The following is a 57,671-nucleotide window of genomic DNA, read 5'->3' as shown; positions in this document are numbered from 1 at the left end:
TCCCAGTTGCTGAACGACACCTTTGTCCAGGATGGCGATGCGGTTTGCCAGCGTCATGGCCTCGATCTGGTCATGTGTCACATAGACGGTGGTTCGACCCATCCGGTGGTGCAGCTTCTTCAGCTCGGTCCGCATTTCGACACGCAGAAGAGCATCGAGGTTCGATAGTGGTTCGTCGAAAAGGAAAAGGCTTGGCTCTCGCACCAATGCGCGGCCAATTGCTACCCGCTGCCGCTGCCCGCCAGACAATTGCCCTGGCTTTCGATCAAGCAAATGGCTGATTTGGAGCAGGTTGGCGACGTCGGAGACTGCCTTGTCACGTTCCGGCTTCGGCAGTTTTCGCATTTCCAGCGGAAAAGCGATGTTCTGCCTGACGGTCATCGAGGGATAAAGCGCATAGGACTGGAACACCATCGCGATGTCGCGGTGCTGACAGGGCACTTCGTTGAGGACGCGCTCCCCAAGGCGGATTTCGCCAGCGTTGATTCTATGAAGGCCGGCGATTGCATGGAGCAACGTCGACTTGCCACATCCTGATGGTCCGAGAAGAACGAGAAATTCGCCGGATGCGACGTCAATGTTGATGTTTTTCAAGACGCACAGGTTGGGGCCATAATATTTGTAAACACTATCGATGGACAACGAAGACATAAACTAACCTCTCACAGGGCCGCCGGACCGGGCGGCGACCGAAATCGCGCTGGAAAACGCGGGCTGGGTGCACAGATCTGCGATCGAGGGGGCGCTACGCCCGAGCGATCGCGGTCGGCAAGAACGCAAGTGCGGCGGACCGAGGGGCCGCTTCAATTCTGCCCCCTTCGGATCGACGGTCCGGTGCCCAATGTGGGTTGCCAATCACTTGCAATTTCGAAGCCGAGGATCCTGCGTCGTGAGTTCATGAGATGCCGACCCATTGCCAACTGGGCTTTGTCGGCATCTCGAGCTTCAACGGCGTCGACGATCACCTCGTGTTCTTCGAAGATCGCCTCGGACCGGGTAGCCGCTTGTTGTTGAGAGAATTCTCCTACGAGCCGCATCCCGAAGACGATCTGCGTGCGCAGCATGCTGAGCGTGGTCTCATACATTGCGTTTCGACTTGCTCGGGACAGCGCCAGATGGAACCCGAAATCGGCATCGCCGAAGGTCTCCTCGTTCGACTGTTTCCTGACGACGGCGGAGGCAATGCGAATTTCCTCCAACTCCTCGTCGGTCCGCCTCAGCGCCGCGAAAGCAGCCACATCGCATTCCACGGAGAATCGAAATTCAAACGCCTGGATGAGGTCGGCTATGTTCTCGATTGGCCTGTAGCCACCCGAGTCCAGGCCATTTTTGCCGATCACAAAGTTCCCGGATCCTTTGCGCGATCCGATCAAGCCTTCCATTCTGAGCCTGATCAAAGCCTCCCGGACGACGGGCCGCGAGACGCCATAGTTCTTCGCAAGCTCGGTCTCCGGAGGTATCCGCGTGCCCTCTGGCCACTCACCGCCTTCGACGAATTGCCGAAGAGCGGAATAGACCTGGTCTGCCAGTTTGAGCTTCATCGCTCTGCCGGGGCTTGGCGTTTGCACATATTTGTAATCTGTCAGCTAATTTGTTTTACAGCAAGCGATTTTTATGACACATGTCCGACATTCTCCGGATAAGTCCAGCAACTCGCCCTCAGTTGCAAATCTTAGCGGTGCTCACGAGAGACGCGGCCGCCAGAAACACCGCGGGGCCCATAGGAGGAAAGACAACAATGACAGGTGCCTTCACCTACAACGGATACGAGATCCCGGCCTACCAACCGCCCGCTTATGGCTACACTTCGGTTCTCGTGCACGACGGCCAGGCCTGGGTCAGCGGTAATGTGCCCAAGACCGGCGATGAGGATCTCCACCCGGGCAAGGTCGGATCGGATGTCACGCTCGAACAGGCAAAGGAAGCGGCTGACCTTGCGATGCGCAACGCGCTTGCCTCTCTCGCGCATGCCGTCGGCGGTCTGGACAATGTCGTCCAGATCCTGAAGATGACAGTATTCGTCGCGTCGGCACCGGGATTCAATCTCCAGCCCCGCGTGGCCGACGCTGCAACCCTTTTGTTGCGTGAGGTGCTGGGCGAACGCGGCAATCACGCGCGCTCCGCGGTTGGCGTTGCCGAACTGCCGCGCAACTCCAGCGTCGAGATCGAGCTTGTCGCTGCCGTCAAGTAGCCGGGTGGGCCGGAAGCTTTTGCTGCACCTCTCGAGCGAGCGTGTGCTGCTGCGGCAACTTGCGCCCTTTCACCGCATCGGCGCCACGCTCGCCGATCATGATCGCTGGCGCATTGGTGTTGCCTGAGACCAGCGTCGGCATGATAGAGGCATCGATCACCCGTAGTCCGTCGATGCCACGGACCTTGAGGTCGGTGTCCACAACAGCCATTTCGTCGGAACCCATCTTGCAGGTCCCTGCAGGATGAAAGTCGGTCTTGCTCCATTCTCGAACATAGGCACGCAAATCCTCCTCGCTCGTTCGTTGCGCGCCAGGCAAGTGTTCGGCCTTGTAGATCTTGGCGAAAGCGGTCTGTGACAGGATTTCACGAGCAATCTTGAACCCGTTGACGGTGTGCGCCCAGTCGCGCTCATGCGTCATGTATTTCGGATCAATGATCGGCTCGGCCGCCGGATCCGCGGACGCCAGCATCACCTCTCCGCGGCTTTCGGGTCGAAGATAGGCGGTGTTGAGGGTCATTCCGTGGCCCTTGACCTGCACGCGGCCATGATCGATGACGTAGGCGGGAAGGAAGTGCATCTGGATGTCGGGCCAATCGGTGTTCCCATCAGTCGATACGAAGCCTCCACCCTCGCAGACATTCGACGTGAGGGGGCCAGTGCCGAAGGCCAGAAATTGCAGCGTGTGCCAAGCCGCCATCAGGCCCTTGTCGTGACCGTTATACGATACCGGTTCCCTGAGGCTGGCACAGCAATAGACGTCCAGATGATCCTGCAAATTCTTGCCGACGCCTGGCAAATCATGAATCGCCCTCACGCCCGCGCGCTTGAGTTCGGCGGCTGGTCCGACGCCTGAAAGCAGCAGGATTTTCGGAGAATTGATTGCGCCCGCGCACAGGATGACCTCGGACCTGGCCTCGATCCGGCTTGTCTGTCCCTTTATTGCGACCTCGATGCCTCTCGCGCGGCCGTTCTCCACGAACACCCGAAGCACGCGGGCCTCGGTTTGCACCGTCAGGTTCTTGCGATTGGCATTGGGGTAGATAAAGGCCTGCGCGGCGCTCGAGCGACGTGCCGCGCGCTGAGTGACCTGATAATAACCGACCCCATGTTGTTGCGCGCCGTTGAAATCGGTGTTGTAGGGGTAGCCAGCCTGTTGCGCCGCGCGGATATAGACCCGCGTCAGGTCGATCGGCGAACGCTGGTCGGACACGCCAAGCGGCCCGCCCTGACCATGGTAATCGTCGAGGTATCGCTCATTGTCCTCGGATTTGCGGAAATAGGGCAACAGATCATCATAGCCCCATCCCTCGTTGCCCAAGTCGCGCCACTGATCGTAGTCGCGACGGTTGCCTCGGATGTAGACCATCGAGTTGACCGATGAGCCGCCGCCCAGAACCTTGCCCTGCGGGAAAAGCATGCGCCTGTTGTTGAGAGCCGGCTGCGGAACCGTTTCCCACTCGTAGCGAAACCTCGGGCCTTGCAGTTTGGCGTAGCCCGCTGGCCAGCGAACCAGAGGACCGTCGTTCTTCCTGCCGAACTCGACAAGAAGCACGCGTGAGCCGGCATCCTCGCTCAGGCGCGAAGCCACGACGCAGCCGGCCGAGCCGCCACCAACAACGATAAAGTCATATTCCTTGTCCATCCTCACCCTCACCTCAGATGGCCTTGCCGATCCAACGCGGCTGATATCCGCCGCTGCGCAATTGGACAGTTTTGATGTCCATGAACTCTTCGCATCCGACGCGGCCAACCTCGCGCCCGATTCCGCTCGCGCCGAGGCCGCCAAACGGAAGTTCAGCGGGTCCGTCGAGATAGGTGTTGACCCAAACGGTTCCGGCCTCCAGCTCCCGTGCAGCCCTCAGCGCCGCGGCTGTGTCGCCCGTCCATATGCCGGCCGACAAACCGTAGTCGGTGCCATTGGCAATGGCGAAGGCCTCTTCTAGCGTCTCGAAAGTCTGGATGGTGCAAACTGGACCGAATATTTCCTCCTGGGCAATCCGCATGCTGGATGCGACCTCGGTGAAAACGGTCGGGTCGATGTAGCGCCCGCCGGCCTCTTCCCGATACGTACCGCCAAGGGCAAGCGTCGCGCCTTCGGCTTTGCCGATCTCGATGTAGCCCAGAATCTTGCGATACTGCGCTTCGCTGATGATTGGACCCATCAGCACGTCGTCGCGCAGCGTGTCGCCGACGGGGATGGACCGTGCGGCCTCGATAAACTTTCGCGTGAAATCCTTGGCGATGCCGTTCTGAAGCAGGATACGACCGCCTTGATTGCACGATTGGCCGGCGTTGAGAAAGGCTCCATGCAGGGCGGCGTCGAGCGCGGCTCCCAGATCGGCATCATTCATGACGATGTGGGCGTTCTTGCCGCCTAGCTCGAGTGAAACCTTCTTCAATACCCGAGCGCCGATTTCCATGGCGTGTTTGCCCACCGCCGTCGATCCGGTGAAGGAGATCATTCGAGCCAGCGGGTGCTTAAGCAAAGCCTCCCCGGTCACCCTGCCGCTGCCGGTCACGATGTTGCACACCCCATCGGGCAGGCCTGCCTGCTTGAGGATAGGACCCAAGAGCAGTGTCGTGGCCGAAGTCAGCTCCGATGGCTTCACGACAGCCGCACAGCCGGCTGCAAGGGCAAACGGCAGCTTCTGGCTGATGATCAAGAACGGAAAGTTCCAGGGCGTCACGATGCCAGCCACGCCGACTGGCGCGCGCAGTGTCAAGGCCAAATAGTCCTTACCCAGGCCGCCAAAACTGTCGCCCGTAAGAGAGCGGGCCTGCGTGGCGGCAAATTCCCACAGCATGGCCGACCGCTCGATCTCAACCCTCGCCTGCTTGTGCGGCTTGCCGCTTTCGGCCATTTCGAACCAGGCCAGTTCATCCACATTTTCGCGAATTAGACTGGCGGTTCGCAGCAACACGTTGGAGCGTTGCTCCCCACTCGATAGGCGCCATCTGGCCTCGAAGGCAGCGTGAGCGCTCACACAGGCCTGATCGACCAAGCCTTCCCCCGCCTCATGCAACAGCGAAACCGGCGTGCCATTGGCCGGGTTGACCGACACACTTTGCGCGCCTTGACTCACCGACCACGCGCCGTCGATCCAGCTTCCAAATTGTCTGACCGCTTTTGGCGGAATAAAACCAGAAGTCATTCCAAATCCCTGCATTCCAGTCTGCGTGCGCCTTGACCTGATCTGTCGAAGCGCGTCGAAAACGCTGCGCAAAGCGGGCAGCAAAATTACATATTTGTCAACTCCCTTTCGCTGGTCAGATAGTCCAAAAATTAGCTGACTGTAAATCGTGGCCGGACATTTAATGGGTTCCAGCTGCTGCCGCGACGGCCAAATCCCTATGGGCCGGCCCCCGACAGGCCCGATCGAAGGCTCTGTGCGTCAGTCTTCGCGCAAGATTGATTGACAACTAATCGAAAAAATTACAAATATGAAAACTTCTGCCGACAATGGAGTGCTGATGGTTTCCCGCGTCAACAGAGCGTCCGCCGACATCGGTGGCACTTTCACCGATATCGTGATCGAGATTGGCGGCGTCCGCACCTCGACCAAAATCCTGACGACCCATCAGGCGCCCGAACGCGCCGTTATCGACGGCGTGCAGGGCCTGCTGGAAACGCAGGGGCTTGGATTCGGTGACCTTGACGTCTTCCTCCACGGCACCACGTTGGCGACGAACGCAATTATCGAACGCCGTGGTGCCAAGACGGCACTGATCACCACGCAAGGCTTCCGCGACACGATCGAAATTGGCTCGGAAAGCCGACATGACCAGTACGACATCTTCATCAAGAAGCCACGGCCGTTGGTGGGCCGCGGCTTGCGGTTCACCATACCAGAGCGGGTCGCCTCCGATGGGAGCGTCCTGCTCGAGCTCGATGACGCACATGTCGTCGCACTTGCGCATTCATTGAAGGAGCAAGACGTTCAGTCGATCGCCATCTCGTTGATCCATGCCTATGCGAATCCATCGCATGAGGTGCGCGTGCGGGAAATCCTGTCGGCCATGCTGCCCGACGTTTATTTTTGTATCTCCTCGGAGACGTGCCCCGAGGTTCGTGAGTACGAGCGCACCTCGACCACGGTTGCTAACGCCTATATCCGTCCAATCATGGCCGGTTATCTTGGCCGGCTCAAAGCTAAGTTGGCGCAAAAGGGGCTCAACGCGCCGATCCTGCTTATGACCTCGGGCGGAGGTCTCACGACCGTCGACCAGGCCGCCGATTACCCGATTCGTTTGGTCGAATCCGGCCCGGCCGGTGGGGCAATCCTTGCAGCCAAGATCGCTAAGGAATGCGATCTTGACGCGATCGTCTCATTCGACATGGGGGGAACGACCGCCAAGATCTGTCTGATCGACCATGGCCAGCCGCTGAAATCGCGCAGCTTCGAGGTGGATCGGACCGAGCGGTTCCTCAAGGGTTCGGGCCTGCCGGTCCGGATACCAGTGATCGAAATGGTCGAGATCGGCGCAGGAGGCGGCTCGATCGCCCAGGTCGACAGCATGGGGCGCCTCACGGTCGGTCCTGAGAGTGCTTCTTCGGAGCCAGGGCCGGCTTGTTACGGAATCGGCGGCCGTCGGCCGACTGTCACCGACGGTGATTTCGTGCTGGGGCGGATCGACACCCGAAAATTCGCTGACGGCCGCATGGTCTTGCGGCGCGACCTGGCAGAGCAAGCGCTATCCAGCGAGGTAGGAGATAAGTTGCGCTTGACGCCCGTCCAGGCCGCCGCCGCGGTCACCGCGATCGTCGAGGAGAACATGTCAAACGCCAGCCGGGTCCATGCCGCCGAGCACGGCAAGGACCTGCGGCGCCGCGCAATGATCGCCTTTGGCGGCGCCGCTCCGATGCACGCAGCGCAACTGGCAAGAAAATTGTCCTTGGTCAATGTGATCGTGCCCAAGGGAGCCGGCGTCGGATCTGCCATCGGCTTTCTGGAGGCCCCTTTGGCCTACGAGGTCGTGCGGAGCCGCCATAGCCGGCTGGACCGCGTCAACAATGCTGCCACTGCCGACCTCATCGCACAGATGAAGCAGGAGGCCAGCGCCGTGGTTGCTCCGGCAGCTGGGGGCCAACCCATCAAGGCGCATGTCTCAGCGTTCCTGCGTTATGTTGGGCAGGGCCACGAACTCGAGGTCGATCTGCCATTCGCGGCAGATGGCGGGATCGACGGCGCGGCTTTAAAGGAGGCATTCGATCGTCGATACAAAGAGGTCTTCGGTCGCTTCCTGCCCAATCACGAGATTGAGGTTCTCACGTGGGCGGTAACCGCATCTGCCGAACAACCTGTCCTCGCGGCGGATGACGCCTCAAATGGCAGCTGTCGCAAGATCGAACCGTCGGGCGAGACCCCCTTCACCGAAATCGATGGCAGCACCGTCCACGCTCCTGTCTATGAGCGCTCCGAGCTTGGCCCGGGCATCATCCTGACTGGGCCGCTCGTCATCACCGAGCGGGAGACCAACACGGTCGTTCCGAGGGACTTTTGTGTCGAATGCAATGCGTTCGGCCATCTGGTCCTGACCAATCTTGCCGCACAAGCGGCCCGACAGTCCGATCGCAAGGGAGCGACAAATGACCGTCAGCCCTGAAATCCAGCAGATTGGCGAGATCGAGTTCCAGATCATGTGGAACCGCCTTATCGCCGTTGTCGAGGAACAGGCCCAGGCCTTACGCCGCACGGCATTCAGCCCGATCGTCCGCGAATCGGGCGACCTTTCTGCCGGCTACTTCCACCCAGACGGCCGCATGATCGCGCAGGCGGTGACAGGCACGCCCGGACATGTCAATACGATGGCCGCCTCGGTGCTGCACTTCCTGAACCGCTATCCCGCAGGCACCATGCGCGAGGGTGATGTCTATGTCACCAACGACCCTTGGATGGGGACGGGCCATCTGCATGACTTCGTCGCGGTAACGCCCGCCTTCCATCGGGGCCATCTGGTTGGACTTTTTGCATCGACTTGTCATTTCATGGACGTCGGAGGCATCGGCTTCGGCCCGGACGGCCGCGATGTCTTCGAGGAGGGTTTTTATGTCCCCCCGCTTGCAATGGTCACGGCGGGCGAGATCGATCAGACCCTGATAAGCCTCGCGCGCTCGAATTCGCGCTACCCGGCTGAACTCGAAGGCGATCTGATGTCCCTCGCCGCCTGCAATCAGATCGGAGTGAGCCGGCTGGCGGACATGTTGGAGGAGTTTCATCTTACCGATCTGACCGCGCTCTGCGACCAGATTGTCAGGCGCTCACGCGACGCAGCCCTGAAGGCGATCTACGCAATTCCGAAAGGCACAGCCGAGGCGGAAATGGTGATCGACGGTTATGACCGGCCGGTCACCTTGAAGGCAACGACCCGGATTGCGGACGATCACATCACGGTGGATTTTACTGGCACATCGGGCCTTTCAGCGCGCGGAATCAACGTGCCGATCAGCTATGCCCAGGCCTATTCGACCTATGCCGTCGCCTGCGCGCTGTTCCCTGAGGTCCCGAACAATTCGGGCTCGCTATCTGTCGTGACGGTCACGGCTCCCGAAGAGACAATCGTCAACGCCCAACGTCCTGCCCCGGTATCGTCGCGACACGTCATCGGCCAGATGCTGCCCGATGTGGTCTATGGCTGTCTTGCGCAACTGGTTCCCGAGAACGTTTTGGCCGAGGGCGCGTCAGCTCTGTGGAACCTCATCCTTGAAGACGCGCATGACGCGTGCCTCACACAAGGCATTGCTGGGACGCGACGCTTCTCGGCGCTGTCGGTTCAGACCGGCGGCACCGGAGCCCGCTCGCGGCTGGATGGGCTCAACGCCACGGCCTTCCCGTCGGGGGTGTCTGGTGTTCCTGTCGAGATCCTCGAGACCCTGACCCCGCTCATTTTCTGGCGCAAGGAATTGCGTGCCGGTTCGGGCGGAGCTGGTAAATTTCGTGGCGGTCTCGGTCAAAGCATCGAGATCGGTCATCGCGAAGGCCATCCGTTCTACATCTACGCAGCCCTCGACCGCATCGAGAACCCCGCACGCGGACGCTTCGGCGGCGAAAACGGTGCTCCGGGGAAAGTCGCGCTGAAGTCAGGCAGATCGCTCAACGGCAAAGGCAAGCAGCTGGTGCCCGAGGGCGACAGGCTTGTCGTCGAAACGCCCGGTGGGGGCGGCTATGGACCTGCCGCCGAGCGCGATGCCGGCAGCATCGCGGCCGACCGCCAAAACGGTCTAACCAAGTGAACTCGAGGAAAGCATGAGCGAACACAACTTATCTGACGAAACGCGAGCGAAGCTGAAGAAGATATCCACCGCATCCATTGCCACGGCACTCTACAAGCGAGGGCTGCGCAACCAATTCATTCAGGGCGTCGTTCCGGTTGCGCCCAAACAGGACAACATGGTCGGCCCGGCATTCACACTGCGCTACATTCCCGCGCGCGAAGATCGCAATCCGATCACCGTTTTCCGGAATCCGGAGCATCCACAGCGCGTTGCGATGGAGACTTGCCCACCCGGCCATGTCCTCGTAATGGACGCGCGCAAGGACGCCAGGGCTGCGACCGCGGGCTCTATTTTGATCACGAGGCTGGCGTTGCGCGGCGCGGCGGGCGTGGTCTCGGATGGGGGCTTCCGCGATGCGGAAGGCATAGGCGCGCTGGACATGCCCGCATACTACGCCAGGCCGTCTGCGCCAACCAACCTGACACATCATGAAGCACTGGACATCAACGTGCCCATTTCGTGCGGGGATGCGCCGATCTTCCCTGGCGACGTCCTTGTCGGGGACAAGGACGGCGTAATGGTGGTCCCGGCTCACCTCGCCGACGAGATTGCTGAGGAATGCACCGGGATGGAAAGCTTCGAGGATTTCGTCCTGGAGGAGGTCCGTGGCGGCGCGTCGATCATAGGGCTCTATCCCTGCACGAAACCAGAAAACCAGGAAAAATATGAGGCCTGGCGCAAAAAGGCGGGACGCTAGACCTAGCCGGCCTCGTCCTCCCGAGGCCGGCCTGGCGGGCTGCGATCCTCCCTTCGCAGCCCGCTACTTCCCCTTGATCTACATCTCTTCCTGGCGCGAGAGCAGACGCCGCAGCATGGGCTCGATGCGCGAAAGCTCGTCCAGATGCGCGGCCGACAATTCGGCCAGGCGATCGTCGGCCAAAGGGGTGAGCTGCAGCAGGACGCGGCGGTGATCGCCCTTGTCGTGATCGCGCATCACCAGGCCTGCCTCGGCAAGGCGGTTCACCAATTCCACCGCGCTGTGGTGGCGAATGCGTAGCCGCTCGGCGAGATCGCCCACAGCCACGGGGCCGCCGCCTGGAAATCCCTTGATCGCCAGCAGCGCCTGGTGCTGGCGGGGCGTCAGGCCGGCCTCGTTGGCCTGAACCTGGCTGAATTCGAGGAAGCGGCGGATCAGGTAACGGAACTGGGACAGCCGCTGGTAGTCGGCTTGGCTGATGGCTGGGCGCGGCTTTTTCGGCGGAGACGTCATTTTCGACTTATGGCTCTTTCCCGTCAAAGCTCAAACTCTTTTCAAAGCTCGGAGCCTGACGCGATCGTTGTCCAAAATGACGCGGACCGATGATCGAAAACGGCCTTGAGCAATTATATCGTATTACGATATGAAGCCGCCGAAAAACGGACGGCCTTCGCGCCGCCAGAAAGCTCGGGCTCCCACAATGAAATCCGCTCACGCCGGCAACGGCCATCTTCGCGACTTCACGACCGACCCTCGCGTGCTCATCATCGCGGCCATTGCCGTGCTGGTGGCGACCGCCGGGCTGTTTGCCGGTATCGTGCTCCTGAAACTCATCCGGCTCGCCACCAACATTGCCTATTTCGGCCAGTTCTCGCTGGCCGAACTGAGGCTCGAGGACACGCCGCTTGGGTTAGCCGCGGTGATCGTTCCGGTGATCGGCGCGCTGATCATCGGCCTGATGGCGCGCTTCGGCAGCGAGAAGATTCGCGGCCATGGCATCCCCGAAGCCATCGAGGCGATCCTGCTGGGGCGCTCGCGGCTCGACGCCAAGGTCGCGGTGCTGAAGCCGCTGTCGTCGGCGATCTCGATCGGCTCGGGCGGCCCGTTCGGCGCAGAGGGCCCGATCATCATGACCGGCGGCGCCATCGGCTCGCTGATCGCGCAGATGCTGCCGGTCAGCGACAATGAGCGCAAGACGCTGCTGGTGGCGGGTGCTGCGGCCGGCATGACGACGGTGTTCGGCACGCCGATCGCCGCCATCATGCTCGCGGTCGAGCTGCTCTTGTTCGAATGGACGCCGCGCAGCTTCATCCCTGTCGCCGTCGCCGCGATCGTCGCGGAAGTCGAGCGCACCCTCCTGCACCTGCCAAGTCCGATCTTTCCGTTCTCAGGCTCGATGGAGGCATCGATCTCTGGGCTGGGCGGCTGGGTGCTGGTCGGCATCGCCGCCGGGCTGCTTTCAGGCCTTTTGACGCAATTGGTCTATGCCTGCGAGGACGCCTTCCAGAAACTGCCGATACACTGGATGTGGTGGCCGATGATCGGCGGCCTTGTGGTCGGCATCGGCGGGCTGGTCGAGCCGCACGCGCTTGGCGTCGGCTACGACAACATCGCCAACATGCTCGACGGCCGCATGGTCGCGACTGCCGCGCTGCTGCTTTTGGTGGTGAAGGCCGTCATCTGGTCGGTTGCGCTGGGATCCGGGACATCGGGCGGCGTGCTGGCGCCGCTGCTCATCATGGGCGGCACGATGGGCGCGGTGCTGTCGGGCATCCTGCCCGAGGCAAGCCCCGGCTTCTGGCCTCTGCTGGCGATGGCGGCGACGATGGGCGGCACCATGCGCGCGCCGCTGACGGCGACCTTCTTCGCCACCGAGCTCACCGGCAACACGCATGTGCTGGTGCCGCTGATCGCGGCCTGCGCGACCGCGCACGCGGTCACCGTGCTATTGATGAAGCGCTCGATCCTGACCGAGAAGGTGGCGCGGCGCGGGCACCATCTCGTGCGCGAATACCGCGTCGATCCGTTCGCCTTAACCAGGGTCAAGGAAGTGATGACGACCAAGGTCGAGAGCGTACCGGCGACGATGACGCTACATGGCGCGGCGACCTTCCTGACCGCGCCGGACACGCGGCATCCGAGCTTTCCGGTGATCGACGAGGCGGGCCATGTGCTCGGCGTGATCGATCCGCCGGCGATCCTGCGCTGGCGTCGTAACGGCAAGCACCGCAACGCGACCCTCGGCGAGCTGCTCGCCGGCAGCAAGATCACGCTCGCTTATCCGGACGAGTATCTAGAGGCGCTTTCGGACAAGCTGCTCAACGCCAACATCTCGCATTTGCCGGTCGTCTCACGCGAGGACGAACGGCTCGTCGGCTATATCGGCTGGAAAGACATGATGCGGGTGAGGTCGAAAAAGCAGGCGGAGGAGCGCGAACGCACCGCCTTGCTCAGCTTTGGCGCGAAGCGTAAGGCGCCAGAAAGCGTCAAGGACAGCGCGGTTTAGAGCAATCCTAGGAAAAGTGGGGCGGTTTTCCGTCCGGAATTGCTTAAACAAGACATAGAGCGGTTCGCCGCTCCGCCGGCCAAAACGCTCCAGAGACGGCCAACGGCCGAGAGTGGGCAGCAGCGTACCTAGTCACCATTCAACTGATCGATGCGAAGCTTGTTGAACGGGTGACGAGCTCCGGTGCCGAAGTTCGACAGATATGTATCGTGGTGGAATCCCTTTGCCTCCAGGACGATCATAGTCACCACCCACATGATAACGGTGAGGCCGAGGCCGACAGCTAGGCTAGAGATCCAGTATTGCGACAGACCTGTCACCACTGCGCCCAACGCCAGGGCCACCGTGAAGTACCCGACAATCTTATGGTAGGCCTCAAACCATCGGCGTTGTGGGCTCATATCATAATGGTCGCCCCGACCGACGGTCGCGGTCATGGCGCTCTGGGTGGATGCATCGGGGCCGCCATGGGTCCCGCGAAGGCGCGCGCTCACAAGCTGGAGGATGCCGAGGACTACGGTTGCAATGCCAAATACTGCGTGGATCGTGGCACTCAAGCCTCCGTTCGCCAGCAAGGCGATCGCCCCTCCACAAAGGCTGCAGAAGCCAAGCAAGGAAAGTCCCAGGCGATGAACGGTGAACCAATAGAGCTTGCTACCAAGTTTAGGACTTCCCTTCGGTATGCCTTCGCGAGAGGGCGGCGGCTTGCCGTACCGGGTGAGAAGAACAATGCCGGGCACCAGAACGATCCAGATCGTGAACATCAGCCAGGCGTGATATTCCCAATGCGCCTGAAGTGCGAAGCCAAATGGCAATTGCAAAGTGGTAGGAGCGTCCATGTGTTGCTCATCCGTCTGGCGCGCAGATCCATTGTGCCACCTGGGCGCCATTGCTGACGCGCCAGGAGCCAGGATACCAATAAACTGGCCGGCTCTCCCTACCCCTTCACGGATCCGGCCATCAGCCCGCGAAGGAAGTACTTCCCAGCGAGAACGTAGATGGCAATCGTGGGCAGCGCGGTCAGTACGACTGCCGCCATGTCCACGTTGTAGCGCTTCACGCCGGTGGTCGTGTTGACAATATTGTTTAGAGCTACGGTGACCGGAACGTTGTCGCCGGATGTAAATGTTGTGCCGAAGAGGAAGTCATTCCAGATATTAGTGAACTGCCAGATCACCGCGACGACGATACAAGGGATTGAAATGGGCAGGATGACCCTAAAGAAGGTTTGGTAAAAACCCGCGCCATCTACCTTTGCGGCCTTGACCAATTCGGCAGGCAAAGAGACGAAATAATTCCTGAAGAACAGCGTTGTGAAAGGGATCCCATATACCACGTGAACCAATATGAGGCCGGGCATAGTGTTCGCCAGGCCGACCGTGCCGAGCGAACGAGCCATTGGAATGAGGATGATCTGGAATGGAATGAATACGCCAAAAAGGAGCAGGGCAAATATAACGTTGGAGCCGCGAAATTTCCAATGCGTGAGCGCAAAACCGTTTATGGCTCCGATTGCAGTTGACAGACCTACAGCGGGGACGATCAGGATCATTGAATTGAGAAAGAAGCCCTTCAAACCTGAACATTGAAGACCAATGCAAGCGTCGGACCAGGCTTGCTGCCAAGCTTCCAGGGTTGGCGCCTTCGGCAGCGAGAGCAAAGAGCCGTTGCGTATCTCGTCGATATTCTTGAGAGACGTAAATACCACGACCACGAGCGGCAGCAGATAGACGGCCGCGATGAACATCAGGCAGCAATAGATGAATACGCGCCTGAGATGATAGCGCCCTCCCCTTTCGAGAACGATGCCGTCATGTGTCATCGCGTTGTTTCCTCACGTCGGAATAAAGGTATGGTGCCACGACTGCGGTGACTGTCATGAAAATCATCATGGCACTGGCGGCGCCCACTGCCATCTGGTCTCGACCAAACGTCTGCATGTACATGAATGTCGCAGGAAGATGTGTGCTGTTTCCAGGGCCCCCGGCGGTTAGAGCGACCACCAAGTCGAAGCTTTTAACTGCCTGCTGCGTCAGGATGACGAACACAGTCAAGAAGGCTGGCCCAAGCTGCGGTATGATGATGCGCCGATAGATTTGAAAGCTGCCGGCCCCGTCAAGCCTCGCGGCCTTGGTGATATCCTCGTCGATTCCCCGCAGCGCCGCCAAGAACAGGGCCATGACGAATCCGGACGACTGCCACACGCCTGCGATGACGAGCGTGTAGATCGCAAACCGGGGGTCCACCAACCAGTCGAACCGGAAGCTATCCCAGCCCCATAGCCGCACCATTCGCTCGATGCCGAGGCCTGGATTGAGGATCCACTTCCAGGCTGTTCCCGTCACGATGAACGACAGTGCCATCGGGTAGAGGTATATCGTTCGAAAGAAGCCCTCGGCGCGGATCTTCTGATCGACCAGGATCGCCAGTGCCATCCCGATGACCGATGCAATCGCAATGAACAGGATCGCGAAAATGAAGATATTGTCGACCGCGATACGCCATATTGGATTGCTCCAGAGGCGCCAGTACTGATCGAGGCCGACAAATTCGTAGGATGGGAGCATCTTCGATGCTGTGAACGACACTACCCCCGTCCACACCATGAAGCCGTAGACCGCCAGAAGGATGATAGCGACCGATGGAGCCAACGCCAGTTGGGACGCGTTGCGGGCAAGCCAGAGCTTGACGCCGGAGCCTTCACGCCATTGCCCGCGCTTCGCGGTTTGCAGGACCGGGAAAGTCGTTGACACAGGAATCCTTTCGTCTCGCAAAAGCCGACGATCGCAGCTTCGTTAGACGGCTGCGATCGTCGGCTGACCTCGATCTTTTCCGCTACTGCGCGGATTTAAGGCCGGTTACGAGTTGGTCGATAGCCTGCTGCGAGGTCACGCTGGGCGTCTCGAAGAACGTTGAGACGACGTCGGTGAAGACGCCCGTTTTCGTTGCCCCGGCCGCGGCATTATGTGCCAGTGACGGCAGCGATTTCTGGCTCTTTTGGGCTTCTGCGCGATCCGCAAAGGCGGCCTTGCCGCAGAAGTCGAACTTGTCCATGGAAACGTCGATCCGCGAAGGGATGGAGCCCTTCTTGATGTTGAAGGCTTCCTGAAACCCTTTGTCCAGGATCGCCGACGCCATGGCGAGCTGGCCTGCCTGTTTGTCCTTGTCCTTTGTCTTGAAGAAGCCGAAATTGTCGGTCAGCCAGACGTAACTTCCCTTCGTGCCCGGGGCGGGCACACAGCCGTAGTCGACGTTGGGCTGCAGGTTGGCTAGCGACAGCTCGCCTTTCGCCCAGTCTCCCATGATCTGCATTCCAGCCTCGCCCTTGATCACCATCTGGGTAGCAAGGTTCCAGTCGCGGCCGGGATAATTGGAATCGATATATTTGTTCATCTTACGCAGCTGGTCGAAGACCTTGACCATCGTGTCGCTGCGAAGCGCTGCTTCGTCCTCGTCGATGACAGCCTTGCGGTAGAAGTCGGCGCCGCCAATGCCAAGAACAGCATTCTCGAAGAGATCCAACTCCTGCCAGGGCTGACCACCCAAGGCCAGCGGCGTCACGCCCTTGGCGAGAAGCTTTTCGGAAACTTCGTTGAATTCGTCCCAGGTCGTAGGCGGTTGCAGGCCGGCGGAATCGAAGACTTTCTTGTTGTACCAGAGCCAGTTCGAACGGTGCACGTTCACCGGAACCGCGACATACGATCCGTCATGGGAAATGAGAGGAACAAGTTCCGGAGCAATCACCTTGGCCCAGTCGTCCTTCTTGGCGAGGTCCGTCAGATCGGTTAGCACGCCCTCGGATGCCCAGGCCTGGACCTGCTGAGCGTGCATCTGCGCTGCGGCTGGCGCGGTATCGGATGCGATGCGGGCGCGCAGCACCTGCACCATGTTCATCCCGGTACCGCCGGCCACCGGCGAGTCGCTCCAGGTGACGCCACGCTCCTCGAGGAGCTTCTTGAGCACATTCAGTCCGGCCGCCTCGCTGCCGCTGGTCCAGTAGTGCATGACCTCCACGTTCGGCCCGCCCGCCAGCGCCATCGATGTCGAACCGGACAGCAACAAGGCCGTCGCGAGAACCAGATTCCGATTAAGCATTTCTCATTCCCCTTGGTGAAAATACGGTTGCGATAGAAGGTTGTTCGTTGCGGTCTTCCGGGCGTTTCTTTCGCCTCTTCTTGACAACACGCGCGCCACCTCACCCCGACGCTGACACTGCCGCCTTGCCTGTCGTTCAGAGTCGCCGTCTCAGGTCGCCGGCTTCGAATGTCCGACTTATCGTTAGCTTTTATTACATATATGTCAATCACAAATCGGGCGCATGCCCCTGGGGAGGCCTTCGGTATGCGCGCAACAGCGCGCGCAATGTCCTATAAGCCACCGTTTTTGCAGGATAAAATTAAAAGTCAGACCGGGGTCATTCGCAGTTTCCAATTGCCAGCATGTTGACAAATGACATTTTAGTCAGACAAATTATGGTCGACATGAGGATCCCGCATCCCTGCGGGAGTGAATGGAGTGCATCGCAATGACCGAGAAAGTGGTTTCCTGGGGCCTGATCGGCGCCAGCACCATCGCGCGCGAGTGGATGGTAGGCTCCATACGAAAGCACCCTCTGGGCAGGGTCAAGGCCATCGTGAGCAGTGATTTGAGCCGAGCCCAAGCCTTCTCGGACCAGATGGGTATTCCCGACGCCTATGACTCGCTTGTGCCGATGTTGAGCGATCGAGAAATCGACGCGGTCTACATAAGCACCAAGAACGATCAGCACCTGTCGCAGGCGCTAGCCGCCATCGAAGCCGGCAAGCACGTGCTTTGCGAAAAACCGCTCGCTTTGGAGCCGAAAGAAGCGCAATCGATCGTTGAGGCAGCCAAACGCAAAGGCGTGGTACTCGCTACGAACCACCATCTGCGCAACATGGAGAGCCACCTAGCGATAAAGCGGCTCCTGCGAGAAGGAGCGATAGGAAAAGTCAACTCCATTCGCATCTTCCATGCAGGATCGTTACCCCAGAGCCTAAAGACTTGGAGGCTTTTCGAGAAAAGTGCGGGCGCGGGGGTTATTTACGACATCACCGTGCACAATGGAGATCTCCTTCGATTCTATCTGGAGACCAACCCCACCAGGATCACCGCGCTGGCGACTGCGTCCGGCGAAGGGGCGAACGGCATCGAGGACAGCGTCATGTCGGTGTGGGAATTTCCAGGCGACATCTTGGTGCAATGCCATGACAGTTTCGTCGTCGGCTATGGCCCGCGCGGCGTCGAAATTCATGGCTCCGCCGGCAGCATTCTTGGCATCGACGTCATGTCACAGGCCCCTGGCGGCAGCGTCGTTTTGCGAACATCCGACGGTGAGCGAGACATACCTCTTGAACTCAGAGTCACTTATGACCGCGGTGTTTCCGATTTCATAGCCGCCGTTCAAGGGAAGGGTAGCCCCTCCTCGACGGGTGAGGACGGTGTTTGGAGTGTGAAATTGGCAAAGGCGGTGGCGCAATCGGCCGCTACAGGTCAGACCGTTCTCATCGAGCAAGTGTGAGACGAGGTCGCGCGACAATGTTGCAGTTGGCCATGCGCCAGACCGTTCCCGGCGTGAACAGAAGTACAAGGAACCGTCTGGCGCTCAACGTTGAAGGCGCAGCTTCGCTTCATCGGGAACAGACAGGGGCGCCGAAGAGGGACGAGAGGTCGTCATTGTGCCTTGGGCGCGCCGATGGCCGCTCAGATTTCACGTTTGTGGAGATGGCCGTCCTTGATCGTGACGCGAATGCCGCTGCCGTCCTCCTGGAAGACGCCGATGTCTTCGAGCGGATTGCCGTCGACGATCAGGATATCGGCGAAGGCGCCGGGGATGAGTTCTCCGAGCTTGCCCTCGTGCCGCACGATCTCGGCGTTGACGATTGTGGCCGAATGCAAGGTCTGGGCAGGCGTTTCGACCGCGGAGCGGATCTTGAACTCATGCAATTGATAATGATGCATGACGCCTTCCAGGTCGGTACCAAACCCGAGTTTGACACCGGCGTCGCGGCAGATCTTTACTGCTTCGACGCCGCGGCGCAGCATCATCTTGACCTGTTCGACGATATGCGCGGGCGTGCCCAATCGATCGGCGTAGAAGATGCTGGCCTCGAAGGTCGACAGCGTAGGCACGACATAGGCGCTTTTCTCCGCCACCAGACGCGCGGTAGCTTCGTCTATTAGGTTCGCGTGTTCGATCGTACGCACGCCGGCCTCGAGCGCGCGGCGGATGACATCGACGCCATAACAGTGCGCCATCACATAGGTGCCGAAATCGGCCGCCTCCTGCACGGCGACCCGCTGTTCTTCCAGTGAGAAATGCGGCGAGTAGATCGAGGATTTCCCGGAGTTGCCTCCCCCAGCCATCAACTTGATCTGATGAGCACCGGCGGCGATCTCCTCGCGCACGGCCCGGCGGACTGCATCCACGCCATCCACGACACGGCTGATGTTGCGCGTGCTGCGACAATGCGGGCACCCTTGATCATGTTCGGTCCTCACCCGGAAATCGCCCAGTCCTCCGGTGACCGCCAGCGCCAGGCCCGGCACGAAAAGGCGCGGACCAGGAAACAGGTTGAGGCGTGTGGCATCGGCGAGTGCCGCATCCGCACCGCCGGAATCGCGCACGGTGGTAAAGCCCCGCCGCAGATAGTCGGCAAGGATCTTCGAGGCGTGCGCCGCGACGAGGTACGGTGCGGTGTTGGCCAGCGTCACCTGATTATTGACAAAGGCCATCGCGTGGACATGTGCATCGATAAGGCCGGGCATCACGACACGACCGCCGGCATCAATCCTAGTCGCTCCCTGGGGCGTGCCAACCGAGCCGGCGACCTCGACAATCTTTTGGCCCTCGATCCGGATCTGCTGGCCTGAACGCAACCTTGCGTCCCGTGGATCAAGCAGGCTGGCGTTGGTGATGACGATATCGCTCATGGCTGTTCCTACATGTGTGGCCGGCCATCACCCATCAGCGGGTCGGGCCCTTTATCAAAGACTCCCCGCCGTCGACCACAACCGCCTGGCCGGTCATGAAGCGTGCATCGGCCGAGAGGATGAAGCGGACGATGGCGCCGAATTCCTCGACGGTTCCCATGCGATGCAGCGGTACAAGCTCCGGCACCTTGTGGAGGAAGGATTCCCTTCCGCCAAACATCTCCCAGGCAGGTGCGTTGAAGGGCGTGTCCACCCAACCAGGGCAAAGAGCGTTCACGCGGATGTTGTCGCCGGCATATTCCAGCGCGAGTTGCCGGGTCATCGTCAGCAATGCCGACTTCGAGGCGATGTATGGCAACGAACCCTTGGCGACCATGATCGACGCTGCCGATGCCGTGAAAAGCAAGCTGCCGCCTCCGGCCTGACGCAGCAGCGGAAGCGCAGTACGTGCCAGCACAGCATTGGCGCGAACGTTCAGCGCGAAGCTGAGATCGAAGTCGTCCAATTCCATGCTTTCGAGCGTGCCGACATGGCAAACACCGGCATTGTTCCAGACAGCATCCAGGCCGCCGAGGATTTCGCCCGCCTCGCTCACCACAGAGGCAATAAGGGCGTCGTCGCCGATGTCGATTTCGAGAACCCGCTCGGCGCCCAGGTCGCCAGGCGCTTTTTTCCTGTCGGCCATGACTACGCGCGCGCCGGAGGCGGCGAGAGCCCGCACGCCAGCCTCGCCCATACCGCTGGAACCACCGACGACCAGAACACGCTGTCCGACTTGGCTCATCTGACGGCAATCTCCCTGGCGGTCTGAGTGAGACGGACCGGCCCGTTTTGCGTGACCAGAACCGTTTCGCTGAAGGGCATGCCCTCGCAATAATGGATGACGTGGAAAACCATGTTCGGCTCGAGTGCCCACGTCTCGTTGGGCATGAAGATGCGGGTATGATCGGACGTGCGAGGCACGGCGTGATAGCCGAGCGTGTAAGCCGAGACCTGTGGGTAGGTCTTCTTCAGGCCTTCGCGAAGCATGGTCTCGCGGGCTACGCGGTCAATCTCGCCCGAAATCGCGCCGGGAACCATGGCGGCGATGAACTCATCCTGGATCTCGACGACACGCTGCGCAATCGCGCGCTGACGATCAGAGACATGTCCAACAGCCATCGGCCGGGCAATGCGTCCCGAATAGCCGTAAACCTGCGGAACAGCCTCAATGAAATAAAGCTCGCCCGTCTGCATGATCCGCTCGCCCAGCCGGCCGTGCATGTTGGCGACTGTGCTGCCGTATCCGAACACGGCGACGCGACCGTTGTCGGCTCCCAGGCTGATTGCCTTGCGGTATGTTGCGATGGCGGGTTCGCGTTCTGAACGGCCCACGGCAATTGCGTCGGTTCCGGCCTGGATCGCGGCGTCGGCTATCGCGCAGGCGCGGCGCAACGCCTCGATCTCGGCCGGCGACTTGATCAAACGGTGTTCCCAAATCACCTTGCCGAAATCGATGAATTTCAGTCCGGGATTTTCTGTCTGGAGACGCTCATATCGCTCGATGGTGAGGAAATGGCTGTCCGTCTCGATGGCCAGCGTTTTCGCGCCGCTGTCGCGGATGAGGCCCGCCAGGAGCGCGATCTCGTCTTTGTGATCGTCAAAGGTGACAAACGCATCCATCGTGGCCTGTCGCTGGGCCCCGAACTGATCGGCCGAGCGGATCAGCAGGGTCACATCACCCAAGGGTGAGATCAGTGCACCCTGGTAGCGGGCACCGGAGTGGGCGTAGCCCGTCAGGTAAGCCAGACTGTCGATCTGATCGACGAGCAACAGGTCGGCGCCGCGATCAGCCATCTCCGCAAGAACACGGCTGACCCGTCGCTTCAATTCCGCCCGGTCGAAAGGCAGCACGGCCAGCGGGCTATCGGCCTTGGCGGTACCGCCCGTCATGCTGCATCCCGGTTGAAATGGAAGCCCAGATCGGCCCAGGTCTTGCGCTCGGTCTCGGGGAGCCGACGACCATATTTCGCCTTGGGGTGATAGTCCCGCGACAGTTCGGTCTTGGCGACCGTCTTCATGATCATGCTTTCACGCGTATGCAGCGTGGCGACGCGTGCATCGCGCATCAGCCGCGGGATGGAGCTCCACCGGAACACCGCCCTCGTGCCGACGATCTCGAAGGCCTTGGTCGAGACCATCCCAACAGTCGTCTTGGCCATATGCAGGCCCATGAGAGTGGCGTGCGAGGCTTCGCCCCACATCTTCTGGTCGTAGAGATATTGCGCGTACCACAGTTGTGAACGCGTCGCTGCGATCGCGGAGGCCATCTCGCCGAGCGAGTACATGTTGACGTCGTCTTGCTGAAGGAACGGTCGCGCCGCGACCGCATCGCGCACTTCCTCGTAGATGCCTTGCGCCGAACCAAGGGAATGCGCCGCATAGGCAAGCTCGAAGGTGTAGGGATGGCTCTGGTTGAAATCCCCCGGCTCGCCAAGAACGTTCTTCCACGGAATGAAGACGTTGGTGAACTTGGCACCGCCCGACAGCGATGCGCGGATGCCGATGGCCTCTTCCCAACCGGAGACGAACTCGACCCCGGGGTTAGGCAACTCGATGACGAAGACGCTCGCACCAACATCGGGGTCATCGGTCCCGGGGGCCAATGCCCAAAACAGCAGGTATTTCGACGCCGCGCCACCGCTGGTGAAACCCTTGAAGCCGTTCGCGAGGAAACCGCCCTCGGTGGGCGTCAAATCCGAAGCGAACGAGATCTTGCCATCCTTGTGCGGCACCACTTGTGAGCGACCCGGCTGGACCTCGCTACCGACCGACGCCACGCCCGCTCCGTTTTGTGCCACATCAGTGAAGATGCGCCGCTTCTGCTCCTCATTGCCGAGCCCGGCGACCAGTCCAAAGCAGTGATACTGGTTCTGGATGATCCAGCCGGTGCTGCCGCAGGCCGAGGCGAATATCTCGACCACGGCGTGGCACAGATTGCTGAAGCCAGCATCCTGGTTGGCGTACCCTCCATATTCCTTCGGCACGCCAAGCTTCAGGAAGCCGCCGTCGATGATGTCTTGCCAGTTCTCATGCGGCCAGCCGCCGGCCGCGTCGACCTGCCTTGCGCGTCCGGCAAAGACCTCCTTGAGGGCTCTGGCCTTTTCGATCCATTGGGCGTCCTCGGGGCTTGTCTTGAACGGATACATCCCATCCCTTTCCTTCTTGCCGGCCGGAATTTTGTACTGCATGCAGTATGCAGTTCTGCTCAGCTTCCGTCAATGGCCTTTCGATACGTTTCGATGGCACGAACGACCAGCCGGTGGTCGTCGATGGAAGCAAGGCCGGCACAGCCAATGGCACCGACCATGGCGGTCCCCACGCAGATCGGCACCGCGCCTCCGCACAGCACGTAGCGGCTGGGATCGAGCGCGCGTTCGGTGGCGAAATCGGGCTCCAGCCTGGCTTGCAGCTCAAGCTGCATGGAAGCCTTGGCAAAACGTCTTACCGCGGCGAATTTCCTTTCAATCCAATGCTGATAGTCAGCGCTGGTGCCAGGCAGCGCCGCGCGAAAGATCACCTGTTCCCCGAGGTCGACGCCGATCGCAACGCGCAGCCCCTCCTCCTCCGCCAGACCAAGCAACGTCTTGCCAATGCCCAGCGCGTCGGCCGGGCTGAACGCCGAGAAAGCATGCCTCTCCGTCTCTCTTTGAAGGTCCTTGATCTGGTCTCGAATTTCATCCATGGGTCCAATCCTCAAACCTTTGTGTTGTATGCACGTGGTTTGTACACACGCGGCGCAAACCGGCATCGAACGCAGCCGTATCGGCCACGATCTTCCTTATATTCCAATGTCTTGAAGCCTTTTCGGCTTACTGCCTCAGGTTCTTCCAGGCGGCCGGTCCCGGCGCAAATCGCATGCAGTTAATCCTCGCCTATAACCATTGCCGCAGCCTTTTCTCCAATCATCATCGCTGGAGCGTTGGTATTTCCTGAGGTCACCACGGGCATCACCGAGGCATCCGCCACTCTCAGGCCCGCTATGCCGCGCACGCGCAATTCGGGGTCGACGACCGCCATGTCATCGGTTCCCATTCTGCAGGTGCCGGATGGGTGATACTCGTTCAACAGGTTGCGGCGATTATAGGCCTGGATATCGCGGTCGCTTTGGATGTGCCGGCCCGGGTCAAGCTCTTCACCGGTGAAGGCGCGGAAGGCTTCCTGGGCATTGATTTCACGCGCCAGCCGCAGACCTTCGGTCAGGACCTGGATGTCAGCCGGATCGGTAAGAAGGTTGTGCTGGATCCTGGGCGCGGTGAAGGGGTCGCTTGATTGCAGCAGGAGCCGGCCCCGCGACTTCGGCCGCATAAGGCCAAACTGCAGCGTGTAGGCATTAAATGTCGCGATCTCGCCCTTGGGAGATTTCAGGTCGCGGCTCACGGGATAAAATTGGACCTGCAGGTTGGGTCGCTCCTCGGCAGGGTTGCTGCGCAGGAACGCCTGAACCGACATCGGGAAGACGGCTATCGGGCCCGTCCGCCTGAAAGCATATTCGGCAGCCGCCTTGAGGCCACGGACAGGGTGCTTCAACGAGTAGTAGGTCAGGGGCTTGGTGCAGGCGAACTGCACAAGACTGCCGCAGTGGTCCTGAAGGTTCTCGCCCACGCCTGGAAGGTCCAGGATCGGGTCGACGCCGGCAGCGCGCAACTGTTCGGCGGGCCCGATTCCCGCCAGCATCAGGAGATGGGGAGACATATAGGCACCGGCAGACAGTATCGTCTCGGCGGCGGCAGCCGAGTGCTCGACGCCCTTGATGGTGTAGCGCACGCCAGTACAGCGCGGTCCTTGCAGAAGGAGGCCGGTGACATGGGCATTCGTGGCCACCGTCAGGTTCTTGCGGTGGCGGATCGGCTGCAAATAGCCTTGCGCGGCCGAACAGCGAACGCCGCGCTTCTTGTCGATGTTGTACTGGACCCAGTCGAAGCCTTCGTGGTTTCCGGCGTTGTAGTCCTCGACAACCGGCATGCCCATTTGCCGCCCGGCCTCGAGGAAGGCTTCGAACAAAGGCGTGCGGTAGTTGCCGTAGCTGACGGTTATCGGCCCAAATGAGCCTCGATCCTGGGAGGCCGGCCCCTGCCAGGTCTCCATGCGTTTGAAGTAGGGCAGGACACCATTCCAGTCCCAGCCCGTGGCGCCTGCCCGCTGCCAGTCGTTGAAGTCCTCGGCATGTCCCCGGACAAAGATCATGCCGTTGATCGCCGACGATCCACCGAGGACCTTGCCGCGTGGAAGCTTGATGCGCCGGTTGTCGACGCCTGGCTCCGGCTCGCTCGTCAGCCGCCAATCCAAATGACCGCCCACCGTATAGTTCACGCCAATCGGTATTCGGATCAGGGGATTCCAGTCCCTGGGTCCGGCTTCCAGCAGCAGCACCTTGACTGCCGGATCGGCGCTCAATCGGTTTGCCAGCACACAACCTGCCGATCCCGCACCGACAATGATAAAATCAAAAATTGCAGTCACGACATTTCTCACGGCAAGCAGATCTGGTGAAGTTCACGATGGTCTTTCTCGGATGGTCAGACCGCGGCTCAACCCTTGACGGATCCGGCGACCAGACCGCGCAGGAAATAACGGCCGGCAAAGACGTACACCAAAAGGGTTGGAAGAGCGGTCAAGAACACCGCGGCCATGTTGACGTTGTATTCTTTCGTTCCGGTGGTTGACGCCACCATGTTGTAAAGCCCAACGGTTACAGGCGACGTCAGACCGGAGGTGTAGGTGGTGGCCAAAAGATAGTCGTTCCAGATGTGGGTGAATTGCCAGATGACCGACACCACCACCGTTGGGATGGCGATGGGAAGCACGATGCGACGGAAAATCTGCAGGAACCTGGCGCCATCCATGCGGGCTGCATCGACGATCTCGTGCGGCACGGTGACGAAGAAGTTGCGAAAGAACAACGTTGTGAAGGCAATGCCATAGATCACATGGACCAGGATCAGACCCACGACGCTGTTGGCGATGCCAAGCGAACCCATCACATAGGCCAATGGGATGAGCACGATCTGCAGCGGAATGAAGACACCAAACAAGAGAAACGCGAAGACCCAATTGTGGCCCGGGAACTTGAAATGGGTGAGGGCGAAGCCGTTGACCGCGCCGATCGGGGTCGACAGCAGCACAGCCGGCACCACCATCATCACCGAGTTCACGAAATATGGTGCCAGTCCGTTGCAACTTGTTCCTATGCAGGCGGTGAACATGGCCTGGTACCATGGCTGCATTGTCGGGGCGGTGGGAAAGTCGATGATTGTGCCGGCGCGCAATTCCTCCAGCGACTTCAGCGAAGTCAGCACCACGACAAGAAGCGGAAAGACATAGATGGCGGCCATGAACAGAAGCGCGCCGTAGATGATGACGCGGGTGACCCTGTGCGCCAGGCCGGTCCCCAGCACCACTTCATGCGTGCTCATCGGAGGCATTCCTGGTTGAGGTATAGAGATAGGGCACGACGATCGCCAGGATTGTCATGAAGATCATCACGGCACTCGCCGCCCCGACGCCTAGCTGAGAGCGTTCGAAAGTCTGCTTGTACATGAAGGTCGCCGGCACCTGTGTGCTGTTGGCCGGCCCACCGTTGGTGAGGGCGACGACAAGGTCGAAGGTCCGCAGCGCCTGCTGGACCAGCACCACAGCAACGGTCACGAAGGTTGGGCCAAGAAGCGGGATGATTATGCGCCGATAGATCGAGGGGCCACCTGCCCCATCAAGTCGCGCGGCTTTCACCAAATCCTCGTCTATACCGCGCAACCCGGCAAGGAACAGAGCCATGACGAAGCCGGAGGCCTGCCAGACACCCGCCAGCACGACGGTGTAGAGAGCAAAGCGCGGGTTCACCAACCAGTCAAACCGAAAATCCTCCCAACCCCAATTGCGCAAGACACGTTCTATGCCAAGGCCGGGGTTGAGGATCCACTTCCACGCCGTTCCGGTAACGACGAATGAAAGTGCCATCGGGTAGAGGTAGATGAGCCGCAAGGCCCCTTCCGCTCTTATTTTCTGGTCAAGAAGTATAGCAAGAAACAGACCGACCACGGTCGTCAGCAGAATGTACAAAAATGTGAAAACGAAGATATTCTTCGCCGATTGCACCCAGATCGGGTTGGACCACAAATTGTAGTACTGCCGCAGCCCGAGCCAATGATAGTCCGGCAACATCCCTGAAGCGCTGAACGATATGTAGGCTGTCCAGAGCATGAAGCCGTAGACGAATATCGAGGCAATCGCGACCGAAGGCGCAAGCGCGATCTGCGATGCGTATCTGCCGACGAAAGTCCGCACACGCCCGGTCTCCAGAGACGGACGCACCGTCAAGATTTCGGACTTCAGCGATAGCATTTCCATTCGCTTTGCCGCCAACCGATGAGGAAGTTTTGTCCCTGGTCGACGGCCATGCCGCGGCTGGCCCCGTGAGGCGACCACCCGCGGCACGACCGCTTGGGAGCGTGTCGATTATTCAGAGATCGTCTTCAGTCCGGTCACGAGCTGATCAACTGCAGCCTTCGAGGTCATCGAAGGCTGCTCGAAGAAGGTCGATACCACGTCCATGAAGATGCCGCTCTTGGCCGGGCTCCACGCCTCGAAATGCGAGATGGCCGGGAATGCCTGGCCGTGAGAGGCTGCATCCACCTGGGCCTTGTAAGAGGCCTGCGCGCAAAAATCGAGCGCGGCGGAGTCGACGTCGGTGCGTGCCGGCGTGGCTCCCTTCTTCAGATTGAACCCCAATTGGACCGTAGGATCGAACGTGGTCTCGGCCAACGCATCCTGCGCGGCCTCGACGGAGGCGTCCTTGCTTTTGAAGAAGACGAACGCGGTGGAGACGCTGAGATAGGTCTGGGCGTTGCCGGGAGGCGGCGCGCAGCCATAGTCGACGTTCGGCTTTAGATTTGCCAGCACCATCTCGCCTTTGACGTAGTCGCCAAGGACCTGCATGCCGGCCTCGCCAGTCATGACCATCTTGGCAGCGATGTTCCAGTCGCGGCCCGGATAGTTCGGGTCGACATACTTGTTCATATTGCGGAATTCATCGAAGACCTTGATCATGGTGTCGCTTTTGAGCGCTTCTTCGTTCTGCTCCACGATCGCCTTGCGGTAGAAGTCGGGGCCACCGACAGCCACCAGCACCGTTTCGAAGAGAGTTGCCTCCTGCCAGTTGACGCCGCCGATCGCCAACGGGATCACGCCGGCAGCCGTGAGCTTGTCGGCCACTGCGTGGAACTCATCGAGTGTGGTCGGCGGCTGGAGACCGAGCTTGTCGAACACCTTCTTGTTGTACCAAAGCCAGTTTGTGCGCTCCACGGTGGTCGGCACGCCATAGTATGCGCCGTTGAGCTTCAGATGGGGAATGAGGCCCTTTGACATCACCTCATCCCAGTTGCCCTTGGTAGCGATTGGCGACAGATCGACGAGGGCGCCTTGGTCCACCCATTGCTTGACCTCGTTTGAGTGCATCAGCACTGCGTTAGGCGGCGAGCCGGCCGTAACGCGAGAGCGCAGTACCTGGTTGAGGGTGTCGGTTCCCGTCGCGGGCAGGTCGACCCAGCCATAACCCTTGGCAGTGAAGGCATCCTTGATGACGCCGATGGCCGCGGCCTCTGAGCCTGCCGTGAAGAAATGCAGCACCTCCAGCTTCTTGTCGTCCGCGACGCTTGCTGTGGCCGCGGTGCACAACACCGTTGCGGCCAGAAGCGCACGCACCATGTAACCCTGCCAGTTTTTGGTCATTGCATTCCCCTTTTTGCTTTTGCTTCGAGTGAATCTGCGCGCTGGCCCACTCAAAGTGGCGACAGCGTTCAGGCGACACTTTGTGGAGCTGGCCTGGACGTTGTCAAGGGCCTTTCTTGCCCATTTTCCGGGAAGCTATGCCCGATTTCCTCCAAAAAAGACGGCTTGTGCCGGCAAAATCGGAGGCTCTTCCAAGCATTGGCGTGATTTTAGTGCTCCCGCGGAAAGGCTGTTGGCAAACGGACTATTTTGATTTATTGGATGCAGTATGCACTATGGCCCTTGGCGGGCGCGGTAACCGAGCATCGTCCGCTGATCTACAGCAGCCGGAGGTACATCAACCTCGTTTATCGCCAGTGATAGGTCGCAACGAGGGTTTGGCCAGCATGGCTCGGGTCGGCATCGGCGGGATTTTCCACGAAACCAATACATTTGCTGCCCCGACAGGGCTGGCTGATTTTCAGATCCTGCGCGGCGTTGAGATCTCTTCGTCCAGCCACGGTGCGCGCACCTATCTTGGTGGTCTAATCGAGGAGACCGGCGCGCTCGGCTTCGATGCCGTCCCGTTGCTCTACGCTGAAGCCACACCATCCGGCACGATCCGGCGCGAGGCTTATGTCGCGCTGCGTGAGGAATTAGTCGGGCAGGCCGCGGCTTCGGATCTGGATGCGCTTCTTTTGTCAATTCACGGCGCGGGCGTCGTGGAGGACATTGACAGCCTTGAGGAGGATTTGTGTGCCGCGCTGCGTCAACGTCTCGGCGATAAAATCCCGATCGTGGCTACCCTGGACCTTCACGGCAACATCCGTCAGCGCCTGGGTGATCTTTGCTCGGCGCTGTTCCCGGTGCGGCTTAATCCCCACATCGACCAGTACGAGCGCGGGGTGGAAGCGGCCCGATGTCTTTGCGAAATCGTGTTCTCGAGAACCGACTTCGAAACGGCGATCGAACAGGTCCCGATGCTGTTCCCACCCGTTCCGACCAGCTTGCCGGCATTTGTCGAGCTCGACGGCCTCTGCACCGAGATCGAAAAGCAGGAAGACGTCGCGTGCGCGCGTGTCATGCACGGCTTTCCGTATGTAGACGTGCCTTGCATTGGTGCATCGGTGGTCGTCGTGGCCCGCCGCAATGGAACCGATGATGCCCGGCGACTGGCGCGGCGTATCGCCGCCGCCCTTTGGGAGCGACGGGACCAGATCAAGGTGCAGAGCCTACCGCCTGAAGGTGCGATCCAAGAGGCAATGCAAGATGGACGCACCATCGTCATCAATGAGTTTTCCGACAACACCGGCGCCGGCAGCCCCGGGGATGGGACCCATCTCTTGTCGGCTCTCATCGCGGCGGGCGCACGGTCCTGCTTTTCACACATCTTCGACCCCGTGACAGTAGCGCAGGCGGCCGCGGCCGGGGTCGGCGCGCGCATCAAGGTCCACCTAGGTGGGCACAGCGATGCCCTTCTCGGCCCTCCCATCAAAGCCGACGCAGAGGTTCTTGGCCTCAACCACGGACTCTTCCGGGTCAAGAGCCCTATGGGAACCGGCGAGACGATCGACTTGGGTCTTCTGGCGACATTGCGCATCGGCGGCGTCGACGTGGTCGTGTCCAGTGGGCGCCGACAGACACTTGATGATGGCCCCTTCATCAAGGCTGGAATCGATATCACCCAATTTCCGATCGTGGCCCTGAAATCGAGCCAGCATTTCAAGGCCTGGTTCGAGCCGCGCTGCGCCCGCATCGTCACCACAGACCCGCCGGGGCTCTCGCCTGTCGACGTAAGCAAGTTGCCTCGCCGTCGTTTGCAACGGTCGATGTGGCCCATAAGCACGGACGTGAACTATCGAGCTGAGCATCAAGCTGGACAGGAGCCCGCATGAAAAACCAGGCCCCCGGGGCTGGCTACTCGACGAGCGGCCCCCTGGATTTTGAGCGTGCCGAGTACCAGGCCCGCCTTCGCGCGATCCGGTCCGAGATGGAGGTGCGCGGGGCAGAGATGCTCCTTGTCGACCAGATAGATCATCTGGCCTACCTTTTCGGCTATCTCGCGACCGCGGCCCGCTACCAGGCTGCCCTGATCCCCGTGGAGGGGGAACCCTGGCTGATCGTTCGCGAACTCGATCTTGGCACCTTCCTCGATCAGTCCTGGTCGAGGTCTTTTGAAACATTTGCCGACGACGAGGATTCGCACGCTCGGGTGACCAGCGCCATTGCGCGACTGGCCCCGAAAAGCCTTGCGATAGAGAAAGACAGCAACATCCTGACGATCGCGCGGCTGAACCAGATCCGTGCCGGCAATCCGGGCATGGAGATAGTCGACTTCTCAGGCGTGATCTGGCAACACCGACTGATCAAGTCGCCCGCTGAGTTGGCATATATCCGCCGTGCGGCAGACATCGCCGACCACATCGTGACCATCGGCGCCGGCTCGATCAAAGCCGGAGTGAGCGACCGCGACAGTCTTGCCGCAATGTACGAGGTTTCCATCCGTCACGGCGCGGACAACACCCGGGCCGCCATCCTGGGGCGGATGACCGGCATGGACGCCTTGATAGGCGGGGTTACAGGAGCGCCGTGGGCGCAGGGCGAGCGGGTGTTTGTAGAGGCCACGCCGCAATATCGTGGCTATAGCGCACGCCTTGTTCGGCCAGTAGTCGTTGGCAAGACAGCCGCCGCGGCCGTGGACCTCGCCCGGCAAATGATCGCGATCCAGGACCGCCAGATTGCCGCGATGCTTCCAGGCGCCAATGGGGGCGACGTCGACGCCATTTGCCGCGGCGAGGTGCTGCGCCAAGGGCTGAAGACAGTCTTTACCCAGATCACCGGCTACACGCTCGGCTATCAGGCTGTGCCCCGTGTCAGCGACCACACCCGGATCATGGCGCCGGGCCAAACCTGGTCGTTCGCGCCCAACATGGTCTTCCATGTCGTCCTGCATACGCCGCAGTTGGCCTTCAGCGAGACAGTCGTTGTGACCGAAACCGGCCCCGAGCGTCTCTCCCGGCTACCCCGGGCCATCCTGTCGGAGTGATGCGCCCATGCTTGCTTATGAAGCGACCCCAACTGGGTTGAGATTGTCGGAGCGAACCCGTCCTAGCCCGGGTCCGGGCGAGGTCGCCATCGATGTTGGCGCAATCGCGCTCAATCGCGGCGAATCGCGGCGCGCGATTCATGGGGGATTTGCCGAAGGCATTGTCCCCGGCTGGGATACGGCAGGTGTGATCAGCCAGGTTGGAGCCGGGGCACGGGGGCTGCCGCTAGGAACGCGAGTGGTTGCACGTGCTCTCGCCGGCGGCTGGGCGCAATGTCGCATTGCCGATTGCAGGGATGTCGCCGTCATTCCCGCGGATGTCGATCTCGGCCGTGCCGCAACGCTGGCCACCGCCGCCACGACCGCTCTGGCCGTTCTCAAGCGCGGGGGTCCCATCTTGGGGCGATCGGTAGTCATCACCGGTGCATCGGGCAGCGTTGGACAGTTTGCGATTCAACTGGCGCGTCTGGGAGGCGCCAGGGTCAGCGCCGTTACGCGCGCTGAAGGCGATCGCGAGCTTCTTGTCTCGCTGGGAGCCAATGATGTTTTCACCGACCTTGGCAGCGTCAAGGGCGCAGATCTCGTCATCGAAACCTTGGGCGGCCCGTCCCTCGTGCAGGCAGCAGGCCTGCTCAATGCTGGCGGCAGTTTGCAGTCCCTGGGCTGGAGCGCAGGGCAAGACGCGGTCTTCGCCAATTTCGACCATCTGATGAAAACCAGCGGCACAATTCAGGGCTTCGCCATCGGCGAACGTCATGTCGGGGCGTTGCTCACACAATTGCTCGGGCTTCTGCAGCGCGGCGCGCTCACGACTTGCATCCAGATGCGTCAACCATGGGAGACCTTGCCTGCTGCGGCCGCGGCCGTTTTGCAGTCCGGGTTCCGCGGCAAGGCCGTGCTCGATGTGACCGGATTCGCACATGCAGCGCCATGGCCGCTCCCCTGACCACCTTCTTCGAACGCCCGCCAAAAAAAGAGGATGCAATGACGCCAACCGATATAAAAGCCGCTCTGGGATCAGGTTTGCTGTCCTTTCCAGTAACCCACTTCGACGCTCAGGGCCGCTTCGCTCCCGAAAGCTACAAATCGCATGTTTCCTGGCTCTCGAGCTTCGAGGCGCCTGTGCTCTTCGCAGCAGGCGGCACCGGCGAGTTCTTCTCGTTGACGCCTGAGGAAGTCCCCCAAGTCGTCCGAGCAGCCAAGGAGGCGGCGGGCGACACCGCAATCGTTTCGGGATGCGGCTATGGCACGGAGATCGCTGTCACCATCGCCAAGGCCGCACAGAAGGCGGGCGCCGACGGCATCCTGCTTTTGCCGCACTATCTGATCGATGCTCCGCAGCAAGGACTGTACGAGCACGTTCGCAGGGTCTGTCAGTCGATCGATATCGGCGTCATGGTCTATAACCGTGACAACTGCGTCATCCAGGCTGATACGCTGGCACGCCTTTGCGATGCCTGTCCCAACCTGATCGGCTTCAAGGATGGCACCGGTGATATCGGAGCAATCCGGCAAATTACCGCAAAGCTGGGTGACAGGCTCACTTACCTTGGTGGGATGCCCACGGCAGAGCTCTTTGCGGAAGCCTATCTTGGCGCGGGCTTCACGACATACTCGTCCGCGGTGTTCAATTTCGTTCCGGCCCTGGCGCAGGAGTTCTACCGCGCCCTTCGAGCCGGCGAACGTGCCCGCTGCGAAGCCCTGCTCAACGAATTCTTCTATCCGTTCATGGCAATCCGCAATCGCGCCAAGGGCTACGCGGTGGCGGCGATCAAGGCCGGAGTCCGGTTGAAAGGTTTTGATGCAGGGGCGGTTCGCGCGCCGCTGACGGATTTGTCCGCCGAAGAACAAGACCTGCTGGCAATGCTCATTGCCAGACAGACCCTGCAGTAACGAAACCGGAAAGGACAAAAAACGATCCGCCGCCGGTGCTGTCTCTACGAGTGTCGACGTATTGCAGCTTGAAGGGGAAATGGCGCCCGCCCGAGCAGGCACGCCTTCACAGAGATGCATCGCGCTTCAGCCTTTTTGACCGCTCGACCGGCGTTCGGCTTTCATAACGAGCTGAAATTCAGCTGATCTCTCTTTCTCGATTGGGATAACCGATGTCGCATCCCGTGCCACCTGTTTCAAGGGCCGATATTGCCGGAGCGCTGGCGCAACTGCCACGTGCCAGCCTAGCACATCTCCCGACACCGCTTGATCCCTGCCCCAGACTGGCGGCCGAACTGGGCGGCCCAAAGATCTGGTTCAAGCGCGACGACTGCACAGGCTTGGCCTTTGGCGGCAACAAGGTCCGGCAGCACGAATACATTCTGGGCGATGCGCTGAGCCGCGGCGTGGACGTGGTGATCCAAGGGGCTGCCTCACAATCGAACCAGTCGCGCCAACTGGCTGCCGCGGCGGCCCGACTTGGAATTGAGTGCATCTTAATGCCGCGCAAAGACGCCCAATTCGAGCACGTGCAGGGCAATCAGTTGATCGCGCGTCGGTTCGGAGCAACGATCGTCCCGATCGAAGCCAGTGCTTCGACAAAGCAGGCTAAGCAGGATATGGCCGCACGGCTTGAGGCCAGCGGCCGCAGGCCGATGATACTCGGCATGGGTGCCGAGCGCGCACTGACCCTTGCGGCGGTCGCATATATTGGAGCCTATCTTGAACTCGTGGAGCAGTTCGAAACTCTGGGCGAACCTTTGCCATCCCACATATACGTCACTTCACAAGTCAGTACACAGGCTGGCCTTCAGGCCGCTGCCGAATTGCTGGGTCATGGCGTAAAAATCTGCGGCATCAATCCGATGGATGCACGTAATGAGGCCTATGAGTCCCCTGACGAAATCGCCAGCCGATGCTGCGCGGCTGCCGAACTGCTCGGCTTTAGGCTGGACCTCGGTCCCGAGCGCATCAACAACTCTACAGAATTCGTCGGAGACGACTACGGCAAACCCGCGGCAGCCGCGCAAGAGACCGCCGCGCTGCTCGCCCGAACCGAAGGTATTCTTGTTGATCCGGTCTATTCGGGAAAAGGCTTTTCTGGTTTGGTAGGTGATATTCAAAGCGGGCGGCTCAACAAATCTGACCGGGCGGTTTTCCTGCACACGGGAGGCTTGCCTGCAATATTCTCGTATGCTTCGAGTTATCACGATATTGGGCACGGTGAGTAGAGCTGAACTCACGTACTGATAGCGCGCCCCGAACAACCGGGCCGTTGCCAAGCCGTGGCGGGATCGGCGGAAGCGAGCCTAGCCCTGGCGGCCAGCGCACGGCACGCCGGCTCATTCTGTCGGGCTGTGCTGCCGCGTGAGCTCGCAAGCCAGAGCCGTTTCTGACCGCGCTCAAGGCCCGGTGCCCTGTCTTTAACGGCGAATTCGACGCAGTGAAGGGCCAATCAGGGGCGGCGCAGCCGCCACAGAGATGTCGGACGATATTGCCACGCCAGAGACCTCTTCTAGAGGCTCCAATTTTTAAAAAGCCACCGTACGAATTGATCGTGCTGATTGTTCAAGGCTGCTACGAGACGAGCGGAATCTCGAGATCTCAATGCCTCGAGTTGATCCTTCAGCATCCAGTACTCAATCTTCAGCCATTCGCCGTCATTCGTGGAATGGATAATGGTCCGGATACGAGTCAGATGATCATTCAACTTGCCCTGCATGCTTCGGAGTAAATCGTTGTCGCAGTATTCACGCAACATACTTTGAAGAAAGAAAAACGCGTTCCTCACTGGCGAAGGATCGTCGGTATCCAATGATTGCTGCGCCTTGTCGAGCAAAACTCCGAATTCTTCGATCCGTGCGGCCGGAATGTTTCCAATAGCCTGAATCGCGCACTGCGAATCCAAAGCCTTACGGACCTGATACGCGTTGCTGACATATTTCGCGTCAAGCGGAGCGACGTAGGGTACCTTCCACGCTTCTCCTACAACCAGCCCGTCTTCCTGCAGGCGGGTAAGTGCTGCCTTGACGGGGGAGCGACTCACTCCGAGTTGCTTGGCCAAAACACTCTCAGGCACCACCTGGTTGGGGGGTAGTTCGCCATCGGTGATCATCTTCTTGATGATGTCATAGACCCGCTCGCCCAAGGGTATGTTGCGCTCAACCTCCTGCATAATTTTCCTTTTCGATCGGAGCCTCGAATCGCTTGAAGAATAATGGAGAGGCTGCTGAATACTGGCAAGGGTGATAGTGGATGCACTTGTTGACCGGTGGCTTGGCAGGTGCGATCCGCGAGCAGTTCAGAAGTGGCCGTTCATCAAGTCGGCTTGGATGTCGCTTTGGGTCGTCCACGGAAATGTCGGAACAACACGAAAAACGCTGCTAAGGTCGCCTTCCATCGCTCAGGAACTTCATCCCACAGCCGCTCGTGACCGTAAGTCCCAAAATCGCATGAGCTTGGGACGAAGGTCATTGCCACCATAAGCCTCGACATTTTCCCGACCTCCAACGCTAAATCGAGTTCATATTAGCACCGAGATCAGATTGCATCCAGCCGACAGGATACAGAATTTGGCTTCCACGCGCCACCCTACGGGTGAGGAATCGCGATGCCAAACTAAGCTAGGCAACAACGTGCCTGGTCGCGAGCCGATGCGTCTTCTTGAGCCCAGGCGGGCTAGAGCCACCGGCGCCGAGATCTGCTACAGCGTTAGCCCTGCACCAGTTGCTTCATCTGCCTGTGCACTTCTCGTCCGATCTCGTAGGCATTTTCCTGATGCCATTTCCGACTGAAGGACTCGCAACCCCACCAGTCGTCATATCCGGTGGCCTTGACAGCGTCCGTCCACAATTTCAGATCGATGACACCAGATCCCATTTCGATGTCGCGCAAATCATCCTCGATCGGGATGCCGGCGGCAAAAGGACGCGAGTCGCTTATGTGAACGCCGTAGAGCAAATCCTTGCTCAGACGGGCGACCACATCAGGGGTGTCACCGGCTGTGAAACAATGCCAATAGTCGACAATCAATCGGATATTGTCGCGGCCGGATCGCTCGATGATCTCCACATTATCGGCAATCTTGTTCAGCGGCGTCCACGACATCGGCTCAAGATAGAGAAGCAGATCGAACTGCGCGGCAAGGTCAGCGATGCGAGAGAGGTTCTTGACGGTGGCCGCGATCTGCTCCTGGCGAGGAAAGCCGAGCATCCCTTTGTAGAGATCAGTGTGCTCACCCTTGGCATGCGCAACAACTGCCCGGACATCCACCGGGCCCGTCATCACCTGTATGCCCTTTGCCCCGACGAGGTGTGCCAGTCTGAAGGTAGACTCCGCCTCCATCATCAAATCGGCTTCTGACGCGCCTCCCCTCTCAATATCGAAGACGGCGCCGAAACCCGGTATGTCGATGCCTTCGAGCCTGGCGAGCAGTTCCTGTTCGGTGAACCCTGCATCGAGGAAGCCCCGCAGTTTTCTGGTTGATGGATCTATGCCGTCGAAACCGACCGCTCGCGCCACATCGATGTCCATGATCAGGGGCACGTGCCAAGCCACTGACGAATGCAGGATCAGCCTGTTCTTCTTTTCCGTCATTTCGCGTCCATCAACTCAAGGAACCGCCAAGCCAGCCCTTACGACCTCGCAACTCGAAGGATCCGTGAACCAATCGCATTCAGTATGCAATTTGCGATTCAGGCTGTCAACGTTCGTCTCCCCGATCATCAAGTGGAGGAAAATGCCTTTAAAAACCGCTCCCGGAGGCGCCGAGGTCACGAATGTTTTCTCTTGACAGGACGCTCACTTCAGATTGAATGCTGGATACAGAATCGCCCGCGGCAGGGTTGGAAATAATCGATGTTCACACCGACCTTCAGGCTATGGCGCAGGCCAGTTGAGAGAGCTCGGCTCGGAAGCCGGCGCGTCCCCGGCCACCGATGCGGCCTGGGAGCTGAAATCCGGCTCTCCGACAGGGCCTTTCGACATGGGCTTGGGCTGTCGGAACATCGCCTTGGCCGCGCATTTCGCCAGCATTCCAAAAGCTTCTGGGCAGACCTCAGAAATCAGACTTGATAGATGCTGAGGCCCCTGTTTCCAAGTTGTTAAAGCGCTCGGGGATCTGCGCACGTAACGGGGCCTGTTTCTCGATCGATCGCGATTGCAAATTCAACTGGAGAGGCTCCGATGACGGAGACAGATGCATTCGGCCGAAGGCTGCGGCTGGGCATGGTGGGTGGAGGCGGCAGCAGTTCGATCGGGCCCAGCCACGCCTCGGCAGCGCGCCTGGACGGTCGTTGGGAGCTGGTTGCGGGCGTCTTCTCCCGCAACCCGGAACGGACCAGACAGGTCGCGCGAGACCTCTTCATCGACCCGCAAAGAGCCTATGCAGACCACACTGAAATGGCTGCGCGCGAGGCTGAGCGCCCGGACGGCATCGACGCCGTCACGATCTGTACGTTCAACGAAACCCACTATGAAATCGCCGATGCGTTTCTTGCCAAGGGCATACACGTAATCTGCGACAAGCCGCTAGTAGTGAACCGCGAGCATGCCCGCGCCCTGAGCGCAAGGGTGGCCGAGACTGGTCGATTGCTTGCAGTAACATACACCTATTCGGGCTATCCCATGGTGCGAATGGCAAGGGACATGATTGCCGAGGGCAGACTGGGCCAGATCCTATCCGTCCAGGTGGAATATGCGCATCAGTACCAGACGCAGGCCTTCGGCAAGAAGGAATGGCAGCACGACCAGACCAAGGCAGGAGCGCTCGGTGTCGTGGCGTCGCTTGGGACGCATGCATTCCATCTGGCCGAATATGTCAGCGGGCTACGTGTAGAAGCGCTGGCTGCGGATTTGGCCAGCTTGCGCAATCCGCTCGACGACCATGTCAACATGTTGCTGCGCTTCGAAGGTGGAGCCCGTGGAGCCCTTTGGACCACCTCGATAGCTCACGGCTGTCCAAATGGCCTTGCACTGCGTGTGTTCGGATCCGATGCCGCGATCACCTGGCACCAAGAGCATCCCGAACAACTCACCTTTACGGCATCCGGGCAGCAGCCGGTTGTCTTTGCCCGAGGCGGCGCGGGCGTCAGCGCCGGAGCGAAAGCAGCCTCCAGAATTCCTGCCGGCCATCCCGAAGGTTATCTCGAGGCGTTCGCCAACATTTATTCAGCAGTGGCGCGGGCAATTTCGGAAGGTCGAACCACGCCCGACAATGGAGACTTCCCCACCGTTCACGACGGGGCAAGGGGCGTTGGCTTCATGTTCACTGCGCTGCGGTCGGCCGGGGCCGGAAGCGTGTTCGTTCCATTCGAGTTATGAGCGGTTCCCCAAGAGCCGCCTGTGGACAGGATGGCGTCGAGACTTCGCTCCGAGGCGCTTCGATGAAGATCCCTTAGAGCTCGACCATGTGAACCAGGAAGGAAACGACGCCGAGGATATCTCAAGCGATGAGGCAGGATTCATGACTGGCCGGACCTTTGGGTTGACGGCGGTTTTGCCCTGCGAAGAAACCGTCAGCCTTTCTCGGCTTGATCGGGTGAGATCCAGCTTTGGAGTATCCAGCGCCGGAACATGTCCATGTGCGCGGAAAGCGTTGTGGTCAGCCTGTTGACGTCGCGCGCACGAAGCGCATCGAGTTCGTCCTTCATGACCCAATATTCTATGTGCAGCCATTGGCGGTCATCGGTAGCGCGACTGGCCAGCCTGACGCGGGTCAGATGATCCTGCAGCCGTCCAAGTATCAAGCAGATAAGATCGTTCTCGCAGTATGTCAGGAACATGCGCTGCAGATGATCATAGGCCTCGCGAACCGGGTATGGATTGCCCGCTTCCACGTTCGGTCGGATGTTTTCGAGCACCATCGCGAACTCCTCGACCGCGTCTGCCGGTATGTGGTCTATCGACTGTACCGCGACTTGAATCTCGAGGGCCTTGCTAACCTGGTAGACATCGTCGATGTATTTTCTATCGAGCGCAGCCACCTGCAGGAACTTCGCGTCTACATGATTGACCAAACCATCTTCTACCAATCGCTCCACCGCCGCCCTGATCAGCGGTTCGCCGATGTCTAGACGCTCTGCAAGGTCGCTTTCGGAGATCAATTCACCCGGTCGCAAATTGCTGTCAACGATCAGCTTCTTGACCATCGCGTAAGCCGGCACGCCAACCGCTGCACTCTTTTCAAATTCCTGCACGGTAATCAGTGCTCCCTACCTAAACGACGGCGGCGCCATGCTCGTCATGAAAGCCGACGGTCGTTCAAATCCGTGGTTTGGCAAAACCTGTGCCTCAGCTTCGATGCAATGCGGCGATTGTGCGCCTACTTGTTGTTTGGCCGGTCCGGAGGTGCCCTGCGAGAGCTTCCAGGATGGGCCGAAAGCAAAGCGTAGTTGCGAGCGTGATAAACCAAAGGAGAAGCATCGGCTGTGCCGCCGGCGACCAGGCGTCCAACGACAATCGTATGGTCGCCAGATTCAATCAGGGAATCCACCTGACATTCCGCATATGCACGCACGTCCTTGATCACGGGAGCACCCGTGGTTTCGCCAAAAGCCCAATCTATGCCGCCGAACTTATCGCCTTGACCGAACGCGAACTGATCTGAGATCCACGATTGATCACTGGCCAGAAAATTGACCGCGAAACGCTTCTGGGCCCGGATGACCTGAAGCGTGTATTTTGACGATTGCAGACATATGACCAACTGCGGGGGGCTCAGCGACAGGGACATCACTGCACTGACGGTCAACCCGACCGGTGCTCCACCGGAGTCGGTTGCCGACACGATGGTTACGCCACTGGGAAACCCCCCGAATATGCCACGAAAGGTGTCGGCGTCCACACCTGCCCAGTCTCCTGGCTTTTGCTCATCTTTCGAAGTTGAGGCGACCGTCTGAGATGTCATGCCCGTGTGCCAGCCTTCGATTGCGTACTGAATTCTGCATACACTATCGCGCATGAATGTGATTTGCAAGCCAGGTCGCTAGCCAAATCAACCTCGCAGGGACTTGGGAGGACTGTTTGCGTTGTCGAGGAACTCCGCAGTGCGCAACGAGAACCTGTAGGTGTGGTCGGAGGTGTTCAGCGTTAGGCCCTGAGCAGCCAGGAGGGTCTCAAGGCCACAGCTTGCAAAGGTACGGTTGCACTGAGCCGAGCAGCTCACGACATTGGAAGAAATGGATCGCCCACATAGTCTGGTCGAAAACAAAACAAGCGAGATCGGCGCTTCCAATCCTTAGGTACTTTATTCTATCTATGTCGCGAACCGGCTTGTTTTGAGCGTGGAATCCAGCAAGTGCGCCAGATATTCTTGTTCAAGCCATAGCGGCGGGCTTGTCGTCCCGCAATCCGAAATGAGGCCGTCGTTCAAACGATATGCGCAGCCCTAACTCGGACATAAAATCCCGAGCGCGGTCTGTGTCGCGCCTGCCGACCCGCGACACCCATTCCGAAAACAGGCGCACCGCGCGCCGGTTCATATGCCGCGAAGGACAGACAAGCCAGTATGCGGGGAACTCTATCACGTCGAACTGGGTCGAGACGGGCACCAAAGCGCCCGAAACAAGGTCCTCGAACGCAATTGACGTGCTTTCCAGAACCACGCCCGCTCCATCCTTCGCCAGCTGAACCGACATCGAGGAGCGGTCGAAACGATAGGGATAGGTCATGCGCGCGCCCTGGACACCGTTACGCGGCAGCCAGTAATCCCAGCGGAAATAGGCCTTGACGCTGTCGATCAGTCTTGCCTGGCGCAACTGCTCGCGCGGATCGGATGAAAGCCTCTGCAGTTCTGTGAGATACGAAGCCGAGCACATGGGCAGGATCAGGTCGTTGACCACGCAGTCCGAATAGAGGCCGGCCCAGCCCCCGTCGCCGTAGCGAAGATCGAGATCGATGACCTCGGTTTCGAAATCCGAGAAATTGGGTGTCGCGTCGACGCGCAAATTCCAGGTCGGGTAGTCCTTGCTGAATTCAGCTAAACGTGGCGCCAGCCATTTCTCGCCAAAGGAGGGACTGACGCGGAGGCTGAGCTGAAAGCTCTCGCGTTGCCGAACGATAGCGTTTCGAACCTCGCGGATGGACTCGAAGGCTTGCGTGGTGGTCTGGTAGAGCCGTTCCCCGTCGATCGTCAGGGAAAGGTGGCGCTTTTCGCGCTGGAACAGCCGCACGCCCAACTGGTGCTCGAGCAAGCGCAGTTGCTGGCTGACGGCCGAAGGCGTCACCTGCAATTCCTGCGCCGCTTTCGCCACGCCGCCGAGGCGCGCAACGGCTTCGAAATGCGCCATCGACTTGAACTTGATGTCCGACATATCGTGATCGTCAGTTAAGTTCAGCTACACAGAATGTTAAGAAACGAGAATTGAGCCGAATGTCAATCGATCGCATCATCCCTGCGATCTCGGGAGGAGATGCAGGATGGAAACGGCCCAGGGGCTGGGCGTCGCCGGCAATGTGAGCGCGGCCGCACAGGCATCGACCAGGACGCCTCTGATCGACGCTGCCAATGTCGAGAAGAGCTACGGCGCAACCCGCGTGCTGCGCGGCGTGAGATTTCAGGTCCGGGCAGGTGAAATACATGCGCTGCTGGGCGGCAACGGCGCCGGCAAGAGTACCCTCATCCGCATCATCACAGGCCTTACCTCCCGCGATGCCGGCGAGGTCGCCTTCACGTCGGCGAAGCTCGGCCGGGGCGGCCCGATCATAGCGGTGGTGCATCAGGAGCTGGCGCTGCTGCCCGAACTGTCGGTCGCAGAAAACATCGGTATCGTGCATGCGAAGTCCGGCCTGGCGCAGAGCAGCCGCCGCCGCATGCGCGACATCGCGCTCAATGCGCTGCGCCTGATCGATGCGGCGATCGGCGAGGAGATCGTGGACCTCCCGGCGGCCAAATTGTCCCTGCATGAAGGGCAAATCGTGGAGATCGCTCGCGCGCTTTCAACGGGCGCCGAAGTGCTGCTTCTCGACGAGCCCACCGCCAACCTGACCGCAGGCGAGACGGCCAAGCTTTTCTCCGTGCTGAAGCGTTTGGCGCGCGACGAGGGTATCGGAATCGTATTTGTCTCGCACAGGATGCGGGAAATCCGCGAGCTCTGCGATGTTTGCACCATCCTGCGGGACGGCATCACTGTGGCGAATGGGACGCCGCTTGCCTCGCTGAGCGACGCCGAGATCATCCAGCAGATGGGGCAATCGACCCACCGTTCCGGCGCGCAGCTCAAGCGGCGGGAGCGCAGCCGAGAGGGTACGCCGGTGGAGTTGCTGGGGCCCGACGGCGCCATTTTGGAAATCTGGCCCGGCACCATCTTGGGGCTGGCCGGCGCACCGGCGGGTCCGACAGGACTGATCGATCCCCTCGTCGGCGCGGGAAAGGGCGCCGGCTGGCGCCTCTCCGGCGAGGGTCTCGCAGATGGCTTCCCCTCCCCGGCCGCGGCAGCGCGCGCGGGCATCGGCTTCGTCTCGGGTGACCGGGCAGCGAAGGGCATCCTTTCGCAGCTTCCGATCGTCGACAACGTGCTTGCCGCACGCAGGGTTCGCGACAACCGGCGGATCGTCGGCGCCGCCGAACGGCAGGAATGTTCCGGTCTGGTTTCGGCGCTCAAGTTGAAGGCGGGCTCGATCTGGGACCTTCCGGCGTCGCTGTCCGGCGGCAACCAGCAGAAGCTGATCGTTGCGCGCTGGCTCGGATTGCCGCTGCGCATGGTGGTGCTGGAAGAGCCGACGCGCGGCGTCGACATTGGCACCAAGCACGATATCTACGCGCTGATCCGCGAGATGGCGGATACGGGAGCAATCATTGTCTGGTGGTCGACCGAGAACGTCGAGCTGCTCGAGCTGTGCGATGTGATCTTGGCCTTCGACACCGAGGGGCGCCCGAAGGGGTTTCTGCCGGACGAGCGCTTCACCGAAGACGGACTCGCCGAGCTGACGGGGATGGCAGCATGACCGACGCAACCAACGGCGCCGCGACGGCCAAGAAGGCTCGGGCCGCCAGGACCCGCGCTCCCGGGATTCTTCTGTCCTACCGCACCGAGGCAGCAATCGCCGGCGCGATTGTCGTCCTGTTGCTGGCGGTGGGCATATTCGTCCCCGCGGCGCTCAGCACGGGCAACGTCCAAAACATCATCCAGGCCGCTGCGCCGCTCATCATCATGTCGCTCGGCGTCTTCTTGGTCGTGGTCACCGGCGGCATCGATCTTTCGGTCGGCTCGGTGTTCTCGCTGACTGGAATGGTCACGGCGTTGGCAATGGCCAATGGAGCGGACGATCTTACCGCCAGCCTGGCAGGCTTGGCCGTGGGGCTGGTATTCGGAGCAATCAATGGGTTTCTCGTCACTGTCGTCAGGCTCGCTCCTTTCGTTGTCACCCTCATCACTTATGCGGTGGCGGGGAGCCTGGCCTTCATCGTCACCAACGGTCGCTCGATGCCGATCAGCGCGCCGGATTTCTGGCTGCTGAATTCCGGCGAGATCGTCCCCGGCATTCCCAATCATCTTCTGTTCTGCATCGTCCTGATGGTCTTGCTGGAATATGTGCTGCGCAAGGTCGTGCTGGGTCGCTGGTTCTATGCCGTCGGGTCGTCGGCGACCGCAGCCCGGCTGCTCGGCATTCCCGTGCTTCGCATCAAATTCGCCGCCTATGTCATTTCCGGCCTGCTCGCCTCGTTCGCCGGGCTGCTGACGGCGAGCTACATCCTCAATGCCGAGGCAACGGCCGGCGCCAGCCTGATGCTGCAGGCGATTGCCGCGGTCGTCATCGGCGGTGCCAGCCTCTTTGGCGGAACCGGCAGCGCGATCGGCGCGGTGCTCGGCGCGCTGATGATCACCTGCATCCAGAACGGCGTGAACCTCATCGGCGTCAACAGCTTCTGGCAAGGCTCCGTCACCGGCGCCGCGATCCTGCTTGCGGTCCTGATCGACCGCTTCAGCAACAAGAACCGACTCTAGATCATCAATGGGAGGAACCAAGATGAAGTTGAAGAGCATCCTAATTGCAGCACTGGCGGCGTCCGCCTTGTCCAGCGCATCATATGCCGAGGACAAGAAGACCGTCGCCTATATCGCGCCCTCGCTGGACATCTCCTACTGGCAATGGGTCGGCTACGGCGTAAAGGAGAAGGCCAAGGAGCTCGGCATGGACTATGTCGAGTACACCTCTGAGAACTCACCCGCCAAGCAGATGGACAATGCGCGGACGGCCGTGACAAAGGGGGTCGCGGCAATCGTGATCGGTCCGGTCAGTTCGACATCGACGCCGCCGCTGCTCGATTATCTGGAAAAGCAGAAGGTGCCGATCGCCTTCGCCGGCATCGGTCCGCAGCCGGGACTAACCAACTACACATCTTCTGTCACCGCAAACAATTATGAGACCGGCAAGGCGCAAGGGAAATTCACCTGCGATCTCGCCAAGGAGCGCGGCGGCAACAAGGTAGGCATGCTGTCGCTGCCGCAGGACCGGGAGAATGCGCAGAAGTATCTCAAGGGCGCCAAGGAGGCGTTCGCGGCGGACGGCTGCGACTTGGTCCAGATGCTTGAAACCCGGGGCCTCACCATCAATGAGGCTGTCACTCAGGCAAACGACCTGCTGACTGCACATCCCGACGTCAAGGCAATCTACGGCATGTATGATGAGGCCGGGAGCGGTGCCGCAAAGGTGGTCGAGACCCGAGGCCTCACCGGCAAAGTTGGCATCACCGTCGCCGATGGCTCGCCCACCACCATTGCGCTGCTGAAGAAGGGGGCGATCCAGGGCATCTTCTTCCAGGAAGCGGTCGGCCAAGGAATCGACGGCACCCAGCAAGTCTACAACGCCCTGACGGGAGGCAAGGTGACCCAGGATCTGGCTCTGGTGATGCCATTGGTCACCGCCGACAAGGTCGACAGTCCCGAGGCGAAGAAGGTTATCGCCCGCGTTTTCCCCCCGAGCAACTGACCGCCTTCGAACGGACCCGCCGGCGAGGCCGGCGGGTCCAGCAGCAAGCGAGGGACCCCGACCGTGGCCGAACTCCCTTTCATCGATCCGCATCATCACCTTTGGGATCTGGAGACCCACTATTATCCATGGCTGACCGATGGCGTTAAGCCGGCCGCCTTCGGCAACTATGAGGCGATTCGCAAGAGCTATCTGATCGACGATTATCTGGAAGACGCCAGGAACCAGAACCTGGTGAAATCGGTGCACCTGGACGTCGGGTTCAATCCGGCCGATCCGGTCGGGGAGACGCGCTGGCTGCAAGGCATCGCCGACCAGCGGGGCTTTCCTCATGGCATCGTCGGCTACGCCGACCTGTCCAAACCCGATGTCGGCGACCTTCTCGACCGGCACATGGAATATCGGAACTTCCGCGGCATCCGGCAGTCGATGAATTATCATGCCGATCCCGCAAAGACCTATCTGGCGCGGCCGGAGGTCAGCCGGACAGCCGAATGGCGGCGTGGCTTCCGAGAGCTGGCGAAGCGCGGGCTGAGTTTTGACCTGCAGCTCTATTATCCGCAGATGGGCGAATTTCTTGAATTGGCGCGCGCCTTTCCCGACGTGCAGATCATTCTCAACCATACCGGCATGCAGGTCGACGGACCCGAGCATTTCGACGCCTGGAAGAAGGGCATGCGCCAGCTGGCGCAGGCGCCGAACGTCGCCTGCAAGATCTCGGGTCTCGGCATGGGTGACTGGACATGGACGACGGCGTCGATCCGTCCCTACGTCGAGGAGGCGATCGCCGCCTTCGGCATCCACCGATCGATGTTTGCGACGAACTTCCCGGTCGACAAGCTGTTCTCGAGCTTCGATGCCATCGTGAACGCCTTCAAGGAGATCACGCGACATTATCCGCGTGAAGAGCGGCTCGCGCTGTTCCACGACAACGCCGCCCGGTTCTACCGGCTCTAGATCATCCGCCAAAGAGATTGGAAATAGCAGGAGAGTTCGACATGTTGCTGAAGGGCAAGGCTGTGGTCATTTCAGGCGCCGCGAGCCCACGCGGGATCGGCCGCTCCACGGCAACGCTGATGGCCGAGCATGGGGCGCGCGTCGCGATTCTTGACCTCGATGAGGGGCAAGCGCGTGACGCCGCCGCTTCGCTCGGAGGCGACCATATCGGCCTTGCATGCAATGTCGCCGACCGCGACGCTTGCAAGAGGGCGGCTGTGAAAGTCACCGAAGCCTTGGGCAAGATCGATGTGCTTTGCAACAATGCGGGCATCACCCAGCCGGTCAAGACACTGGAGATCAGCCCGGCCGACTGGGATCGCATCCTCGACGTCAATCTGCGCGGCGTGCTCTATCTCAGCCAGGCCTTCATTCCACACATGCGCGAAAATGGCGGCGGCTCGATCATCTGCATGTCATCGGTTTCCGCGCAACGCGGCGGCGGCATCTTCGGCGGCCCGCATTACTCCGCCGCCAAGGCGGGCGTGCTCGGCTTGGCAAAGGCGATGGCGCGCGAATTCGGACCTGACCGCATCCGCGTCAACTGCGTCACGCCAGGCCTGATCCAGACCGACATCACCGGCGGCAAGCTGACCGAGGCCATGCGCGCCGACATCATCAAGGGGATTCCGCTCAGTCGGCTGGGCGACGCGCGCGACGTGGCCGGCGCCTATCTGTTTCTCGCGTCGGATCTGGCCAGCTACATCACCGGCGCCGTGATCGACGTCAATGGCGGGATGCTCATCCATGGCTGACGGAACGACGGAATTCGAGATGCCGCGCTCGGGCAGCAATGTCAGCCTAGCCGAACGGGCCTATCGCATCCGGCGGCATGCCGTGCGCATGGGCGAAGTCCAGGGCCAGGGCTATGTGGGCCAGGCGCTCGGCATCGCCGACGTGCTCGCGGTCGCCTATTTCCATGCGCTTCGCTATCGGCCAGATGAGACGCTATGGGAGAAGCGCGATCGCTTTCTTCTGTCGATCGGACATTACGCGATCGCGCTCTACGCGGCATTGATCGAAGCAGGCGTGCTGCCGGAGGAAGAACTCGAAACCTATGGCACTGACGACAGCCGCATGCCGATGTCCGGCATGGCTGCCTACACGCCCGGAATGGAGATCACCGGCGGCTCCCTCGGCCATGGGCTCGGCATCGCCGTCGGCATGTGCCTGGGGCTGAAGCGCAAGCGGAGCGACAGTTTCGTATACAATCTCTTGTCGGACGGCGAGCTCGGCGAGGGCTCGACCTGGGAAGCGGCGATGTCAGCCGCCCACCACAAGCTCGACAATCTCATCGCCATCGTCGACTTCAACAACCAGCAGGCCGACGGGCCATCGACGGCGACGCTGTCTTCCGAGCCGGTGACCGGCAAGTTTGAGGCCTTCGGCTGGCACGCACAGCGTGTCGACGGCAACGACATCGAGGCGGTCCGCGCGGCATTCGATATTGCCAGGGACCTCAAGGAGCCGCGCCCACGCATCATCGTCTGCGACACGCGCATGGCAAAGGGTGTGCCTTTCCTGGAGGCCCGCGAAATCACGCATTTCATCCGTGTCGAGCCGAATGAATGGACGCTGGCGCTCGAGGCTCTGGAGAAGGGACGTCCGCAGTGAGGTTGTCAAAATTCGAGCCACGTCAGGCTGTCATTGCCGGAGAGCGCAAGACCACCTCGGCGATGATCGCCTCGATCGCCCCGGACGGCATTCCGACGCGCAGCGCCCCTTTCGGCCACACGCTCGCCAGGCTGGCACATCACCGGAACGGGATCGTCGGGCTCACCGCCGATCTTGCCAAATACACCGACCTTCATGTCTTCGCCCAGGAACATCCGGATCGCTTCTACCAGATGGGCATGGCCGAGCAGGTGTTGATGAGCGCGGCTGCGGGGATGGCCCGGGAAGGGTTTACGCCATTTGCAACGACTTACGCCGTCTTTGCCTCACGTCGCGCCTACGACTTCATCTGCATGGCTATCGCGGAGGAAAAGCTCGACGTGAAGATTGTCTGCGCCCTCCCGGGACTGACCACCGGTTACGGCCCCAGCCATCAGGCGACGGAAGACATCGCCATCTTCCGCGGCATGCCTAACCTGACGATTATCGATCCATGCGACGCGATCGATATCGAGCAGGCCACCGAGGCAATCGCTGACCACAAAGGGCCGGTCTATATGCGGCTCCTGCGCGGCAAGGTGCCGGTGGTCCTCGAAGGGTACGACTACCGGTTCGAGATCGGCAAGGCGCGGCTGCTGCGCGAAGGGGCCGACGTGCTGTTCATCTCCAGCGGCCTGATGACCATGCGTGTGCTGGAGGCCGCAAAAGCTCTTGAATCGGACCGCATCGGCTGCGCTGTGCTGCACGTTCCAACAATTAAGCCGCTCGACGCAGAAACGATACTTACCGCGGCGCGCCGGACCGGGCGAATGGTGGTGGTTGCGGAAAACCACACCTTGATCGGCGGGCTGGGCGAAGGTGTGGCCGCCCTGCTGATGCGCGAGGGTGTGAACCCTGTCTTCCGGCAGATCGCGCTCCCCGACGAGTTTCTCGATGCCGGGGCTCTGCCGACGCTTCACGATCGCTATGGGATATCGACAGCTGAGGTCGCGTGCCGTGTTCGTGAATGGACAAAGTAGGTGACCGCATCGCCCTCTTCGCTCATCAACGAGCCTAGACACCTGATATCTGCAGTCCCACCCCTGCGACCTCGCCTGGGTTGCTTTCAAAGTCGAAGAGCCTTTGGGTCGCAAGCGCCGCCGCGCCACGCGCCCAGGAATCGTCTGCCCAGTCTGGCGTGATTGGTGGCGGGCTCCACAATGCATAACGCTTCAGTGCGTCTCGCATCGGCTCGAACAGAAAATCGCCAAAGGTGACGGCTTCGCCGCCGCCGACAATCACTTCCGGATCGACGATGTTGCAGAAGCCGCCAAGGAATCTTCCTATTCCCAGGCCCGCCTCCTGCAACAGATCGATCGCTGTGCTGTCGCCGGCCTGAGCCGCGCTCAGCATGTCGTGGCGTGTGACTTCCCCGGATAGGCGACGGGCCTCTTTCCATCGCCGCACCAAGGCCGGCTCCGAGAAAAAGGTTTGCAGGCAGCCGCGTCGGCCGCATTCGCACAGCGGACCATCGTGATCGTATATCGAGTGACCCATCTTGCCCGCGGCTCCATTCGCGCCGTGATGGACAGAGCCGTCGATCACGACCGCGCAGCTGATCCCGGCGCCGATGGCCAGGGCGCCGACGGTGCGGTGATGCCGCCCAAGGCCGAACAGTTGCTGTGCAAGCGCAAAAGCATTGGTGTCGTCGTCCGCCCAAACGGGAACATGCACGAGTTCGGCAAGCATCGCGGCGAACGGCACGTCGGCCCAGTTGAACCGGTGGCTCAGGCGACAGACGCCGTTCTCGATGACGCCGGGTATCGCGATGCCGATGCCGCTGAGTTGCGCAGTCGTCGGGGCTCCGCGATCGGAGATCAGCTCTTTGACCGCCTTGGCACAGGCTTCCACCGCGCTTTGCGGTAACCGATCGGGAACGGTTACCTGCTTTGTTACAAGCGGGGTGGTGGCGAGATCGGTCAGCACGCAATCGATCGCGCCGACCTTCAATTGCAATCCGACAACCAGCCGACCGGCATAATTTATGTCGATCGGGATGGGCCGGCGCCCCGGCGCCCCGGGGCTCGCCTCTCCCTCGACCAGGATTTTCTCCTTCAGCAGCTCGGTGACAACGAACGTCACAGCCGCCGGGCTGAGCCCAGTGATTGCTGCGATCTCGGCGCGGCTGATCGCCCCCTCCCGGCGCAGCAGGTTGAGGATCAGCCGCCGGTTTATGGCGCGTGACGTCTGCTGGTCGCCCTTGAGCCTCATATCTGCCCCATTTATTAATTTTGTAAATTAACTATTGACCGATCCTGCCTACATACGATACGCATTGCCTCGGTTCAATTGGAATCCGGCTATTCTCAGGGAGGAGATAAAAGCCATGACAACCAAGCTCGCCGCGTTGTCGACGACAAGGCGCCGTTTCCTGAAAGGCACCGGCGCGGCGCTTGTCGCGTCCGCCACTGGAGGGCTTTGCCTGCCTGCTTTGGCGCAGCCGCAGGACATCACGATTATCTCCAATCTCAGCAATGTCGAGCAGCGTCAGATCCTTCAGCGGCTGGCGACCGAATTCGAGGCGAAGTCCGGCGGCAAGATCGTCATAAACAACATGGACCACGAGGCTCACAAGACGGCCATCCGCTCCTATCTTGTCGTCGGCGCCCCTGACATCTGCTTCTGGTTCTCCGGCAACCGCATGAAGGCATTTGTCGCCAAGGGTCTTTTCGACGACATCTCCGATCTGTTCGCCCGGGAGAACTACAAGAGCGTGCTCGGCGCGACGACGAGTGCCGTCACGGTTGGCGACAAGCAATATGGCCTGCCGATGGGCGGCATCCTTTGGGGTCTGTTCTACCGCAAGGACGTGTTTGCGCAGCACAACTGGACCCCCCCTAAGGACTGGAAGGAGTTCCTGGCCTTTGGCGAGGCGGCGAAGTCCGCGAACCTTGTTCCGATCAGCATGGGCACCAAGGAACTGTGGCCCGCAGGCGGCTGGTTCGACCATATGAATCTGCGCATCAACGGCCTCGACAAGCACATCGCTCTGATGGACGGCAAGGTTCAGTATACCGATCCAATGCTGACGCCCGTCTTCGACAAATGGAACGACCTGCTCAAGGCCGGTTTCTTTTCGCCGAGCCACAGTTCCTTCGGCTGGGAACAGGCCGGTGCTGCCCTGGCACAGAAGAAGGCGGCCATGATGGACCTTGGCGGCTTCGTCAGGTCCGCCTTCCCGGAGGCGGACTTGCCGCAACTGGCCTATGCACCTTTTCCCGAGATCGAGCCCGGCGTCGCCCGCTACGAGGATTTCTCGGTCAACTCCATCCATGTACCTGCGAATGCAAAGAACAAGCAGGGCGCGCGCGACTTCCTGGCTTATTTCTACAAGCCGGAAAATCTCGGGGCCTTCCTTGCCGCCGAAGGCGCCATTCCGCCTCGCAATGACTGCCCGCCAAGTCACGACCCGCTGGTCAACACGGCTGTCGAGGAGCTTAAGAAGGTGGTCGCGACGTCGCAATATTACGACCGCGACACCGATCCGGATATGGCACAGGAAGGCATGACTGGGCTTCAGGAATTCATGGTGAAGCCCGAGCGGCGCGAACAGATCCTGGGGCGCCTCGAAAAAACCCGCAAGAGAATCTTTGGCTGATCCTCCCTGGCTGGCGGGCGCCGTCTTTCGGCGGCTCCCGCCTCTTTTCCGGGTGATCAGTCGTTCGGATAACCCAGTCTCTTTGGGATAGACTGCCATGTCTCGTCTATGGCGCAGAAATCGTCATTGGGTGACCCCTGCCCTGTTCCTGCTGCCGGGACTCATCCTGTTTGGGACGGTGATCCTTGCCGCCTCAATCGAGACGGTCTGGATTTCGCTGCATGACTGGGATGGCATCGGTGCCAAGGCCTGGGTCGGGCTCGCTAACTATGTCGAGCTGGTCGACGACCCGCAGTTCTACGTCTCGCTCAAGAACAACGTCATCTGGCTGCTGATCTTCATGCTGGCGCCGCCGATTGGCCTCGCGCTTGCCCTGATCGTGAACCAGCAGATCCGCGGCATGCGTTTTCTCAAATCGCTGTTCTTCGTGCCGCTGGTTCTGGCAACCGTTACCGTTGGTGTCGTGTTCGGCTGGGTCTACGATCCGAACTTCGGCTTGCTGCAGCTTGTTTTCAGCGCCTTTGGAGCGACCGCCCCGGCGCTGCTTTCAGATGAGACCTTCGTCACCTTCGCGGTTGCCGCCGCCGCTCTGTGGCCACAGATCGCCTTCTGCATGATCCTGTTCCTGGCGGGGCTGAACAGTCTCAACGACGATCTGATCGCCGCCGGGCGCGTCGACGGCGCGCGCGGCTGGCGCATGCTGCGCCATGTCGTCCTGCCGCAATTGTCGCAGGTCGGCTTCATCGCCATCGCGGTGACGGTGATTGGCGCGCTGCGCTCCTTCGACATGATCGCGGTCATGACCAGCGGCGGCCCCTACGGCTCATCCACCGTGCTCGCCTACCAGATGTACCAGGAATCGATCTTTTCCTATCGCTTCGGCTACGGCGCCGCGATCGCCACGGTGCTGTTCGTGATCATGATCGTCTTCATCGCCTGGTATCTCAATGGCCTCATCAAGGCTGAGCGGAGCAACGTCTGATGTATCCGCGCCCCATTCCCGAAGATGCCAGGGTCCAGCGAGCCCTCTATCTGGGCGGCGTTGCCCTGGTCGTTATCCTGTGGCTGCTGCCGCTGCTTGCCGTCATGCTGACCTCGATCCGCTCCAACGAGGAGCTGATGGCCGGCAACTACTGGGGCTGGCCGCAGAAATTCAGCCTGATCGAGAACTACAAGGCGGTTTTCGAGCAGACCGCCATGCTGCGCTTTTTCCTCAACAGCCTGCTGATCACCATACCCTCCGTCATCGGTGTCCTCATCCTGTCGACGCTTACCGGCTTCGTCCTGTCGCGCTACCCGTTCCGCGGCTCCAACCTGATCTTCGCGCTCTTCGTCGGCGGCAATTTCCTGCCGGCGCAGATCATGATGATCCCGGTCCGCGACCTGATGGTGAGGCTCGGCCTCTATGACACCGTCTATGCCCTGATCATTTTCCACATCGCGTTCCAGACCGGTTTCGCCACGCTTTTCATGCGCAACTTCATCGCCGCCTTGCCGGGCGAACTTTTCCAGGCCGCGCGCGCCGAAGGCGCCTCGCCGTTCCAGACGTTGCGCCACGTGGTGGTTCCCCTCGTGCGGCCGGCGCTGGCGGCACTCGCCATCCTCACCTTCACCTTCGTCTGGAACGACTATTTCTGGGCAATCGTCCTTACCCAGAGCGATGCGGTCAAACCGGTCACCGCGGGCCTGAACAATCTGCGCGGCGAATGGACATCGGCCTGGAACATCGTTTCGGCGGCCACGATCTTCGTCGCCCTGCCGCCGGTCGTGATGTTCTTCATGATGCAAAAACACTTTGTCGCCGGCCTAACCATGGGGGCCGTCAAGGGATGATCCGCCGCGAACCCTGCCGCACCCGACACGCACGGAAAGGCGCCCCGATATGAGCAGCGTGGAATTGCGAAAAGTCGACAAGCATTATGGCAGCTACCATGCCCTCAAGACAGTCGACTTGAAGATCGAAAAGGGTGAGTTCGTCGTCATGGTCGGCCCGTCCGGCTGCGGAAAGTCAACATTGCTGAAGACGATCGCCGGGCTGGAAGCGATCAACTCCGGCCAGATCGTGATCAACGGGCGCGACGTCACCAGGGAAGAGCCCGGCGACCGCGGCATCGCCATGGTCTTCCAGTCCTATGCGCTTTACCCGCATATGACCGTCGCCGAGAACATGGGCTTCGGCCTCAGGATGGCCAAACGGCCCAGGACTGAAATCGAGGCTGCCGTCAAACGCGCGGCACGGATCCTGCGTCTGGAGGAGCAACTCGACAAGCGCCCGAAACAACTGTCGGGAGGACAGCGCCAGCGCGTCGCGATCGGTCGCGCCATCACACGCTCGCCCGAGGTGTTCCTTTTCGATGAGCCGCTTTCGAACCTCGATGCCGCACTGCGCACCCAGATGCGCGTGGAGCTTTCGGGCCTACACGCACAGCTCGGATCGACGATGATTTACGTCACCCACGACCAGGTCGAGGCCATGACCATGGCGGACCGGATCGTGATCCTCAACAAGGGCCAGATCGAACAAGTCGGCTCCCCGCTGGAGCTCTACGCCAACCCCGCGAACATCTTCGTCGCGGGCTTCCTTGGCGCGCCCCGCATGAATTTCATCGAAGCGAAAGCGGTGACCGTCGACGCATCAGGCGTCTCGGTAGCGGCAGCCGGCCTGCCGGCGCTGAGCTTCGGTGGCATCGACGTGACCGGCCTTGCTGCCGGCGACTCCGTGACCATCGGCATCCGGCCGGAGGCGCTGCATGTCGTCGATGCGGGCGACGGCGCAATGCCGGTCTTCTCCAGCCAGGTGCGGCTGGTCGAGCAGTTGGGGCGTGAAACCGTTCTCTACGTCGACGCCTCCCCGCTTCAGGCGACCAATTCCGACAGCGGCACCGGCAATTTCACGCTTCAGCTCAACAAGGTTTCCGCGATCAGTGTTGGCGCAGCTTTGCAGGTGGGCTTCGAAACCGGCGACGCCTACCTCTTCGGCCCCGATGGCCGCACGCTCACGCCAAGAAAACCCGTCGCCTCAATCTGAACCTCGAAATTTCGAAAGTCCCATGCGCATGAACCGCAAGAAGCCCGCCCCGCTATCCGTATGGCGGCCCCTCAATCTCGACCGCTTTCTGCTCGGAGCGCCGCACTATCCCGAACATGTCGACGAGGGCTGCTGGCAGCGTGACGCCGAGCGCATGGCTGCCGCCGGCGTCAACACCGTGCGGATGGGAGAGTTCGCCTGGCACATTTTCGAACCCCGCGAAGGCAGGTTCGAGTTCGGCCTGTTCGATCGCGCGATCGAAATTCTCGGCCAAGCGGGGATCGACACGATCATGTGCACGCCGACGGCGACCCCTCCCCGCTGGCTCACCGTCAACTACCCCGAAGTGCTGCGCGTCGACATCAACGGGCGGGCCTCGAGCCACGGATCGCGCCAGCATGCCGACACCACAAGCCCGGTATTCCGCGCCCACAGCCGCCGCGTCACCCGTGCCATGGCCGAGCACTACCGGGACAACCCGCGTGTGATCGGCTGGCAGACGGACAACGAGCTCAACACCACTGTGTCGGAATCGTTTGCGCCTTCGACCCGGCTGGAGTTTCAGAAATACTTGCATAAGACCTACGGCACCATCGAGGCGCTGAACTTCGCCTGGGGCGGCCACTTCTGGGCGACAGCCTACGATGATTTCTCGCAGGTTGACCTGCCGAGACCGCTCATGCCTTCCTACCCCAGCCCCGGTCATGTGCAGGACTACCATCGCTTTCTGGCCTCGGCGACCGCCGCCTTCCAACACGACCAGGTCGAGATCCTGCGCGCCGCCAATCCGGACTGGTTCATCTTCCACAATCTTGGCCAGCTTGCCGACATCGACTTCCGCGGCCAGTTCGGACAGGACCTCGATTTCATCGGCTTCGATGTCTACCCGATGCTCTATGACGAGATGCGCCGAACCGGCGGCCACGCGGCGACCCAGGCCCTCCATCTCGATATTTGCCGCGCCTACTCCGGCAACTTCATCGTTCCTGAGCAGGCCTCGGGCTTCGGCAGCCAGCCCGGCTTCTCGACGATGACGCCGGAGCCGGGCGAAATGCGCCGCATGGCCATGAGCTCGGTGGCGCGCGGCGCCGACGGTGTCATGTTCTTTCGTTGGCGTCCTGCGCATTTCGGCGCCGAGATCTACTGGATGGGCGTCATCGATCACGACGACGTACCGCGCCGCCGCTATGACGAGGCAAGCCGCTTCTTCCACGAAATCGCCGCCGTCAAAGACCAGATCCTAGGCACGGCGGTGCGCATGGATCTCGGCATTGCCGGCGCGGACTTCGACAACCAGGAGGCCCACAAGACCTACCCCATCGGGCTTCCCAGCCCGCTTCAGGACGCGACGCTGCTTCATCGCCACTGCTACCACAATGGTATCGCATGTGGGTTCATTCATCCCGAAGACGATCTTTCGCGGCTCAAAGCGCTCTACGTTCCGCACTGGGTGATGTGGAAGGATCAATGGGACAAGGCTGTCGAGACGTTCGTGCGCAATGGAGGCACGCTGATCCTGTCGGCATTGAGCGGAACAAGGGACGAGAACAATCACATCATCCGAGAGCAGGCTCCCGGCAACGCCCTGTCGGCACTGAGCGGCGTCAAGGTGACGGAGTTCGGCCGTGTCGTTCCCGAAGGCGGCAGCGGCCTCTTCCCCCTGTTCCGTCCGGCCGCCTTGGGCGCCTATGCGCCGCCGCCGCTGCCGGCCTCATCGGTCGAACGCAAATACCTATTCACCCTGGGCAATGAAGAATTCCAGGCTTCGCATTTGTACGAGTTGCTCGAGGTAGCGCCTGACGTAGAGGTGCTCGGTGCCTGGTCGAACCGCTTCGCCGCCGGTTCTCCGGCCATCACCGCCCGCAAGGTGGGGCAAGGTCAGGTCGTCTATCTCGGCACATATCTTACGCCGCAGCTGGTTGAGAAGCTCGTCGATGTCGTGCTGACCAAAGCCGGTATCGTGCCTTTGCTGCCCGACCTGCCCACCGGAGTGGAGGTTTCTATCCGAGCGGCCGAGGACCGCCGGTTGATGTTCGTGCTCAACACCACGGAAACTCCTAAGACTGTGGCGAACGTCCCCGCGGGTGTCGATCTGCTGACAGGCAAAAACGTTTCGGGAACATTGCAGCTTGAGGCCTATGGTTGCGTGCTCATTGGAACCGACCGGATCGAATAGAGCAATTCCAGGAAAAGTGTGAGCGGTTTCCGTCTGGAATTGCGTCACTTCTAAGTGCCCAAAATGCTAAAGGCATTCCTCTCTAGAACAGCGTTTCACAGAAACGGTGAACCGCTCTATCTCTTTTTCTTTTGACGGCATCTCGGCTGAATGTGCACAATCGACTGTCCTGCGGAACAACGGCAAATCAGCATTCAATGAGATTGCGGCCGGAGGATTTCTGACACACAGCAAAGGACCGGCAAATTAGCCGCTCGACGTGAGTCCATGGTCTCTCCGAATGTGGTCCGCCCCCTTTTCGGCGATCATAATCGCGACGCCGTTGGTGTTGCATGACACCAGGTTGGGCCCGACGGAATTGTCGCATACCCTTAGGCCCTGAATCCCGTGCACCTTCAAGTCGCTATCGACCACGGCCATCTCGTCGCCACCGATCTTGCAGGTGCCCATTGGATGTAGAGCCGCATGAGCCTGCTTGCGAACGTAGGCCTTGACATCCCTTCGCGTCCGCGACGTTCCAGGCGCGTACTCTCGCCTCAAATACTTTGATATTACTGGCTGTGACATTATATCTCGGCCGAATTCAACACCCTCGCACATCACCTCGACATCGTAGTCTTCAAGAAGGTAGTTCGGCATAATGTAAGGTGGGCTGGAGGGATTGTTGTTGCGAAGCCCGATCCATCCAACCGACTTTGGCCTTGTCTGGCAGATATTGAGTGTCGTTCCGTTGCCTCCTGGGACGGTATCGACTCCTTCTTCCACGCCCGCGCCGGGCATGAAACAACACTGCAGGTCGGGCCGGTCCTCGTTCAAGGAAGAGCGGAAGAAGGCGCCACCCTCAACGACATTGGCAGTGCAGGGCCCCCTCCGAAAAAGCAGGTACTCCAACCCGGCGATCGCCTGCCAATGTGGCTTTTTGTATTTGTCGTAGCTGAAAGGGCC

49 protein-coding genes (2 of these 49 only partly in view) are annotated in these 57,671 nt (G+C 60.5%); 24 read left to right on the top strand and 25 right to left on the bottom strand.

The window, feature by feature from the left end; genetic code table 11:
- Positions 1 to 651 carry the 5' portion of an ABC transporter ATP-binding protein gene (locus tag EN852_RS14310; protein ID WP_127868185.1) on the bottom strand. 441 nt of this gene lie to the left of the window's left edge, so only the first 651 of its 1,092 coding nucleotides appear in the window; the start codon lies at positions 649 to 651; the stop codon falls past the left edge of the window.
- Positions 652 to 803: 152 nt separating this feature from the next.
- Positions 804 to 1,541 (bottom strand): FadR/GntR family transcriptional regulator, encoded by a 738-nt coding sequence (locus tag EN852_RS14305; protein ID WP_127875720.1) that lies wholly within the window; start codon positions 1,539 to 1,541, stop codon positions 804 to 806.
- A gap of 197 nt (positions 1,542 to 1,738) precedes the next feature.
- Here EN852_RS14305 and EN852_RS14300 point away from each other — a divergent pair, with 197 nt between their 5' ends.
- The gene (locus EN852_RS14300) at positions 1,739 to 2,191 is read left to right on the top strand and encodes a RidA family protein (RefSeq protein ID WP_127227935.1); all 453 of its coding nucleotides are present in this window, start codon (positions 1,739 to 1,741) and stop codon (positions 2,189 to 2,191) included.
- Here the strand turns inward: EN852_RS14300 and EN852_RS14295 are convergent.
- On the bottom strand, positions 2,184 to 3,836 hold the full coding sequence (locus EN852_RS14295) for a choline dehydrogenase (protein WP_127875721.1): 1,653 nt from the start codon (positions 3,834 to 3,836) through the stop codon (positions 2,184 to 2,186). The genes EN852_RS14300 and EN852_RS14295 overlap by 8 nt on opposite strands.
- Before the next feature lie 13 nt (positions 3,837 to 3,849).
- Positions 3,850 to 5,346 carry an aldehyde dehydrogenase family protein gene (locus tag EN852_RS14290; protein ID WP_189545928.1) on the bottom strand — a complete coding sequence of 499 codons (1,497 nt, stop codon included), beginning with the start codon at positions 5,344 to 5,346 and terminating at the stop codon, positions 3,850 to 3,852.
- A 319-nt stretch (positions 5,347 to 5,665) separates the two neighbouring features.
- Between EN852_RS14290 and EN852_RS14285 the strand changes: the two genes are divergently transcribed.
- From EN852_RS14285 to EN852_RS14275, 3 genes are read left to right on the top strand one after another with little or no spacing between them, the layout of a single operon-like run.
- A complete protein-coding gene (locus EN852_RS14285) occupies positions 5,666 to 7,798 on the top strand; it encodes a hydantoinase/oxoprolinase family protein (protein WP_127875723.1) in 2,133 nt (710 codons plus the stop codon).
- Positions 7,782 to 9,425, top strand: a complete 1,644-nt coding sequence (locus EN852_RS14280) for a hydantoinase B/oxoprolinase family protein (RefSeq protein WP_127875855.1) — start codon at positions 7,782 to 7,784, stop codon at positions 9,423 to 9,425. The genes EN852_RS14285 and EN852_RS14280 overlap by 17 nt, the downstream gene beginning before the upstream one ends.
- A 13-nt stretch (positions 9,426 to 9,438) precedes the next feature.
- Positions 9,439 to 10,164, top strand: a complete 726-nt coding sequence (locus EN852_RS14275; RefSeq protein ID WP_127875724.1) for a ribonuclease activity regulator RraA — start codon at positions 9,439 to 9,441, stop codon at positions 10,162 to 10,164.
- 78 nt (positions 10,165 to 10,242) lie between these two features.
- Here the strand turns inward: EN852_RS14275 and EN852_RS14270 are convergent, their stop codons facing one another.
- Positions 10,243 to 10,677, bottom strand: a complete 435-nt coding sequence (locus tag EN852_RS14270) for a helix-turn-helix domain-containing protein (RefSeq protein WP_127875725.1) — start codon at positions 10,675 to 10,677, stop codon at positions 10,243 to 10,245.
- 187 nt (positions 10,678 to 10,864) lie between these two features.
- On the opposite strand from EN852_RS14270, the gene EN852_RS14265 reads away from it, so the two are divergent.
- Positions 10,865 to 12,670 carry a chloride channel protein gene (locus EN852_RS14265; protein ID WP_127875726.1) on the top strand — a complete coding sequence of 602 codons (1,806 nt, stop codon included), beginning with the start codon at positions 10,865 to 10,867 and terminating at the stop codon, positions 12,668 to 12,670.
- Positions 12,671 to 12,798: 128 nt separating this feature from the next.
- Here the strand turns inward: EN852_RS14265 and EN852_RS14260 are convergent, their stop codons facing one another.
- The 4 genes from EN852_RS14260 to EN852_RS14245 form a co-directional block, all read right to left on the bottom strand.
- Positions 12,799 to 13,509: a cytochrome b561 domain-containing protein gene (locus tag EN852_RS14260; RefSeq protein WP_127875727.1), complete on the bottom strand. Its 711-nt coding sequence runs from the start codon at positions 13,507 to 13,509 to the stop codon at positions 12,799 to 12,801.
- A 98-nt stretch (positions 13,510 to 13,607) separates the two neighbouring features.
- Complete coding sequence (locus EN852_RS14255) at positions 13,608 to 14,492, bottom strand: carbohydrate ABC transporter permease (protein ID WP_127868176.1); 885 nt, start codon at positions 14,490 to 14,492, stop codon at positions 13,608 to 13,610.
- Positions 14,482 to 15,327 (bottom strand): sugar ABC transporter permease, encoded by an 846-nt coding sequence (locus EN852_RS14250; RefSeq protein WP_246694294.1) that lies wholly within the window; start codon positions 15,325 to 15,327, stop codon positions 14,482 to 14,484. Before EN852_RS14250 ends, EN852_RS14255 begins: the two co-directional genes overlap by 11 nt.
- 178 nt (positions 15,328 to 15,505) lie before the next feature.
- Positions 15,506 to 16,765, bottom strand: coding sequence for an ABC transporter substrate-binding protein (locus tag EN852_RS14245; protein WP_127875728.1), 1,260 nt, complete (start codon positions 16,763 to 16,765; stop codon positions 15,506 to 15,508).
- Positions 16,766 to 17,195: 430 nt separating this feature from the next.
- Between EN852_RS14245 and EN852_RS14240 the strand changes: the two genes are divergently transcribed.
- On the top strand, positions 17,196 to 18,209 hold the full coding sequence (locus EN852_RS14240) for a Gfo/Idh/MocA family oxidoreductase (RefSeq protein WP_127875729.1): 1,014 nt from the start codon (positions 17,196 to 17,198) through the stop codon (positions 18,207 to 18,209).
- Between the two features lie 182 nt (positions 18,210 to 18,391).
- On the opposite strand, the gene EN852_RS14235 is transcribed toward EN852_RS14240, so the two are convergent.
- The 9 genes from EN852_RS14235 to EN852_RS14195 all read right to left on the bottom strand — a co-directional run bounded on the left by EN852_RS14235 (position 18,392) and on the right by EN852_RS14195 (position 28,387).
- Positions 18,392 to 19,621, bottom strand: coding sequence for an amidohydrolase family protein (locus EN852_RS14235; protein WP_127868173.1), 1,230 nt, complete (start codon positions 19,619 to 19,621; stop codon positions 18,392 to 18,394).
- Between the two features lie 34 nt (positions 19,622 to 19,655).
- Positions 19,656 to 20,405: an SDR family oxidoreductase gene (locus tag EN852_RS14230; RefSeq protein ID WP_127868172.1), complete on the bottom strand. Its 750-nt coding sequence runs from the start codon at positions 20,403 to 20,405 to the stop codon at positions 19,656 to 19,658.
- The gene (locus tag EN852_RS14225) at positions 20,402 to 21,553 is read right to left on the bottom strand and encodes a Xaa-Pro peptidase family protein (RefSeq protein ID WP_127875730.1); all 1,152 of its coding nucleotides are present in this window, start codon (positions 21,551 to 21,553) and stop codon (positions 20,402 to 20,404) included. The genes EN852_RS14230 and EN852_RS14225 overlap by 4 nt, the downstream gene beginning before the upstream one ends.
- Positions 21,550 to 22,851: an acyl-CoA dehydrogenase family protein gene (locus EN852_RS14220; protein WP_127875731.1), complete on the bottom strand. Its 1,302-nt coding sequence runs from the start codon at positions 22,849 to 22,851 to the stop codon at positions 21,550 to 21,552. The genes EN852_RS14225 and EN852_RS14220 overlap by 4 nt, the downstream gene beginning before the upstream one ends.
- Before the next feature lie 17 nt (positions 22,852 to 22,868).
- Positions 22,869 to 23,345 carry a heme-binding protein gene (locus tag EN852_RS14215; RefSeq protein WP_189401898.1) on the bottom strand — a complete coding sequence of 159 codons (477 nt, stop codon included), beginning with the start codon at positions 23,343 to 23,345 and terminating at the stop codon, positions 22,869 to 22,871.
- Between the two features lie 179 nt (positions 23,346 to 23,524).
- Positions 23,525 to 25,123, bottom strand: a complete 1,599-nt coding sequence (locus EN852_RS14210; protein WP_127875732.1) for a GMC family oxidoreductase N-terminal domain-containing protein — start codon at positions 25,121 to 25,123, stop codon at positions 23,525 to 23,527.
- A 68-nt stretch (positions 25,124 to 25,191) separates the two neighbouring features.
- Positions 25,192 to 26,076: a carbohydrate ABC transporter permease gene (locus tag EN852_RS14205; RefSeq protein WP_127405632.1), complete on the bottom strand. Its 885-nt coding sequence runs from the start codon at positions 26,074 to 26,076 to the stop codon at positions 25,192 to 25,194.
- Positions 26,063 to 27,007: a sugar ABC transporter permease gene (locus EN852_RS14200; protein WP_246694285.1), complete on the bottom strand. Its 945-nt coding sequence runs from the start codon at positions 27,005 to 27,007 to the stop codon at positions 26,063 to 26,065. Before EN852_RS14200 ends, EN852_RS14205 begins: the two co-directional genes overlap by 14 nt.
- Positions 27,008 to 27,115: 108 nt before the next feature.
- On the bottom strand, positions 27,116 to 28,387 hold the full coding sequence (locus EN852_RS14195) for an ABC transporter substrate-binding protein (protein ID WP_127875733.1): 1,272 nt from the start codon (positions 28,385 to 28,387) through the stop codon (positions 27,116 to 27,118).
- A 386-nt stretch (positions 28,388 to 28,773) separates the two neighbouring features.
- On the opposite strand from EN852_RS14195, the gene EN852_RS14190 reads away from it, so the two are divergent.
- The 5 genes from EN852_RS14190 (at position 28,774) to EN852_RS14170 (ending at position 34,576) form a co-directional block, all read left to right on the top strand.
- Entirely contained in the window at positions 28,774 to 30,261 is a 1,488-nt protein-coding gene (locus EN852_RS14190) for a M81 family metallopeptidase (protein ID WP_189545926.1), read from the top strand.
- The gene (locus EN852_RS14185; RefSeq protein ID WP_127875735.1) at positions 30,258 to 31,412 is read left to right on the top strand and encodes a Xaa-Pro peptidase family protein; all 1,155 of its coding nucleotides are present in this window, start codon (positions 30,258 to 30,260) and stop codon (positions 31,410 to 31,412) included. Before EN852_RS14190 ends, EN852_RS14185 begins: the two co-directional genes overlap by 4 nt.
- Before the next feature lie 7 nt (positions 31,413 to 31,419).
- Positions 31,420 to 32,358, top strand: a complete 939-nt coding sequence (locus EN852_RS14180; RefSeq protein ID WP_127875736.1) for a zinc-binding dehydrogenase — start codon at positions 31,420 to 31,422, stop codon at positions 32,356 to 32,358.
- 38 nt (positions 32,359 to 32,396) lie between these two features.
- Entirely contained in the window at positions 32,397 to 33,305 is a 909-nt protein-coding gene (gene kdgD / locus EN852_RS14175; RefSeq protein WP_127875858.1) for a 5-dehydro-4-deoxyglucarate dehydratase, read from the top strand.
- 212 nt (positions 33,306 to 33,517) lie between these two features.
- Positions 33,518 to 34,576 carry a pyridoxal-phosphate dependent enzyme gene (locus tag EN852_RS14170; protein ID WP_127875737.1) on the top strand — a complete coding sequence of 353 codons (1,059 nt, stop codon included), beginning with the start codon at positions 33,518 to 33,520 and terminating at the stop codon, positions 34,574 to 34,576.
- A 284-nt stretch (positions 34,577 to 34,860) separates the two neighbouring features.
- On the opposite strand, the gene EN852_RS14165 is transcribed toward EN852_RS14170, so the two are convergent.
- Both EN852_RS14165 and EN852_RS14160 read right to left on the bottom strand, forming a co-directional pair.
- Positions 34,861 to 35,520, bottom strand: coding sequence for a GntR family transcriptional regulator (locus EN852_RS14165; protein WP_127875738.1), 660 nt, complete (start codon positions 35,518 to 35,520; stop codon positions 34,861 to 34,863).
- Between the two features lie 536 nt (positions 35,521 to 36,056).
- A complete protein-coding gene (locus EN852_RS14160; RefSeq protein ID WP_127875739.1) occupies positions 36,057 to 36,941 on the bottom strand; it encodes a sugar phosphate isomerase/epimerase family protein in 885 nt (294 codons plus the stop codon).
- A 588-nt stretch (positions 36,942 to 37,529) separates the two neighbouring features.
- Between EN852_RS14160 and EN852_RS14155 the strand changes: the two genes are divergently transcribed.
- On the top strand, positions 37,530 to 38,666 hold the full coding sequence (locus tag EN852_RS14155; protein WP_127875740.1) for a Gfo/Idh/MocA family oxidoreductase: 1,137 nt from the start codon (positions 37,530 to 37,532) through the stop codon (positions 38,664 to 38,666).
- A 194-nt stretch (positions 38,667 to 38,860) separates the two neighbouring features.
- Here the strand turns inward: EN852_RS14155 and EN852_RS14150 are convergent, their stop codons facing one another.
- The 3 genes from EN852_RS14150 to EN852_RS14140 form a co-directional block, all read right to left on the bottom strand.
- A complete protein-coding gene (locus EN852_RS14150) occupies positions 38,861 to 39,541 on the bottom strand; it encodes a GntR family transcriptional regulator (RefSeq protein WP_127875741.1) in 681 nt (226 codons plus the stop codon).
- 125 nt (positions 39,542 to 39,666) lie between these two features.
- The gene (locus EN852_RS14145; protein WP_189545924.1) at positions 39,667 to 40,188 is read right to left on the bottom strand and encodes a flavin reductase family protein; all 522 of its coding nucleotides are present in this window, start codon (positions 40,186 to 40,188) and stop codon (positions 39,667 to 39,669) included.
- A gap of 472 nt (positions 40,189 to 40,660) precedes the next feature.
- Positions 40,661 to 41,656, bottom strand: coding sequence for a LysR substrate-binding domain-containing protein (locus tag EN852_RS14140; protein ID WP_127875743.1), 996 nt, complete (start codon positions 41,654 to 41,656; stop codon positions 40,661 to 40,663).
- A 106-nt stretch (positions 41,657 to 41,762) separates the two neighbouring features.
- Here EN852_RS14140 and EN852_RS14135 point away from each other — a divergent pair, with 106 nt between their 5' ends.
- The 7 genes from EN852_RS14135 (at position 41,763) to EN852_RS14105 (ending at position 48,904) form a co-directional block, all read left to right on the top strand.
- Complete coding sequence (locus tag EN852_RS14135; RefSeq protein ID WP_127875744.1) at positions 41,763 to 43,289, top strand: sugar ABC transporter ATP-binding protein; 1,527 nt, start codon at positions 41,763 to 41,765, stop codon at positions 43,287 to 43,289.
- Positions 43,286 to 44,290, top strand: a complete 1,005-nt coding sequence (locus EN852_RS14130; RefSeq protein WP_127875745.1) for an ABC transporter permease — start codon at positions 43,286 to 43,288, stop codon at positions 44,288 to 44,290. The genes EN852_RS14135 and EN852_RS14130 overlap by 4 nt, the downstream gene beginning before the upstream one ends.
- 22 nt (positions 44,291 to 44,312) lie before the next feature.
- Positions 44,313 to 45,275: a substrate-binding domain-containing protein gene (locus EN852_RS14125; RefSeq protein ID WP_127875746.1), complete on the top strand. Its 963-nt coding sequence runs from the start codon at positions 44,313 to 44,315 to the stop codon at positions 45,273 to 45,275.
- A 63-nt stretch (positions 45,276 to 45,338) separates the two neighbouring features.
- Entirely contained in the window at positions 45,339 to 46,232 is an 894-nt protein-coding gene (locus EN852_RS14120) for an amidohydrolase (RefSeq protein ID WP_127875747.1), read from the top strand.
- Between the two features lie 41 nt (positions 46,233 to 46,273).
- Positions 46,274 to 47,026 carry an SDR family NAD(P)-dependent oxidoreductase gene (locus tag EN852_RS14115; RefSeq protein ID WP_127868149.1) on the top strand — a complete coding sequence of 251 codons (753 nt, stop codon included), beginning with the start codon at positions 46,274 to 46,276 and terminating at the stop codon, positions 47,024 to 47,026.
- Positions 47,027 to 47,045: 19 nt separating this feature from the next.
- Positions 47,046 to 47,885, top strand: coding sequence for a transketolase (locus tag EN852_RS14110; RefSeq protein ID WP_127875859.1), 840 nt, complete (start codon positions 47,046 to 47,048; stop codon positions 47,883 to 47,885).
- Positions 47,882 to 48,904 carry a transketolase family protein gene (locus EN852_RS14105; RefSeq protein WP_189545922.1) on the top strand — a complete coding sequence of 341 codons (1,023 nt, stop codon included), beginning with the start codon at positions 47,882 to 47,884 and terminating at the stop codon, positions 48,902 to 48,904. The genes EN852_RS14110 and EN852_RS14105 overlap by 4 nt, the downstream gene beginning before the upstream one ends.
- Before the next feature lie 34 nt (positions 48,905 to 48,938).
- On the opposite strand, the gene EN852_RS14100 is transcribed toward EN852_RS14105, so the two are convergent.
- Complete coding sequence (locus tag EN852_RS14100) at positions 48,939 to 50,135, bottom strand: ROK family protein (protein WP_127875748.1); 1,197 nt, start codon at positions 50,133 to 50,135, stop codon at positions 48,939 to 48,941.
- A 115-nt stretch (positions 50,136 to 50,250) separates the two neighbouring features.
- Between EN852_RS14100 and EN852_RS14095 the strand changes: the two genes are divergently transcribed.
- The 5 genes from EN852_RS14095 (at position 50,251) to EN852_RS14075 (ending at position 56,726) form a co-directional block, all read left to right on the top strand.
- Complete coding sequence (locus EN852_RS14095; RefSeq protein ID WP_127868147.1) at positions 50,251 to 51,522, top strand: ABC transporter substrate-binding protein; 1,272 nt, start codon at positions 50,251 to 50,253, stop codon at positions 51,520 to 51,522.
- A gap of 97 nt (positions 51,523 to 51,619) precedes the next feature.
- A complete protein-coding gene (locus EN852_RS14090) occupies positions 51,620 to 52,504 on the top strand; it encodes a sugar ABC transporter permease (protein WP_127875749.1) in 885 nt (294 codons plus the stop codon).
- On the top strand, positions 52,504 to 53,355 hold the full coding sequence (locus EN852_RS14085) for a carbohydrate ABC transporter permease (protein WP_127875750.1): 852 nt from the start codon (positions 52,504 to 52,506) through the stop codon (positions 53,353 to 53,355). Before EN852_RS14090 ends, EN852_RS14085 begins: the two co-directional genes overlap by 1 nt.
- 49 nt (positions 53,356 to 53,404) lie before the next feature.
- Positions 53,405 to 54,550 carry an ABC transporter ATP-binding protein gene (locus tag EN852_RS14080; protein WP_127875751.1) on the top strand — a complete coding sequence of 382 codons (1,146 nt, stop codon included), beginning with the start codon at positions 53,405 to 53,407 and terminating at the stop codon, positions 54,548 to 54,550.
- Between the two features lie 28 nt (positions 54,551 to 54,578).
- The gene (locus tag EN852_RS14075) at positions 54,579 to 56,726 is read left to right on the top strand and encodes a beta-galactosidase (protein ID WP_189545952.1); all 2,148 of its coding nucleotides are present in this window, start codon (positions 54,579 to 54,581) and stop codon (positions 56,724 to 56,726) included.
- Between the two features lie 246 nt (positions 56,727 to 56,972).
- On the opposite strand, the gene EN852_RS14070 is transcribed toward EN852_RS14075, so the two are convergent.
- On the bottom strand, positions 56,973 to 57,671 hold the 3' portion of the coding sequence (locus tag EN852_RS14070) for a GMC family oxidoreductase N-terminal domain-containing protein (RefSeq protein WP_127875861.1). 912 nt of this gene lie beyond the right edge of the window; the window shows 699 of its 1,611 coding nt (coding positions 913–1,611); the start codon falls outside the window, past its right edge; its stop codon occupies positions 56,973 to 56,975.

Source organism: Mesorhizobium sp. M2E.F.Ca.ET.209.01.1.1 (genome assembly GCF_004010375.2).
Classification (GTDB): Bacteria; Pseudomonadota; Alphaproteobacteria; order Rhizobiales; family Rhizobiaceae; genus Mesorhizobium.
The sequence above is the reverse complement of the archived record's forward strand: the minus strand, read 5'-3'. Positions and strand labels throughout refer to the sequence as shown.

Coding starts and splice junctions, on each gene's coding strand:
- EN852_RS14290 (WP_189545928.1), bottom strand. CDS start 5,346: ATGACTTCTGGTTTTATTCCGCCAAAAGCGGTCAGACAATTTGGAAGC.
- EN852_RS14200 (WP_246694285.1), bottom strand. CDS start 27,007: ATGGAAATGCTATCGCTGAAGTCCGAAATCTTGACGGTGCGTCCGTCT.
- EN852_RS14130 (WP_127875745.1), top strand. CDS start 43,286: ATGACCGACGCAACCAACGGCGCCGCGACGGCCAAGAAGGCTCGGGCC.
- EN852_RS14240 (WP_127875729.1), top strand. CDS start 17,196: ATGACCGAGAAAGTGGTTTCCTGGGGCCTGATCGGCGCCAGCACCATC.
- EN852_RS14190 (WP_189545926.1), top strand. CDS start 28,774: ATGGCTCGGGTCGGCATCGGCGGGATTTTCCACGAAACCAATACATTT.
- EN852_RS14080 (WP_127875751.1), top strand. CDS start 53,405: ATGAGCAGCGTGGAATTGCGAAAAGTCGACAAGCATTATGGCAGCTAC.
- EN852_RS14100 (WP_127875748.1), bottom strand. CDS start 50,135: ATGAGGCTCAAGGGCGACCAGCAGACGTCACGCGCCATAAACCGGCGG.
- EN852_RS14230 (WP_127868172.1), bottom strand. CDS start 20,405: ATGAGCCAAGTCGGACAGCGTGTTCTGGTCGTCGGTGGTTCCAGCGGT.
- EN852_RS14155 (WP_127875740.1), top strand. CDS start 37,530: ATGACGGAGACAGATGCATTCGGCCGAAGGCTGCGGCTGGGCATGGTG.
- EN852_RS14165 (WP_127875738.1), bottom strand. CDS start 35,520: ATGCAGGAGGTTGAGCGCAACATACCCTTGGGCGAGCGGGTCTATGAC.
- EN852_RS14095 (WP_127868147.1), top strand. CDS start 50,251: ATGACAACCAAGCTCGCCGCGTTGTCGACGACAAGGCGCCGTTTCCTG.
- kdgD (WP_127875858.1), top strand. CDS start 32,397: ATGACGCCAACCGATATAAAAGCCGCTCTGGGATCAGGTTTGCTGTCC.
- EN852_RS14090 (WP_127875749.1), top strand. CDS start 51,620: ATGTCTCGTCTATGGCGCAGAAATCGTCATTGGGTGACCCCTGCCCTG.
- EN852_RS14295 (WP_127875721.1), bottom strand. CDS start 3,836: ATGGACAAGGAATATGACTTTATCGTTGTTGGTGGCGGCTCGGCCGGC.
- EN852_RS14205 (WP_127405632.1), bottom strand. CDS start 26,076: ATGAGCACGCATGAAGTGGTGCTGGGGACCGGCCTGGCGCACAGGGTC.
- EN852_RS14270 (WP_127875725.1), bottom strand. CDS start 10,677: ATGACGTCTCCGCCGAAAAAGCCGCGCCCAGCCATCAGCCAAGCCGAC.
- EN852_RS14215 (WP_189401898.1), bottom strand. CDS start 23,345: ATGGATGAAATTCGAGACCAGATCAAGGACCTTCAAAGAGAGACGGAG.
- EN852_RS14185 (WP_127875735.1), top strand. CDS start 30,258: ATGAAAAACCAGGCCCCCGGGGCTGGCTACTCGACGAGCGGCCCCCTG.
- EN852_RS14255 (WP_127868176.1), bottom strand. CDS start 14,492: ATGACACATGACGGCATCGTTCTCGAAAGGGGAGGGCGCTATCATCTC.
- EN852_RS14280 (WP_127875855.1), top strand. CDS start 7,782: ATGACCGTCAGCCCTGAAATCCAGCAGATTGGCGAGATCGAGTTCCAG.
- EN852_RS14075 (WP_189545952.1), top strand. CDS start 54,579: ATGAACCGCAAGAAGCCCGCCCCGCTATCCGTATGGCGGCCCCTCAAT.
- EN852_RS14260 (WP_127875727.1), bottom strand. CDS start 13,509: ATGGACGCTCCTACCACTTTGCAATTGCCATTTGGCTTCGCACTTCAG.
- EN852_RS14160 (WP_127875739.1), bottom strand. CDS start 36,941: ATGACGGAAAAGAAGAACAGGCTGATCCTGCATTCGTCAGTGGCTTGG.
- EN852_RS14195 (WP_127875733.1), bottom strand. CDS start 28,387: ATGACCAAAAACTGGCAGGGTTACATGGTGCGTGCGCTTCTGGCCGCA.
- EN852_RS14125 (WP_127875746.1), top strand. CDS start 44,313: ATGAAGTTGAAGAGCATCCTAATTGCAGCACTGGCGGCGTCCGCCTTG.
- EN852_RS14110 (WP_127875859.1), top strand. CDS start 47,046: ATGCCGCGCTCGGGCAGCAATGTCAGCCTAGCCGAACGGGCCTATCGC.
- EN852_RS14275 (WP_127875724.1), top strand. CDS start 9,439: ATGAGCGAACACAACTTATCTGACGAAACGCGAGCGAAGCTGAAGAAG.
- EN852_RS14115 (WP_127868149.1), top strand. CDS start 46,274: ATGTTGCTGAAGGGCAAGGCTGTGGTCATTTCAGGCGCCGCGAGCCCA.
- EN852_RS14235 (WP_127868173.1), bottom strand. CDS start 19,621: ATGAGCGATATCGTCATCACCAACGCCAGCCTGCTTGATCCACGGGAC.
- EN852_RS14300 (WP_127227935.1), top strand. CDS start 1,739: ATGACAGGTGCCTTCACCTACAACGGATACGAGATCCCGGCCTACCAA.
- EN852_RS14180 (WP_127875736.1), top strand. CDS start 31,420: ATGCTTGCTTATGAAGCGACCCCAACTGGGTTGAGATTGTCGGAGCGA.
- EN852_RS14245 (WP_127875728.1), bottom strand. CDS start 16,765: ATGCTTAATCGGAATCTGGTTCTCGCGACGGCCTTGTTGCTGTCCGGT.
- EN852_RS14135 (WP_127875744.1), top strand. CDS start 41,763: ATGGAAACGGCCCAGGGGCTGGGCGTCGCCGGCAATGTGAGCGCGGCC.
- EN852_RS14305 (WP_127875720.1), bottom strand. CDS start 1,541: ATGAAGCTCAAACTGGCAGACCAGGTCTATTCCGCTCTTCGGCAATTC.
- EN852_RS14285 (WP_127875723.1), top strand. CDS start 5,666: ATGGTTTCCCGCGTCAACAGAGCGTCCGCCGACATCGGTGGCACTTTC.
- EN852_RS14265 (WP_127875726.1), top strand. CDS start 10,865: ATGAAATCCGCTCACGCCGGCAACGGCCATCTTCGCGACTTCACGACC.
- EN852_RS14170 (WP_127875737.1), top strand. CDS start 33,518: ATGTCGCATCCCGTGCCACCTGTTTCAAGGGCCGATATTGCCGGAGCG.
- EN852_RS14140 (WP_127875743.1), bottom strand. CDS start 41,656: ATGTCGGACATCAAGTTCAAGTCGATGGCGCATTTCGAAGCCGTTGCG.
- EN852_RS14220 (WP_127875731.1), bottom strand. CDS start 22,851: ATGCAGTACAAAATTCCGGCCGGCAAGAAGGAAAGGGATGGGATGTAT.
- EN852_RS14225 (WP_127875730.1), bottom strand. CDS start 21,553: ATGACGGGCGGTACCGCCAAGGCCGATAGCCCGCTGGCCGTGCTGCCT.
- EN852_RS14085 (WP_127875750.1), top strand. CDS start 52,504: ATGTATCCGCGCCCCATTCCCGAAGATGCCAGGGTCCAGCGAGCCCTC.